The sequence below is a fragment of the Vibrio sp. M260121 genome (assembly GCF_036533715.1).
Classification (GTDB): Bacteria; Pseudomonadota; Gammaproteobacteria; order Enterobacterales; family Vibrionaceae; genus Vibrio.
The window spans coordinates 1-57671 of sequence record NZ_JATABF010000036.1; the positions used below are offsets into that span (position 1 = coordinate 1).

Sequence of the window (57671 nt, forward strand, 5' to 3'; positions counted from 1 at the left end):
ATTGTTCTTGTGCCCAAAGTTTAGCGTCTGAATATGTCATCTTAGTGTTTCAGTGAGGAATAGTAAGTGATCAGATCGCACACACGTTAAAGAGTTCAAAAAAAATCCCCAAGCTACAAGCTTGGGGATTTGTGTATAAGAGACAGGCACATTGGCTCCCTTTGTTATTTTTACTGCGCTGCCTAGTTACCTAGCTAGTGACCTAACTATTTGGGCTACTAGTACTATTTTACTTGGCCTCAGTGTGCCTCTTGTTTTGCTGCCAGCTTTTTACCAATCAACAAGATTGGCGCAAGCGCAAAAATAGACACAATAAACATCACCAACGAATTACTCAGCGCCAATGTCGTTGCTTGCTCCTTCACAACGGCACTAATCTGGCTCATGCCGAGCGCCGGATTAGGTAAGCGACCATGAGTTAGAATCGCGCCGCTCAACGCCTGCTCGTAAGCTGCGAATACGTGATTAGAACCATCCAGAGTACGACCGATTTCGCCCGATGCTTGTGCGCTGTGGCTTTGAATCACACGAGAGAAAAACGCTCCGCCAATCACGCCGCCCATGGTTCGGAACAGATAGAAGTTAGCAATGCCTTCTAATCGCTGTCCTACTTGGAAGTACATAAGCACCGCTATCGTCACCGATACATTCAACAAGCCAACACCAAAACCACGCAGCAGCATTGGAATGGGTAGTGACTCTGTACCAACAAAGCTTGGTAATTGGCTGAACTCGTGCACCGACAACAGAATCATCAGCACACCAAAAGGTACCACTGCATCTGCCAACGGGCGGCGGAAGTAATACACCAACACACTCACCAGCATGCCGACCAACATGGCGTAAAACGATGGCAACTGCGCATAGCCTGCATTGAGGCTGTTATAGCGCATCGCCATTTTTAGGAAGTTAGCAAACAGCACCGTACTTGCCATCACGGCAAAGCCTGCAAGAAAGGCGTTGTACATAAACACGTTAGTCTTTAACTTGCCGTGCAATTGCATCGACGCAGTATCCAAATGGCGCGTTTTCACCAACTGATACACCGCCAACAAAATCAGTGCCGCAGCGACAGAAGAAGCCTGTACAAACCAGTCTGAATCCAACCAGTTGTAGTAGCTGCCGCGCATTAGTAGGAACACCACCAAACTCATCGTTAACGCGAGTACGAGGCAAACTGAAGCTGAAGATTTTGGCTTGGCTTCAATCTCAATCGCCTGAGGCTTGTACAGGCCGATCATCACTAGAGCTGAAAAGTACAACCAAGCCGAGACAACGTTCAAAAACGACCAGTCAAACACTTCGACAATCTCAGCCACCAACCACGGATAAGCGCCCATTGGTAACAGTGTTGAGAAGATCAGTGTCAGCGCAATAATCGCAGGCAACCAACGCTGCTCAAAAGAATTGAGTAGATAAAGATTCACCACCACCAATAACATGCTCATGAAAAAGCCGCTTACTAGCCAAGTTAGCGTAAACAACAACGCATGCTGACCTACCCAATAGAGCGCAAGGTTTGTTACTAAACCCACCAGCAATGCAGAGTGTAATGGCAATGACGTACCAAACCTACGCACCAAGATTGGGGTAAACATAAATCCCAACACTTGAGTGATCATAAAGCCGATTTTCACTAACTCGACTTCATCTGCGGACAAACCAGATGTGGCTGCCATCTCGTGGGACAACTCGGTAAACATCACCGAATTGATCCCAAAAGCTGCAATGGCGAACAGCGCAAAAATCAGCAATGGTGAACGTGTTTTCATGGCGATTAACCTTGCGTTGCGGTCTCAATCGACACTTCAGCCGACAAGCCAGGGTAGATGCGCTGTTTAAGCTCTTGTGGGATATCCAACTCAATACGCACTGGCACACGCTGCACTACTTTCACAAAATTACCGGTCGCATTTTGCGGTGGCAACAAACTAAACTGCGCGCCTGTTGCAGGGGTAATTGAAGATACACGACCATGCAACGGATGATCAGGGAACATGTCTAACACCACTTCTACATCTTGCCCTTGTGCAACGTTTTCCAATTGAGTCTCTTTGAAGTTTGCCTCTATCCAAACGTAATCCGGCACCATCACGATCAACCCCATACCCGGTTGAACAAACTTACCTACTTGCACTTGTCTGTCTGCCACATAACCATCAAATGGTGCTCGAACGATGGTTCGCTCAAGGGCGATATTTACCAGTCTCAAGTTCGCTTCTGCTTGCTTGCGTTGCGCGGTTAGCTGCATCTTTTCTGTTACTAGCGCATCGAGCTGCTTCTGTTCAGCGGCTAGCGCTAGCTTGGCAGTTTCAAGGTTGCTGCTTGCTTCAATAGAACGCGTTCTTTGCGCTTCAAACTGGTTCTTACTCACCGACTGCTTTTGTAGCAAGCGTGAAAGACGTTTGAACTCCGCCGCTTGATGTTCCGCGTTGGCACTTGCACTGAGAATGCCCTGCTTCGCCTGCTCAATCTTTACCAGCTGCATTTCAGTTTTGGTTTGGTTTGCGGTCAGCGCAGCCTTTGCGACATCTAACGCTGACTTCGCGATTTCTTGGTTGGCAGCGAAATCTTCATCATCAATCGAAAACAAGGGGGCACCTTTGTTTACCCACTGGTTATCTTCGACAAAAAGTTGGCTTACCTGCCCACCGACTTCCGGAGAAATCGCCGTCACATCCGAGTGAACATAAGCGTTATCGGTGGTCACCGTATTCGGTTGGTATAACGCACAACCTGCAGCGACTAACGAACCAATAACAAGCGACAACGCAATGACTTTCTTCTTCATTTTTGAAACCCAACTTAATGATTTTCACAAACTGTACTGTACCGTACAGTTTTAGTAAAGATACATTTGATCATTGATAAGAAGAAAAGATCCATCTCACTGATTTTTAATGATCTTATTTGATGATTACTTTTGAAAGAAAGAGGAGGAATTGGAGGGCTATAGCGAGAAAAACAAAAAAGGCGACACCGAGGTCGCCTTTTGATTATGAAAATATGCTTCGAGATTGAAGCCAGTAAATCACGCTTATTGCTGCGCTACCTTCACTTGTGGTTTCGTTGAGCTTGTGTAATCAAAGTCAAACGCAATGCCATCTTTGGTTACATCCAAAGACATACCACCGATAAGCTCACCTTGCAGGCTCATCTTCACGTCTTCCGGTACTGGCTCGCCAGACACTTCTGACGCTGCTTCAATTACTTCCAGCACGCGGTCTGAGTCCATAGTGAAGCTCAATAGACCATTGGCCGTTAGCGGCTGAGCCATGACTTTCTCACTTGCTGCCGCTGCTGCCTCACCACTGTAAAGCGTTAAGTGGCTGCCGTTTAGACGAGCAAATACATCCATTGGTTTACCTGCGTATGGTTCAAGCAGACCACCGATGTTCACTGGTTGGTTATCCGGTTGGATTTGAATCTGTGCCAACTCTGGCATGAACATTTGTGCCGTTTGCAGCAGCATGTTTGGATCGTCCGCTGAGATAGAGAAGATCGCATCCAGCTGACCTAGCTCAGGTCCGTATTGGCCATTCATGTTCACATCAAGGCCGAACATTTCCATGCTCAAACCTTTCAGGCCATTTGCCATAGCCGCACCCATGCTGATCGCCGGAGCTGGGTTTTGGCCACGCATTTCATTTTGCGCTTGTGCCAGAAGCGAACATTGGTATTCAGGCGTGGCTAAATCTGTCCAGATCTTACCAATCGCAGGCGCCAGAGTAGCAATGTCTAGGCCTAACGCCACGCTAAACATGCTCTGCTCACCGTTAGATTCTGCCAATACGCCACGCATAGATTGCAGCGCCTCAAGGATCACTTTGTTTTTCGATTCAACAACAAAGCTACCATTTAGGCGAGCTTTGTCATCGCCAGAGCTGTACTCTCCAAACGCCACCATCTGCGGCCAGTTGTTTGCTATTTGAGTAAACTCGGTATGACACGCTGGAGAACGCAGCTGCTCTAAGGTTGGGTCAGAATCGACATTCTTAAGTTGGCGCGCCATTCGGTTGCCATCAAGTGTCGTTAGACCTTTAATTATCTCACGAATGTCGAAAATACCGAATGAGTTGTTGCTCGCACCGTATTTAGTTTGCACCGCTTCAAGACGGCCAGAATCGACAATGCTGCTCTTCGGAGATTCAAGACCAAAAGCCAGTTTAAGTGGGTTCTCAACACCAAGTTCAGGAATGTCGAAAGTCACGGTCAGCACGTTGTTAACTACTGCCACTGCCAGACCAATACCCAATTGTGGGTCTTGCGAATCCGTTAGCTCGTAGCGGCGGAACTCAACCGTATCTAGCTTCACAAGCTCATGCTGGATGCCAGCAAGTTGCTCTTGTTCATCCAAGGTTTTCCATAGTGCCGCAGGGTTCTCTAGCTGTACCTTGTAAACAGGAACAAGGCCTAGGGTGTACATAATTGGGCTCACCATATCGCCCGTTCCTAAGAAGGCTTTCAAGCTCTCAGGAGAAGACGCCGCAGCCATGTACGCATCCAAGAAGTTAACCGCAAACTCTAAACCAGGAGTCAGATCTTCTTCTGCGAACAGTTCTCCCATTGGTGGCTGCTGTGACGTGCCGAATGCGTTCATGTATTCGTAGTGATTAAAAGGTTCCGTTTGGTAGGTAATCAACAAGGTATCCGCTGGAACTTGGGAAAGTAGCGAGGTTGAAGATTCACCTTGGGCAAGGTTATTTTGGTACACATACGCGGCACCGCCTGCTGCTGCGACCACTGCAGTAGCTAATAATAGTTTTTTCACGACCAACTCCGTTGTCTTAGTTTTATTTCCTCAAACCAACAGATTGGTTTGAGTGAGCATTAAGCCCCGAATAAATGCTTGGGAAGGATGACAATTTTCGGCATTTATTCATCTGCAATGCCATGATAAACGGCCTAACAGAGTTATCAATTTGCTGAATGCCAGTTTCTTAAGATATCCAACATTTATAAGATGAACCGTGAAGTGGGTTAAATTGCGCGACCACACTATTAGCAAGTCACTCAATAAAATTTCATAAATGCTATACCCTATCGGCCAAAATCCACGCAATATTAAATCCAATTACCGATTTTTCTCTATTGTCTGAAAACAGCTCACGACCTGACATTCTCGTCGATTTCTCCTCTAGAAGACGGTCGTACTTTTACTTAAAGTCAGAGCTATCAATAACGAATGTTGAACATCTATCGCGCCATTAATCACCATGAAAGATCAGCTGACTATCTCTATTTCCAACATCAATGGCTCTAAGCATTGGTACTTCAGCAAAGCCATGCAACGCAACTTTAAAACGGGCTTGGTGGCATTTATTTTGGGATTAACCGCAACCGCTATCTTGATCAATCATCTTTATTCTCAGGTCGATGACGCCGTACTTGAGCAAGCAAAGTTAACCGAGCAATCGCGCAGTATGGGTCAGGAGTTAAGTGAGCTAAAGGCTTTGAAATCAGAGCTTGAGAATGATCTCTCGGAGCGAGAAGAACGCGTTCAATTGGTCTCGGAGCGTTTGGGCGAATTGGAGAAAGTACTCGGTGTCGCCAACGAATCCAACACTGAAAGTCTAGATGCGCGCTTTGATACCGCCGCGATCACGTCCAATGTCAGAATGGCGATGCTAAACCAGATCCCTAGCGGCTCTCCAGTAGGTAAAGCACGCCTTTCATCGGGGTTTGGCAAGCGTATTCATCCTGTCACCAAGCAGGCCAAGTTGCACCGAGGACTCGACTTTGCAGTTAACACTGGCACCAAAGTATATGCCTCTGCCGACGGCGTTGTAGAAGCGGCCCGTAGAAGTAACAAAGGTTACGGTAACTTGTTGCGTTTACAGCATTCATTTGGTTTTTCGAGCGCTTATGCCCACTTAAAAGAGTTCAAGGTTAAAGCGGGTGAGTTTGTTAAAAAAGGACAGCTCATCGCCATTTCAGGCAATACCGGGCTCTCTTCCGGTCCCCACCTTCATTACGAGGTGAGATTTATTGGACGAGCCGTAAACCCAAGACCATTCGTGGATTGGAACCTCAATAATTTTGAAGACATCTTTACCAAGGAGCGAAGAATACGATGGGAATCTTTAATCAAAACCGTGGAACAACGAGTGGCTCATCAGCTTCAACTCTCATCGCCAAAGGCTGTTCTGTTAGCGGAGAACTCAAAGTAGAAAGTGACATACAGGTTGATGGCATCATCGAAGGCCAGTTGCATGTCGAAGGCACATTGGTCGTCGCAGAAAGCGGCCGTGTTAAAGGCGACATCTACGCTAAACAACTGATCATCAATGGTTTACTGGATGGAAACTGCCATGCAGAACACATTCAAGTGCTAGCAAAAGGGCGAGTCAGTGGCAAAATTTGGAGCAACAATCTGAGTATTGAGCCGGGTGGTAAGTTCTTCGGAGAAGCCGCAGAACTGCCAGAAAAAGAAGTCGTGACGCTAAAAGATAAGTCTACTGAAGCGAGAGAGACAACAGCAAAAACGGACAAGTCATCAGATCGTAAAACTGCATAAATAAAAGTGCTAAATATAGACGAGAAAAAGGGCACGGAATGTGCCCTTTTGAGTGGTTGCTATGCTTGCGCTAGACCAAATTAGAATTCGTAGAACAGGCGAACACGAGCGCCGAAATCGTCTTCTTCTTTGAACGCTTCACTTGACGAAGTTGCATCAAGATTATTGGTAACGGTTGTGTAGTAAGAGCCCAGTAACACTGAGAAGTTCTCTACCTCTAGTACGTCCGTAAACTCGTAAGAAGCGTAAAGGGTAGATACCTTCACATCACCTTCTGCCCAGCCTTGAATCTCTTGGTTTTCGTATTCGTTCATCGCGTAAACGTAACCAATACCTAGTCCTTTCCAAAGTGCGTTAACCCCTGTCGAGAAGTTGTTTTCGTCAACCGCATCTAGGTAAGCCACGTTTGCATTCACAGACCAATCACCGCTGGTCCAGTTACCTGTTAAGCCGTAACCGGTACGATCAGAAATGTCGACGCCTTGGTCTGTCACTACAGCATCAGAAACAAGGTTGGTTTCCATTGATGCAGCTAGGCTGAAATCACCCATTTGATATGCAACAACAGGGCGTACTAAGAAGGAGTCTTTGCTGCTTGTAATGGCTTGACCGTGGTATGTTCCGCCATCGGTACCTTCATGGAAAAGATCCGAACGATCACCGATCATGGTGCTCAGTTCCAAGTATAGATTGCCAAAGTTTTGGCTGTACATCAGCTGACCATCAGAGCCACGGCCACGCGCTTCTTTCATTTGATAGGTGTAAGCCGAGCCATCGGTGTAAAGCTCGTTAGACGTATCACCTGAGTACTCTAGGAATACATCCAAACCAACAGGGAACATATCATAAGCTTCAAAACGACCCGCTTTGATTGCCCAGCTGTCTTTTTTACCAAACTCGAAGTATGCATCATCAACATTTACCTCGCCTGTGCTTGAAAACAGAGGCTGTGCTTTTACACCAACGTAGTGACCATTACTGGTGAACTTCTCGCCCGCAAATTCGATCAGTACGCGACCATCTTGGTTGAATTCTTGATCACCAGAATCGTTCGACTCGCGATCTTGATAGTTGAAGTTCAATTCAACGTCACCACCGATAGAAAAGTTACCTTCTTCGTTGTCGACAATGCTGATGCCCGCATTTGCCGATAGTGCTGAGAATACGCCGATAGCGCTCAGAGATAGTTTCAGTGCTTTGTTCATGTTAAACCCTATATGTATTAAATTTTATTGTGTAAAAGTGCTGATTTCAGAGACAGCAAACCCCACCCCTTCTTTTTGAAAAGAAAGGCTTAGAGAAATTGGTTTATTTTTAGAAGTTAGATTTCGAGGCTAGCCCCAAGATCTGGGGCTAGACCAAATTTAGAGTCGCAACTGTATATTGTGACAAGTGGTATCGTTACTCGGCGACCAGCACGACTGCTTCACGCGTCAGCTGAGCCAACTCTTCCCACTTGCCCGATTCGATAAGTTTTTTGTCGACCATCCAAGTACCACCACATGCCAGCACGCGCGGCACGGCTAGGTAGTCTTTAATATTCGAAGGGTTGATGCCCCCAGTCGGCATGATTTCCACATCACCATAAGGAGCCAACAGTGCTTTCACCATATTGACGCCACCAGAGGCTTCTGCCGGGAAGAACTTCAATGTTGTCAGTCCCATTTCTAACGCCGCCTCAACTGCACTTGGGTTATTCACACCAGGTACGATATCAATACCAATCTCTTGGCAAGCCTCAACGGTGTTTGGGTTAAAGCCCGGCGAAACAACAAAGGTCGCGCCCGCCTCTTTGGCTGCGATGGCTTGCTCACGATTAAGCACTGTGCCAGCACCAATCAGCATGTCTGGCTGCGCTTCACGCAATAGACGAATAGCTTCAACAGCGGCATCGGAGCGAAACGTAATTTCGGCTGCTGGCAGACCGTTTTCTGCCAACACTTTACCCAGTGGGATGATGTCTTCTGCGCGATCAATGGCGATCACTGGGATCACTTTTAACGCTTTCAATTGAGCTTTTAAATTCGACATGTGGTTTCCTGTATATCTATTTTTTGAACTGAGCAACGGCCGCATTGGTTGCCAATCGTGGAATGATGGCGCCTTTGTATTGAATCACGGTGCCTGCGAGGGTATTCCCATTCATACACGCTTGTTTGATGTTGCCATCAGACAAGTACGTCGCGAGAAAACCACCATTAAATGAATCGCCTGCCGATGTGGTATCGATGACATTTTCTACCGGTGTCGTCGCCACTGAATAAGGCGCGGGTTGATCGGTATCTGCAACTAAACAGCCTTCTGCACCGAGCTTGACCACCACATTCTTCACCCCTTGGGCTTGTAAACGCTTGATCGTGCCGTAAGCCGTCACATCTCCCCAAATAAGCTGCTCATCATCAAAAGTCACGAGCGCCATATCCGTGGTTTGATACATGGCTTGATAACATGCTTGCACGGTCTGCAATTTATCTTGCGGCCAAAGGGCTGGGCGGAAGTTACTATCAAAAGCAATCTCAACGCCGGATTCTCGTAAGCGACTCAAAAGCTCAACCAGTTGGATACGATCTTGCTCAGGCAAAATAGCTAGGCTAATGCCGCTAACAAACACCATATCAACCTGCTTGAGTGACTCCGCCACACGTTCAAACTGAGCGTGTTGGAGCAAGTAACGTGCAGCCGATTGATTGCGCCAATAGAGGAAAGTGCGTTCGCCTTGGTCATCTAACTGGATCAGATACAAACCCGGTGTGCGCGTTTCGTCTGTCAAAACGAAATCCGTACCAACACCTTCTTGCTGCCAGCGTGCGACCATGCCATTGCTCAGTGGGTCTGTACCCATGGCAGTCACGTATTGCACCTCCACTCGTTGTGATGCACCTAAGGCTTGGCAAGAACGACTGAGGTAAACCGCAGCGTTGAGAGTGTCACCACCAAACGTCTGTTGCATGTCACCAAACGGCTTGCCGTTCAGCTCGATCATGCATTCCCCAAGTATTGCGATTGTCTTCATAACGGTTTCTTAAGCATGCTGAGTAGACCTGTCGAAGTGAGACAAGACAGGCCTACATAGAGAGAAGAAAGGATTACTTGTTATCGATGCGTACGAACATCATGGTCATTGCGAACGACAGTGCAAACACACCAATCACGCCTAATACCGCTTGAATAAAGTTCTGAGTACCACTTGCCAAGTAAGCTGGCAGACTGAATACCGAAGAAAGGATGTAGCTTGTTAAGTGGGTATCGATAGTCACTGAAATCGCGCCAACGATACCTGTTGCTAAGCTCGCCATGAATAGTGCTTTGGTGTACTTAGTCAGTACGCCGAATAGCGCTGGCTCTGTGATACCAAGAATAGCGGTGACACCTGAGCTCACTGTCACTGAAGACTGCTCTTTACTTGCGTATTTGCGCTGCTTGTACCAAATCGCCATCGTCGCACCTGCAATACCTAGGTTACCCAGACACATAATCGGCATCAGCAAATCTTTTCCGTACAGCGCGAAGTTATTCAAGCTGATTGGTGTCATGCTGTGGTGAATACCAAATACGATGGTGATTGGACGAGTCAAACCAAACACGAAGCCCGTCAGTGTTGGAGAGACCTCTAATAGTGAGCTCACTACCCAACCTGCACCGTTACTTAGCCACATCCCCGCTGGGGCTACAACAGATAGCACAACCGTTGACGTCACTGTGAAAGCAAGTAGCGGCGTGAATACTGGTTTGGCAGAAGCAGGAACTAACTTATCTACCATAGGGGTGATTTTGGACAGTACCCAAACCGCTAGAATCGCAGGCACGATCGCGCCACCGTAGTTAAGCAGCTCAATTGGAATCACACCAAATACGTTCAGCTCTGGGGTGTTTCCTGCTTCAGAAAGAATGGTTGCTTTTTCCAATAACTTAGGCGACATCATCGCCGCAGCCACTGCTAACGCAATGTATTCGTTCACTTTAAACACTTTCGCCGCAGAGAAAGAGACCAGCATAGGTAAGAAGAAGAACACCGCGAGAGAAATCGAACGGAAGAAGAAAACGGTATCTGAGCTTTCTGAAATCACGTTGGTCGCAATTAAGCCCGATAGCAGCCCCATCAACATGCCCGAACCCGCAATCGCAGGTACAACAGGACCAAAGATGCCCGCCACCACACGCATTGCGTTTTGGAATAGCTTGCCTTTCTCTTGCTCGATTTCTGCATCTTCTGGTGCAGCACTAGCGCCAGACAGCGCTAAGTACCATTTTTCAACGTCGACACCGATGATCACCTGTGTCTGACCTTGTCCAAGCACCACGCCTTTTACGCCTTGAATTGCTTCAAGTTTTGCTTTGTCGGCTTTCGATTCGTCCACCAGCTTAAAGCGCAAGCGGGTCATGCAGTGGGTAATGTTAGCAATGTTCTCGTTGCCGCCAAGTGCCGCGACCAATTCTTGTAGTTTCATGCTAAAGCTGTCTGCCTTACCTGACGACGCATCGCCAGTTCCCATGTTTGTTTGTGTCAATTGCATCATACTTTCCTATGTGCTTTGTCTGCTCATTCACTGCGCTCATCTTAGCTACTGGAGGTATTTATCCAATCGACAAATTAGTGATTAAACTCACATTAAAACGGCTACAAATTAAATTTTCGACTTTTTTCGCCAATTGGTTCGTTTTTCTTGCCGAATTCAAAACAGGAACGAACCAGTTAAATTTAAGCATAATTTACCGCTTGTAATTTGTATTTTTTCACGCTTATATAAAATAAATCCTGTTAACTAGAGATAGTTTGAAGTGAACAAAAATACCATATCAAATATTGAGTGCGTGATTACCAAGCCAGACAGACATAATCTGATCACTGTTATTGTAGAAACAGAATCTGGTGTAACAGGCTACGGTTGTGCGACATTCCAACAACGACCATTGGCAGTAAAAACCATGGTTGATGAATATCTTAAGCCATTATTAATTGGTAAAGATGCAAATAATATTGAAGATCTATGGCAAATGATGATGGTCAATGCATATTGGCGCAATGGCCCAGTGATCAACAATGCTATTTCTGGTGTTGATATGGCACTTTGGGATATTAAGGCAAAAATAGCCAACATGCCGCTTCATCAATTATTTGGTGGTAAGTCTCGTGATGCTATTAAAGTATATACGCATGCCACTAGCGATACGATGGAAGGCTTGTATGAACAAGTCGATAAATACTTAGAACAAGGTTATCAACATATTCGCTGTCAGTTGGGTTTCTATGGCGGTGTGCCAGAAAATATTCAAACGGCACAAAACCCAACCCAAGGCTCTTACTACGACCAAGACCAATATATTGAAAACACGGTAGAAATGTTCAAAAACCTACGTGAGAAATATGGTAAGCAATTCCATATTCTTCATGATGTACACGAGCGTTTGTTCCCGAACCAAGCAATTCAATTCGCGAAGCAAGTCGAGCAGTATAACCCCTTCTTTATTGAAGATATTTTGCCGCCAAGTCAGACAGAATGGTTGGATAATATTCGCAACCAATCGAGCGTGTCTCTGGCTTTAGGTGAGCTGTTTAACAACCCTGAAGAGTGGAAAGCGTTGATCATCAATCGCCGTGTCGACTTCATCCGTTGCCACGTGTCGCAAATCGGTGGTATCACACCAGCACTGAAACTCGGTCACTTCTGTGAGTGCTTTGGCGTTCGTATTGCTTGGCACTGCCCACCAGATATGACGCCGATTGGCGCCGCAGTGAATACTCACTTAAATGTGCATCTGCACAACGCCGCGATTCAAGAACACGTGGAGTACAAAGCCAATACACAGCACGTCTTCCCGAACGCAGCAGAGCCAATCAACGGTTACCTATACGCATCTGAAATTGCAGGTATCGGTGTGGAGATGGATCGCGAAGCGGCACAAGACTTCCCTGTTGAATACCGCCCACACGAATGGACGCAAAGCCGCTTGCCAGACGGCAGTATTCACACACCTTAAAGCCTCGTTTGTCCTAGCGACGGCGTTAAATGCAGACCTAAAAAAACGACCGCTACTCGCGGTCGTTTTGATCTCGGTAGTTAAGACTCTCGGGATTAAACTTGGTGTGATAAGTACACTGGTAATTAATATCAATAATATCGCTCACCACGAAGACTTCACCTGTTTTTAAAAATCCTCGATTAGTAATATTCATTGCTGAACTATTACGTTTACAACCCAATAAATCCGCATCTTCTTTAGAAACATTAATTGCTTGATAAGTGGTTAAATAACTGTCGATTTCTAAACCTAAAGACAACACGTGTTTCTGTAGTGAACTCTCAATAATCTCGTCGGTAATTTTAGGAAACATACTTACAGGTAATTTTGTTTCCTCAATCTGTGTCACTTTCCCCTGAATTAATCGCAGACGTTTAATATTCCACAGATATTCATCTTCCTCGATAGAAAACATCTGCATTTCATGCGTAGTCGGCAGACGTTTATTCAGTTTTATTTTCTTGTATGAAATCTCACCAAATTTATTTTCAGTGACCGAATTATAGATGAGTGGCGAACCAATAATTGAGGTATTAACGAAATAACCTGAACCCACTTTGGACTTCACAATACCAATAGCTTCAAGTTTGGACAGCGCCTTTCGTACCGAAAAACGCGAAATATCATACTTTTCTGCCAATTCACGCTCAGATGGCAACTTCACATCGATGACGTTTTGGCAAATTTTACTGATGATATCTTGAACTAATTCTTCGTATTTCTTCATAAGCATTCAATTATTATCGACAATGGGTGATTTATACCATCTTTTACTTATCAATATAATCCAAATACCGAAACTTAGAAGCAAAATAGAGAATACGCGCACCTTATTTTATTTCCGAGTGATTGTTTACTTAGCATTCACTATAAGAGTGAAGATTACTTTGGCTCAAAAACGACAAAAGGGCACATTCCGTGCCCTTGTTTTTTGGGGTGATCAACCGTCGAAGTTACTTGGCTTTTAGCCAGACGACGTCGTATGCGCCCATGACCAGTTCCTCGCCAGTTTTCTCGTCTCCCGTTAGGATGTCTGCGACTTGGCGTGAGCCTAGAACGTCACAAATCGACATTGGGATTCGTTGCTCATGCTCGCTGAAGTTGCACACTGCCAGCAGTTTATCGCCATTGTCATGCTGTCGGCAGTAAGCAAACAGATGTGGACGATAAGTTTCTAGGATCTCGGTTTTCGCCACGCCAAATACTGGGCTTTGACGGCGCAAACTGACCATTTGCAGCAAGTCACTGTGAATACGATGCTGATAGCTGCCTCTGGTTTCTGCTAATGCGATCGCTTCTGCGCTGATTTGAGGACGGTTAACCCAGCGCGCATCTTCGCGTTTAAACTCATCATTCAAGTAGCTGTGATCGTTCAAGATACCTAGCTCATCACCTTGATAAATCAGCGGAATACCACCGATGCTTAAGTTGATGCTGTTAAGCAGACGAATACGCTTCAATGCGTGCTCAATCGCTTGTGAGTCATCTGCTTCTATCGCTTTTTCTAGCCCAGCAAGAGAGGCCAAAGAGCCACATACGCGGCAATCGCCCGTGGTTGGATTTTCTTGGAATGGCACACCCTGAGAGAATGAACCGTCGAATTTGCCAGTGTAGAACTGGTTTAGGAAGCGGCGATGCTCATAGCCATTAATGCCAAGCTGCTCAGCGACTGCATCATCAAACGTCCAACCAATATCGTCGTGACAACGAATGTAGTTCACCCATGAACACTGGTCTGAAATCTCGAAGCTTTTCTTTAATGATGCCGTCAGTAACTTGGTTTCACGTGTTGCCAAACTTTCCCACATCAGCGCCATCATCAGTGGGTTGTAGGACAACTGACACTCTTCTTCGTCGATGTATTGTGCCACTTCGTCTGGGTGCACAATCGCTTCTGATTTGAATAACACAGCAGGCGCTGCAATCTGCAAACAGGTGTTGAAACACTGAATCAGAGTATGTGCCTTCGGCAAGCTTTCACATTGGGTCCATTTCTCTTTCCAGATGAACGCCAGCGCATCAAGACGTAATCCTTCACAACCAATATTGGCAAGGAACAACATCTCATCGGTAATCGCATTGAACACCGCGGGGTTTGAGTAATTGAGATCCCATTGGAAGCTGTTGAAGGTTGTCCAAACGTACTTCTCTACATCTTCTAAGAAAGTGAAGCTGCCACGACGAACAGTTGGGAAGATCTCGCGGCAAGTTTGATTGTACTCATCCACTTCTTGCTTACCCGTGAAGAAGTAATAAAAGTCTTCAAACTCAGGGTTGCCTTTACGCGCTTGCTCCGCCCAGTGGTGTTCATCTGAGGTGTGGTTGAACACGAAGTCCAGCACTAGGCTGATGCCTTCATCACTTAATGCCTCTGCTAACTGCGCCAGATCTTTCTCTGTGCCTAGCTTTGGATCGACCTTGCGGTAATCCGACACGGCATAGCCGCCATCGCTGTCCCCTTCTGGTGCTTTGTAAAGCGGCATCAGATGCAGATAGTTAATCCCCAGAGACTTGAGGTATGGGATCTTCAATTGTAGCTTTTTCAAATCACCCGCAAACAAGTCCACATACACCGCCATACCGAGCATCTTTTCACTGCGGTACCAACTTGGATTACCGAGACGCTTCTCATCCAAGTTCTTCCATTTGCGTTTGCGACCTGCAAAGGCTTTGGCAAGCACAACCACCAGCTTTTGTAGGTGCAAGAAGAAGTCATAACGCTCACCATAAAGCGTGTGCAGTTGCCCAACTAAAGATGGAAAGTGCTGCGCCAGACGTTCAAGAAACACCTTCTCATCTTTCTTGGTTAGCTTTGGCAATTCAACCGAATCAAGAACTTGTTGCAGAGCTTGCTGGGTTTGTCGTTCGTTTAACATGTTTTCTCTCCTGCCAAGCTAGATACTTGAACGTTGCGCAGTGCCAGCGAGCCGCTATCCACATTTAGGGCGACACTTGCTTGCGTTTCTTTGGCGTAAACAAGGTTGGTAAAGCTGTATTGGCCAGCATTGATCAGCAACTCGACTGAGCCTTTGTCGATCAACACTTCGACTTGGAATTCATTCTCAATCGGTAAGGTCACGCGATAGTCGTGTGGGAAGTGTTCATCAATGCGTTCCGAGCCGAACTGACCACGACGTACAGAGCGCACTTCTATGCCTTGCTCGACACAAACAAACTCAAAGTAAGCCGGATTATCTTGGTACACATTCAGGTGCAACGTTTGTGTGTCTTGTAGCGCCACATCAGCGCTGAACTTCATGACTTCTTGCAAGCTGTAGAGGCTAATCGCTTGTTCGTCACTTGGCTCTGGCGTTTGCACATCAAGACTTAACGCCTGATTAAGCTCTCTTACAAAGCGTTGTCCAACGCGTAACCCTGCTTTCCCTTCAAACAGGAAGAGCTCACGAGGCATAGCCATCGAACTGCGAAACTCTTGGGTTGGTAACTCAAGCGAGTACTGATGATTACTCATCCATGTACTGACGATACGGCGACCGTCTTCAGCTGGGATATCAGAGAAAGACTGAGTCGCGTAGTAATCACGACCGAAATCGAGCCAGAATACGGTCTCTGGATGATTGTGATTGATGAAGGTTTCGCCATCAAAGTCACCGATAAAATACTGCGTACCTGCTCCGCCACAGTGAGCCCCTTCACCGATGCCAACCACCAATACCCATCGTGTTTCTTGCCAGCCTTCGATAGGAAGTTCAAACAAGTCTGGGCATTCCCACGGGCCTTTACTGTGCGCACCATGACGGTAGCCAAACTCGCTCACTAAACGCCAATCCAATAGGTTGGTCGAACGGTAAAACTCGATATGCTGACCGCAGGACACCACCATCACCCACGCTTGGCTTTGCTCATGCCAAATCACCTTAGGATCACGGAAATCCGGATTGCCCCGTGCAGTAATGATCGGTGCACCGTTGGCGAACTTCTTCCACGTCATGCCATCTTGGCTATAAGCGAGAGACTGCTGTTGAATTGGATCTTCAACTTTAGTGCCATCAGCCAGTATCACTTTAGGCTGAATGAACGACGTGTAGAACGCCAATAAGCCTGGTTTGTCGGCCTCAAATAAACCTGAGGTGTTATGCCAATCGACAATCGCACTGCCCGAGAAGCACATGCCAGATTCATCCGGATACAGCGCAGGCTCAAGCTCTTGCCAATCTATCAGGTTAGTACTGATTTTGTGTCCCCAGTGCATTGGTCCCCAAACCGTATCGCTTGGGTAATACTGGTAGAACTGGTGATAATGACCATTGAAGAACACCAATCCGTTTGGATCGTTCATCCAACCCGAATCTGGCGTCATGTGAAGGTATGGGCGATATTTTTCTGTCATAGCAAATCTGATCGTTGTAAGTAAAACTTGGTTTGAGCGAACCAGCAGGAAGAAAAAAGGAGTCCCATAGAACTCCCGGACAAAGTCGTTGCTGCCAAAGCGCGTCCAAAACAAGGCTTACTCTAAGTACCCTTCAAATAACTTAACCCTTCGGGACAAGTTAGCGTCCAAAAGGCAAGCAGAATGGGCACTTCATAAGCAAATAGCTTCCTCCTCTCCCCCAGAGGAGAAAGCTATTGGGGTTTAGAAGCTGTAGTTCACACCTAGGATGAACAGCGGGATGTAACCATCGAACGCATCACGCTCTGGGCCGCTTTCTAGGTCAAGTTTCTTGTAGCTTGCCTCACCGAACATGCGCCAGCTCTTAGACAGTGGGTAGTTCGCTGAGATACCGATTTTTGAGTAATCCTCAGTCCATAGGTGTGCGCTGTCTGAATTGCGCTCTTTCTCGAATGAACCAAATTCACCCCATAGAGACGCCGACAGTTTGCCCCAGCTGTACCAGATACCCGGTTTGATGATCCATTCGGTTTCCGTTTCTGCGTAACCGTCTTTTGCGTTCCACTCACCGACTTGGTAGCGGAAGTTTAGCCATGCGCCTGAGTTGTCAGAGATTTTGTAGCCAAAGCCCGGCTCCACTTCCCAGTATGGGAACTCACCTGTACCGCGTTTGTATTCCACGTGGTAAAGCGCGTAGCCGTGCATTTCTAAATTGTTAGTCAGTTGGTAAGAACCGAATACTTTTGCTTCTGGCGTGGTACGTTTATCAATACTTTCACCCGCCAGTTTTACACCCCAACCGATGTGACCTTTGTCGTGACCGTAGCTGCGGTTCACAAAGATCTCTTGAATTGCGTTCACGCCTTTGTCGTATTTCGCGTGTTTTAGGTTGCCGTTGAACAGTTCTTCACGGCCAGAGTAGAAACCGAAGTCCCAACCTGGTAAATCATCGTGGCGGAAGTTACCTTGCAGCAAAGTGTATTTCACTTTACCTTCGTTCACGCCGTCATCGCGGATCACGCGTTCCACTTCCACGTTGGTGCCCAGTGTGCCGTGGAACTTCGCTTCTTCCTGCTTTGGCACGTCCAATGCGGTGAGCAGTTCTGCGGTTGAGTAATCCGCTTTCAGTTGTTCCACTTTTACAGCAAGCTCAGCGTCCTGCGTTTCTTTCTTCTCTTCTTCGGCAAAAGCGTATCCTGAAAGGGTCAAGCTAAAGAGGATGGAAGAAGCCACTACTGTTTTTTTCATGATGTTTACCTTATTATTTCGTCGTTACTGTCTGTCCCGCGCCAACGGGATAGTTTTTTTGATGCCTGCGCCAACAGGCATTAAGGTCACATTCAAAATTCATCCAGAACCCGAATTTTGAATGCAGTAATCCTAAGCCCGCCGCTGTAGCGGGCTTTTTTATTATTTTTAGAATGGTGTCGGCGTACGCCGAATTAGATAGCTTGTTTGACTTGCGGCGGAGGCGTAATCAAATCGTCCAACGTCATACCACGTTGGAACGCGTGCCCCTTGCTATCGAATAAGTGACATTTCTCAGCCGGAATGCGGATGTTCAAACGCTGGCCGATTTCGACATGCACAGTACCTGGCACGCGAACCAATACTTCCTGACCACCGCGTACTAGCGTGGTGTAAAGCAGTGATTCTGTCCCTAGGCGTTCGAAGCCCTCAACAATCACACCCACACCTTCTTCATCAAGGTGGATGTCTTCAGGGCGGATACCAAGCGTCATCAATGCGCCTTGTGTTGCGCCTTTTGCGTTTACGTCCGCTTGGAAGGTGTAGTCACCCACTTCTACCGTTGCTTTTTCATCACAAGCAGAAACCAGTGTCGCAGGCAGAAGGTTCATTTTTGGAGAGCCGATAAAGCCCGCTACGAACAGTGTTTGAGGGAAGTAGTACAGCTCCAGAGGCGAGCCAACTTGCTCTACAACACCTGCGCGAAGTACCACGATTTTGTCGGCTAGCGTCATAGCTTCAACCTGATCGTGGGTTACGTAAATCACGGTAGATTTGAGTTTTTTGTGGTATTCCGCTAACTGCAAACGCATACGAACACGTAAGGATGCGTCTAGGTTAGATAGCGGCTCATCAAGTAGGAACAACTTCGGATTGCGAACGATCGCACGACCAATCGCCACACGCTGACGCTGACCACCCGATAGTTGACTTGGTTTTTGTTTCAGAAGGTTTGTCAGCTCTAGCATTTCCGCTACCTGACGCACTGCTGAATCAATATCGTCTTTGCTTTTCTTCGCCAGTTTTAGGCCAAAAGCGATGTTTTCGTAGACCGTCATGTGCGGGTAAAGCGCATAAGATTGGAACACCATGCCAATCCCACGATCGGTTGGTGAAAGGTTGTTAACCACCTCACCGTCTAAGCACATGTCCCCTGATGAAATCTCTTCCAAACCTGCGACCATACGCAGCATGGTTGACTTACCACAGCCTGATGGCCCAACGAATACCGTGAATTCACCGTCTTCAATGGTCAGGTTGGCATCCTTGATGATGTGCGCACCATCAGGATAAATTTTGTTGATGTTCTTCAGTTCTAAACGTGCCATTGTTCTACCTATAATTCTTTAAGAGTCTGGGCTTTAGGTGATTCGGGGGCAGCACGCCGATATCAACGACTGCCCCACCACACTTCTTATTTTGGATTAACCTAGGATCTCACCCAAGTTAATGCCTTTGGTGTCATCGAAGCGCCATGTTGCGTGACCAACACGGTCGTTAGGACCGATGCCTACGACGCGCATGCCTGCTTCTTTTGCTGCGTCTACACCCGCTTCTGCGTCTTCAACTACGATACACTCGTCAGCGTTTACGCCCACTTGGCCTGCTGCGTGGATGAACACGTCTGGCGCTGGCTTAGAGCGATTAACTGACCAACCATCACCGATAGCATCAAACAGTGGTGTTAAGCCAAGACGGTGCAGGATAGGACGAGCATTCTTACTTGCTGACGCCAGTGCCACTTTGATGCCACGTGCGTTTAGCTCAAGTAGGAATTGCTCAATACCCGGTAGAACGTCTTTCGCAGAAATCGTGTTCAGCAGATCCACGTAGTAATCGTTCTTACGCTTCATTAGCTCAGCAAACTTCTCTTCGCTGATCTCTTTGCCGTTCAAGATGATGTTCAGCGACGCTTGACGAGATACGCCACGTAGCTGCTCATTGATTTCACGGTCGAAGTAGTAACCTTCTTCGTTCGCCATACGTTGCCACGCTTGGTAGTGCAACTCAGCCGTATCCGTGATAACGCCATCTAGGTCGAAAATAAATGCCTTACACATTGAACGTCACCTCTGTTGAATCGATAACACGTGGCTCACCTGCAACTTCGATGTTTAACACTTGGCCGTTGAACTCAGGGCGCTCGATGCGAACTTGCTCTTGGTCAACGGTCACTTCTAGACGCTCACCTTTCCAGTAGATTGGGAAGTTCAGGCTTTCCCATTGCTTAGGAAGGTTAGGGTTGATACGCAGGTTGCCACCTAGCATACGAACACCGCCGAAGCCGTAAACCACACACTGCCACATGCCGCCGATAGACGCCGCGTGAATGCCGTGATCCGAGCTCTTCATGTTCTGACCGATATCGATAGACGCGGCTTGTTGGAACAGGTCGTAAGACAGCTCTGGGTTACCAACATCTGATGCCAATACCGAGTGCGTAGACAGACTTAGCGACGAATCGTGTAGCGTCTTCGGCTCGTAGTAGTTCCAGTTAGCCAGCTTGGTTTCTAGGTCGAACTTATCTTCTTGCTGTAGGAACAGCACCATGATGTCCGCCTGCTTAGAAACCTGCATGTCGTTAACCTGTTCTAGGTTGTAGTCTTGGAAAAGACCACCAACGAATGGCTGCTCTTTGTACTTAGTCAGGTCGATGATTTCTTTCTGTAGGTAAGTGTCATCCTGTGGGATTACCTTATCTTCAGCACGTGGCTTAGGTAGGTAGATGTTGTCTACGCGGTCTAGCCACATTTGACGAGCTTCCACTAGATTTAGCTTGTCAGACAGCTTAGCCAGTAGCTCTGGATTCGACGCTTCTAGATCCTCGTAGTAACGAATCGCTAGTTTGATGTTCTCTACCGCCATGTAGTTAGTGAACGCGTTGTTGTCGATGTGCTCTTTGTACTCATCAGGACCGATTACGTCACAGATACCCCACATGTTGCGGTCTTCTAGCCAATCTAGGCGGCTTGTCCAGAACGTTGCTGTGTCGAACATGATCTCGTAGCCCATGTCGTCCATGAACTTCTGATCGCCAGTGATTTGGTAGTACTGCCACAATGCGTAAGTGATGTCACACGTGATGTGCTGCTCGATAAAGCCAGACCAAATCTTCGTCGACTTACCCGTGATGATGTCTACTGCGCCCCATACTGGCGTTACTTCTTCACCCGTTAGTGCCGATTCCCATGGGAACTGTGCACCAATGTAGCCGTTGTCTTTTGCTTTCTTACGAGCGCCATCTAGCGTCTTAAAGCGGTACTCAAGTAGGCTGCGCGCCACTTCTGGCATGGTGTAGATGAAAAACGGAAGCATGAATACTTCTGTATCCCAGAACGAGTGACCTTTGTAGCCTTCGCCAGATAGACCTTTCGCACCGATACCGAAGCGAGAGTCATGCATTGGCGTGAAAATGTTCAACTGGTATTGAGCAAAACGGATCGCAAGTTGGTCGAAATCACAACCACCGATAGTGATGTTCATGCCTGCCCAACGCTTATCCCACTCTGCTGCGCTCTCTTCTAGAAGTTCATCAAAGCTGCGGTCAGCGTTGTTTTTTAGGTTCGTCAGTGCGTGGTCACGAAGTGCTTGAAGCTCGTAACCTTCCACATCGAACTGCTTATCGCGTGACGTATGAACCACACCGACTTTTTCTGTGCCGAACGTTTCGCCCGCTTTCAGATCGTAGTTGATGTTTACCCATACTTTACGACGGTCCATCGCAAGTGATGGGTCGATTTCTGTCTCTTGGCCATCAACTAGGTAGCGGTGAGACGTTAGGAATACAAAGTCTACTTTGCTCTCTGTTGTGTGCTGTAGAAGCTCGATAAAACGCTTGTCGTAGATACGCTTTTCGCCTTCGTGGAAGTGCTGGGCACCTGAGTTAGAAAGCTGCGCATCCACACCAGAGCGGATCTCGATTTTCGCATCGTTGTTCAGTGCTTTTACTTGAACGTCGAATGCCATTAGGTGAAGGTTTGCTTGCGAGAAGAAGCGACGGAAGCGCATCTCAAAGCTCTTACCTTCGTTGTTTGTCCATGTGAATTCACGGATTAGCTCACCGTTTTTCACGTTTAGGCGACGAGAGTAGTTGCTCACTTCACCTGTTTCTAGGTGGAAACGGCGACCATCGATGAAGATTTCAATCGAGCTCATGTCTGCAGAGTTTGGCAGCTCAGTTACTTCGTCTGCATCAAACTTGTTGTAAGTACCAGCAACGAAAAGGTTGCGAACTTGGCCCACGTATTTTTCTTCCGTTGCACTACGCGCACCCATGTAGCCATTACCTTGGCTCATTACCACTTCACATTTGCCTTGGAAAGCTGAGTCAAACGCCGTCTCTTCAACGATCCAGTTTTTTAGTTCGCCTTGACCAGCGTTGTAGTTCATAAACATCTTAAATATCCCCGAAATTTAACCTTTAACAGCGGAAGAAATGTCGTTACCCACGAAGTAACGTTGGAAAACCATAAATACAATCAGTACTGGGATTGTTGACAGGAAAGCCCCCGCCAAGATCAGGTTCCAGTCACCTGCTACGCCATAGGCGTTACGTAAACTCAATAGACCAACAGGAAGCGTGAACGCGTCAGCTGGGCTGTTAATCACCACAAGCGGCCAGAAGAAGTCGTTCCAAGCGCCTTGGAAACCAAGGATGGTGACCGACAAGATGGCTGGCTTCGCCAGTGGCATAAATACCTTCCAAAGAATCACAGCAGGGCTTGCGCCATCTACAATTGCTGCTTCTTCCAGTTCTTTCGGAATGTTCTCGAAGAACTGTTTCATGATCAGAACCTGACCCGAAGCGACGACCGCGGTGATGACCGCCCATGGTGTATTCAATAAGCCGATATCTTTATAAATTAAGTAGTTAGAGATGAACGTTACTTGGCCCGGAATCATCATGCTGAACAACATGAAAGCGAACACAGCACGCGCACCAGTGAACTTCAATCGAGCTAAGGCATAACCCGCAGTACATGCAAAGAACAGGGTCAGAATCACCTTACCAATCGCAATGAAGAACGAGTTGATGGTCCAGCTCATAAATAAGCTCTTACCTGTATCTAGGCTTACTGATTCGGTGTACACGCGAACGTAAGACTTAAATACATAACCAATCACACCCGGCGCTGCGTTATCCCATGCCGCGACACGGCCACGACGTTCCATCTTGCTTGGCGCTAGCGTGCTATCAATCAGCACTTGGCCGCGCGGCGCTTCTACCGTTAGGGGTAGCGTTGCAATCTCAGGACCTTGCCCTTGATACTTGATGGAAAATGCCCACGTTTGGCTGTGACCTTGCTTAGTCAGTTCACGACGACCACGCTTCTCTACAAACGTCACGTTGTCGTTGGTGTCTACCAGCACTGGCTCGCTGACTTGTGCGTAATCGGCAGCAAAGTCGGTCACGATAGCCGCAGCCATACCTGTACCTGGACGACGGCGTGGCACTTCAATCTCTGGCGTTGCCAGCGCTTTGCCGTCTTCCACCGCGTAAGTCACAGTGAAGTTCACTTCTGCGCCCGGAGCAAAACCACCGAACATTGGTGCATCGTTACCTTCTTTACCGAGTTGGTAAGCGGCACCCCAATTGCTTGGTTGAACCTGTGCAAAGTTGAACTTAAATGGCTGCTCTAGTGGGTCATCTTTCAAACTCGCTAAGAAAGCCACCACGAACGTACCTAGCATGACGGTCGCAACCAGTAGCAACGCACTGTAAACCCACGCCACTTTTGCCCAGCGACGACGCGCTTGGAACTTGGAAATTTCTTCCATTGATGCCATAGGTTTCGCATCATCGTGATTCATGGTTGAAACGGGATTAGTCATCTGCTTTCTCCTTCACACCAAAGATTTTCTGCAGATAAACCACTGCCAACGTGATGAATGCCAATACCAATGCTGCTGCGCTTGCCATGCCGATTTGTGGCGTGCCACCCGGTGGGAAGGCGTTGTGGTAAACGTAGTAAGCCAGCGTAATACGTGATTCCAACGGAGCTGCCGAGCCAAGTAGTGCTACTTGGTCAAACATTTGTAGCGTACCGATAATCGAGAAAGTCACGACCACGAATGTCACCGGTGCTAACTGAGGAATCGTAATGTTCCAGTGTTGCTGCCACTTGTTCGCACCATCAATGTGCGCCGCTTCGTAAAGCTCACCCGGAATGCCTTGCAAGCCTGCTAGGAACAGCAACATGAAGGTCGGGATAGTGGTGTAAATGTTCTGAATCACGATTGCCCAAAGCGTTAAAGGCATCGGCCCCACATTGTCACGCGTGTTCAACCAGTTCACTTCCACGATTTGGTCTGTCACTTCTACCCAGCCCATTGCGCTGGCTACGAAAGTCGCCACACCCGCAACAATGAAAGAGAGAATGCCCCATGCTGGGTCCAACCAACCTACCGGTAAACCTTTCAAACGGTCTTTGGTTACCAACACAAACTGAGTAGCGATAGCGACAAGCACAAAGCAGCTCAAGTGCGGGTAATGGTTCACCACATCGGTTACAAAGCCGTTCAGATACCCGTTCTTTTGGTAGAACCAAATGAAGATCAGTGTCACCGCGGCACTCGACAAAATACTTGGTAAGTAAAATGCGGTTCTAAAGAAGCTTTTGGCGCGAATTTTAGAGTTCACCAAAATCGCTAAGCCAAGTGCTAACACGGTTTGTACACAGGTCACGATTAACGAGAACCAAATGGTGTTTGCCAGTGAAAGCAGAAATAAATCGTCAGTAAGCAGAGCTTTAAAGTTCGCTAAACCAACCCAGATTGCATCGCTGAACAAGTCGTACTCGGTAAAGCTGAAGTAAACCGTTCTGATCAATGCGTATAGAAAGAACACCACCAAAGTCAGTACAAATGGCCCAGCTAGGAGCCATCCGTAAACTTGTTGGCGTAAACGTAAAGAGTTCATCCCTCGCCCCGTTATTTCGCCATCAGTGCATCGTATTTAGCTTGCGCCATCTTGATCGCTTCTTTCTGCGTCATCTGACCAAGCAACACTGAATTCAATGCTTCATTAATCGGAGTCATCCATGCTGTGCCGTAGTTACCAAATGCGAATGGCTCTACATTTCCTTCAAGAGCACCTTCAAACACTTGTTTTGCCAGTTCGTTTTCTGCTTTTTGCTGCGCAAAGAACTCTGACTTACCAAGCGCTTCACGGCTTGGCAGAGCAAGACCTGAATCCAACACCCATTCTTGTGCTTTTTGGCTAGTTAGGATCTCTACCGCTTTTTGCGTCGCTTCGATGTTCTTACCATCTGCATTTACGCCCCAAGCAACAGTAAACAGTAGGTTGCCACGTTCACCGCTTACTGGATCTTTTGGCATCAACGTTGTGCCATAAGGCAGGTTTGGCGCTTTATCGCGTAAGTAACCACTGATCCAGTTACCTTCTAGCGCGATTGCCGTTTCTTCCGTACCGAAACAGCCGCCGCCCCAGCCTTGACCAAGGTCAGTCGCCAAAATGCCCACTTTGTCTTCGGTAACTAAGCCAGTGTAGAAGTTAAATGCACGCTCGAAGTTCTCATCCAGAACGGTTTTGCCTTCAGCGTTGAATGGCGTCCAGCCTGTTGCGAGCGCAAAGGGTGCAAAACGCGCGTAATCAGGCATAACGCAGATACCAGACACTTCATCTGCTAGCGCATCTTTCACATCCAGTAGTTTTTTACGTAAATCTTCCCAAGAGTCTTGATTCGTTGGGTAAGCGACTTCAGCATCATCAAAAATGTCTTTGTTGTACTGCAGTGCAATTGTGTTGAAATCCTTAGCTACGCCGTACTGTTTACCTTCTAACGTAAACGCCGAGTTCAAGCTTGGGATCATGTTGGTCGCGACTTTTTCTAAGCTGCTGTTATTTGGAGAAACTTTGCCAGAGTTAACTAACGTGTTAGCGAATACAACGTCGATATAGAAGGCGTCTGGTGCAGTGCCAGCTGAAAGAGAGTTAGTAATAAACTGAGAAAAATCGCCTTCAACTGCTTGATATTTAACAGTAAGACCTGCTTTATCAAAATCGTCAGCAAGTACCTCGTTCACCAACTTGTTCAGAACCACAACATCATTACCGCCCCAGCCGGCAATCGTGACTTCTGTATTTGCAACTGCGTTTGCAGATAGGCCAGCAGCTAGTAGGGATACTGCCAATATTGTTTTTTTCATCTCGCCCTCAAATCCCATTTCTTTCAAAATCTGAGGGTATTATGCGAAATTAACGTAAGCGCTTACGTTAAGATGATCACAAAAAACTCAGTTACGTATCAGAACGCACAAGAATGGTGATCTCGCTTACAAAAATGGTGCATTTTTCGCTCGTAAATTCAGAAAAACGCCATAAAAGGCCGTTATGTAACGAAATGTGATTCGTAAGACCATCTCATTCTTACGAAAAATTTACGTAAAACAGATACAGAGATAACGATTAATAAAACTCGACTGGAGATAGGAAACGGAGAAACAAAGAAATGGGTAAGAAGAGGATGAAAGCCGTAAACAAAAAGAGCATGGATTCAGCCATGCTCTTTGCTTTTGATTACCAATATGAGGAATGAGAGTTAGCTGGTTTTACCTAACTTCAGAGACACAGGAACAACGGAGCCAACAGGCTGTTCACGCAGCATGGCTTGCTCTAGCATGCTCGCAACACGCGCCGCGATCTTGTCAGTGTCTTGCTCAATAGTCGTGAGTTCACGTGAAATACCAGGTAAACCATCGTAACCCACAACAGAGAAGTCATCTGGTAGCGTGTAACCTCGATCTTTTAGTGCCGCGATAACACCAAGTGCCGTTTCGTCACACTCACAAACAAAGCCTTGATAGCCCTCAAGCTGCTTTTTATCAATGTTCATGAAGTAACGATAAGCCGCGATTTCACCCAGTGGATCAGCCCCTGTTCTAAGCTCTCGAACAGGAAGTGCATTGCTTGCCATCACCGACATGTAACCTTGGTGACGGAACTGATAACCGTCGCCATAAGTCGTTGGCGTCACAAAGCAAATGTCTGTTAGCCCTTTATCGACAAGGTGTTGCGTAGCTTCACGGCCGCCATTGAAATCATCTGGAGCTACCCAAAAAGAGCCTTCACTCATGCCGATACAAACGTAAGGCAAGTCCATCTCTTTACAGGTTTCGATGCGTGGGTCGTTGTGGGTAATACCAAGTAAAATCGCGCCGCCAACCTGCTCTAAATCCACTTCTCCAAAGCTTACTGGCAACAAATTGCGTCCAGAATTACGGATGGAAGCAGACAAAGAAGGCCATAGCATACCGAGGTAACGAGAAGCGTAAAAATCGTGCGGACCAAGCGAAATTGCGATGGTATTTTTGTGACTACCAGTCAATTCACGTGCAGACGTGCTTGGTACATAACCCAACTCTTTGCATATATCGAGAATCTTTTTACGCGTTTTTTCGCTGATCCCCGGTTTATTATTTAGAGCTCGACTAACAGAAGCGATTGATACACCAGCAATTTTTGCAGCTTCGTGTATGGTCGCTTTCTTCAGTTCCGCATCAGTTTTTGGTGCACTCACGGCGCTCTCCTACGGCAAAACGTAAAATTTACGTTCATTATGTGAGTAAACAGAGAAAAAGCAAGCGAGAAATACGTAAAACGATAGCAAAGCGTAAACTTATGACTCATATGTCACATTTTGTATAAAACCAATAAGCACAAGCACAGACAAGGCCCATTCTTTTATAAAAACATCGAATAATCTGACAGTTAGAATAGAAACAAGATGAATATCAGCACAACAGGCTGATAACGAACGTCGAGAAAGCACTCAGAAACCGGACATTTTTCTCGCACTGTCAGCTCAGAAATTACGTAAATCAATTTACGTAATCCTTATTGGGCTATCTGTGAGCGATGAAAACCGCCAGATATCAGTCTCACCCCCTTCCCTAATACAACTGATGCTTTCTTCGCCTAAAGTCAGCGAATTGTGAAACTTCATCCACATCAGAAAATATTGCTAGCTGTTTTTCATTCCTCTCGACTATGATTCGCGCTCCTGTGTTTTGGTGATTTTTTAAATGAGAATTTATACCGCTATTATCACGGCAGCATTGGCTGCAACAACACTTATCGCTCCTGCACACGCAGACGATAAATTCACTTTAGGTCGTACTATCTTGCTTGAGCACGGTAACCTAGCTGCAAAAATCCCAATGGTGATTTGCCGCAACACCAATGCGATCAAAGTGAAAGCAGAGAAAGACCTAGAACTAAGAAAGGTCGTTGTGCGATTCCAAAACGGTGACGAAAAAACGATTCGCTTCCACCGTGATTTAAAGAAAGACAAGATGACAGACTGGCGTTACTTCGGTTACCGTCGCTGTGTGAAAAACATCGAAGTATACGGTAACTCTGAAGGCTCTAAAGCGGGCGTACGCGTTTACGGTAAAGAGAAGAACGATTAATCGTTATTGACGTCAGTTAAACCTGATTTACTCGCGATAATTTAAACGATGAAGGCCCTCAGTTAGAGGGCCTTTTACATTCTATAGGGGGAGTAAAAAGTGATTTCGATTACTGCGCTTGTTGCTGCTTCATCGCTTCTAACTTTTTAAGTTGCTCCTGTTGACGCTTCTCTAGCCTCGACTTTTGCTCTGCGGTTAAAACATTGTAGATGTCATGCTGTGCTTTAAGTTGAGCCAGCTGCGTGTCTAGCTGTTTTGCATGCGCTTGTTGGATAAGTTGCTTAGCTTTTGCTTCATCAAAAGAAGACGCTTTCACTAGCTTCTCGAACTGCTTCGCGCTTTCTTGTACTGCTTTAGGATCCTGCTGACCCGCTAGTTTGCTGCTTAAATTGATTTGAATTTCTTCGATCTTCGCTTGTTGATCAGCCGTAATGCTCTCTAAACCGAATGGTTTTGGCGCTGCAGGTTGAGTTGGTGCTGCTTCTGCAAATACATTTGCGCTGCTTAGTAGTAGAATCGTCGACAATAGGTAGCGTTTCATTGGGGGAACCTTCATTAACTTCAGTTTGGAGTTAGGTGAGACTCAATCGATACCACATGGTTTCCTGCACCTGACAAATATGAGACTTTCCGTCACAAAAACAAGCAAAAACTGATATGACAAAAACGACAAATAATTTCCAATTTCCTTCGTCTTTTTCTTTTGTCCGTCGTCTTAGTCATTATTTATACCCAAGTAACCTCGAGATGCTAGGTTCAGCGAGAATGACTTGGTTTGTAGACGCGGCGGCGATTTAAAGGTTTGGTGGGTCCAAATCAAGAATCGACAACAAAGTATACAAGCCAAGTCAACTCGCCCTTCGGGAGCGTGTCATTGACCCGATTTCTGCGTCAAACAACTTGGAAAGAGCTAGCTATTACGCTGCGTTGCTTTCCTTGACCTCGAATCAATGACAACGCTCTGAATCCTGCATCTTGAAGTCACTTGGGTATAACAGTAATTTAAGAGCCTATGTTTATCTTTAAACCTGCAATCATCGAGATTGATCACCACCAAATCACCCTTTCACCTGACGACCAAAATCTGGTTGAGGTGGCACGCAAGGTCAAAGTGAATATCGCCGCACCTTGTTTGAAGAACAAACGCAAACACGGTTGCTGTCATGTATGCAAAGTGGAAGTGGACGGTGAGCCTCGTTACGCTTGCAAGGTAAAACCTAAATCGGGGATGAAAGTCGTGGTGCGTCGCCCTGATCTTGATGCAGCAAGAAAAGAAGCCGTTAAAGCGTACAAGCAACAAATAAAGACAGGCGAAACCACGCCTTGCCAGTGCGGTTAAAACGGGTAATCGAGTTTACCTTACCGCGCAAAAACAAAGGGCGACACAAATGTCGCCCTTTTTGATGATTATTGTTGGGGATTTAAAATGATGGTGGTGCGTTTGGCTTTGCTACCAAAGGCCTGTTTCGCTTTCGCCCTCACCTCTTCTAACGTGACGCTTTGCGCTGCTTTATCAACATTCAGCAATACATCAAGCCCGTAATCATGCACTAAGTAGCGAGTATATGACCAACTGCGTTGTCCCGGATTGTCATCCATATCTTTCATAGAAACCGCAAGTTGTTTAGCGGCCGTATCGACTTCTTTTTGCGTGATGTTTTTCGCTAGACCATCAAAGATTTTATCCAGCTGAGCGTCCATCTTGTCGACGTCTTTTGGATCGATTTGTGATTCAAAGAACCAATCTGAAACTTGTTCCCTATCTTGTGTAATGGGGTAGATACCAGGGCTGTAATCCAAGCTTGCTTCTTCACGTAATTGTGCGGTAACACGCGCAGCAGCTATACGTTGCAGCATGTCTTCAACCACCGTATCACGTGCCATTCTCGGAGACTCTCGTTCATTGGTTAAACGCAGCAAATACAGCGAAGATGGCTCGTTACCTGCGGCCATGACCAAACGACTTTCTGCATTGGGATCAAACTCAATATGGTAATCCACAGGCGTGGCCGGTTTTAGATCAATCGATGCAACATACTTGCGCAGCAATGGTGTGATCTGCTCAGGTTCGACATCGGCTACAATGATCATTTTGTAACCGTAGTTATGCTTGAACAAGGCTTCATGCATCGCAAGCACTTGCTCCGGAGTGACGTTCTCTGCGCCATTAATGGACAAAAGGCGATGGCGACTGTTCGGCAAGTATGCGTTTTCATTTGCGGCCTTAATCCACTGACCCATTGGTGATTCAAAGAAAGCGCGTCGCTGCTGAACGTATTCACGTTTTACCGCTTCGAGTTGACGCTCATCGACTTTGATTTCCGTCGCCACGTTATACAGACCATTCATGGCACTGGCTAAATGTGCTTTGGGTGTGATGACCTCAATGCCGTGATTCGTTGGCCCAAGGATTGGGAAGAGTGAAATGTCGTTTTTGCGCAAGTAGCTGTCGAGTTCAGAACCTGAGAAGTCCCCCAACCCACTGCGTGCGGCTGCCATGGTCGCTACCTCAAACGCAGGATAGAGTGATTTATCAAGCGCAGCCTTACCACCTTGGCTAGCTAAGTAAATGTAGGCTCGGTTCGCCGCTTTCTCATCTTTCTGGAACCAAACTTCGATGCCATTTGAGAGTGAATAAACTTGGAAACCGCCTTTCTCTTCTCGAACGGCGGTGATGTCACCTTCTTTAGTTGGCTGAATAAAACCATCGGTTTTCGCGTACATCTCAAGCGGCTTTTCACCGGCTTGTGCGTAAGCTGCGCTTAACAACGCAAACTCACCTGCGAACTGTTCTTTGTTTTCCGTTCTACCTAACCCCATCACAAAATTCGCTGGTTCCGATAACAGGGCTTCCAGCTCATCGTTCGCGTGATTAAGGTCATTAGCAGCGACGAAGGTGGCTAAGCTTTGCTCATACCCTTGTTTGGATTGCGATACTGAATCTCGCTCCAATTGATACACTCGCGCTTCTGCATAACCAGCAGGCTTTCGCTTCGCCCAGTCAGCATCTAGGTTAGACAGTTCGCCATACCAGCCCGACATCACGCCATCCAGTTCCTCTTGAGTCACACCGTAATCACGCAGCGAGGTCAGTGTATTCAAGAAGATTTGTTGGATGTTGTCACGGCGCTCAGGAGCAAAAGAAACCCCCGCCGACATCATGCGATGATAGTTGGAAGAATAAGGTTGCGCATAAGCGTATTGGAACGATTCCGCCGCATCATTCAACACCGTCAGTAAGCGTTGTTGGATCAACTGGGCGCTCAACTCATCTTGCCAAGCTTTGTGTTGTTGCTGCATGGTTTGTCGAGTAACAGAATCTCGATCGATGACCAAATGCAGGCTCGGTGATTCCATCTTACTGCTTGGTAAAATGCGATTAGCGTTATTCACTCGAATATCACGACGCTTCTCTACTGCCGCATTAGAAACACTTTCCCAGTTAGAGAACTTGTTCTCAATGATCTTTGAGATGGATTCGACATCAACATTACCTGTGACAATTAACTCTGCGTATTGCGGCTGATACCACTTGTCATAGAACGCTTTTAACGCTGGTGAGGTCGTGTTCTCTATTGAGCTGCGCGTGCCAATCGGATCGTGCTCCGCATAAGGCGTGCCTTCAATCGAAGCTTGATACGCGTTAAAAGATAGCGATTTATCATCAGGTCTCGCGCGACGCCACTCCCCTAGAATCACCCCTTTTTCTTTTTCAACCTGCGTTGGATCAAACTCGATGCCATCACTGATATCACGCATCCACGTTAACGCATCATCCAGCTTACTCGGATTAGCAAGATCAAGCTTGTAGGTCGTCTGTTGATAGGTCGTCGTGGCATTAATATCTGCACCAAAGCTGCCGCCTGATGCTTCAAACAGCTTTACAACATCATTGCCAGAAAAGTGAGTGCTGCCGTTGAACGCCATGTGCTCAATAAAGTGCGCGTAGCCTTTTTGAGTCGCGTCTTCTTGGAAGGAGCCAACGTTCATCATCAAACGTACCGAGACTTCTTCATCTTGGGTTGGATAAATGTGGTATTTCATCCCATTAGGCAGTTGATCAACGTACCAATTCGGATCGGTTTGAAGCGGTGTCGATTGGGGAGTCAGAGCACACCCTGACAGCAACAATGCGGTGAGTAACAACGTGCTACGCATAACTATCGTCCCTAATAATAATCAATTGAGGCAATATATCGAGCACGCCATATGCTTGATATTTAATATGAAAACTACGCCTGAATAGTAAGATCTAGCTCACATTTTATAAAATGAGAAGGTTTTACAACGTCTTAGATAACACTTCGCTATTAATCAAGTTAGCGCAAAAAGGCAATACACATTGTTTAATATTTGCGCACCGAGGTTAATACGACTCAAATACGCGACATAGATCGGAATTTATTTTGACCACTAAAATATAATGTTCGCGCGAAACACCCATTTTTATAAATATAAGAGCCAACGATACCTTTATGCTTAAGAATTTATCTTTGAAGAACAAGCTGGCGATTTCTGCCAGTGCTGCCATCATCCTCGGGGGAGTGTTGGTGGAGGGGCTGTCTTTCCGTGATGCTTTGGAGCGACTTGATGTTGAAGTCGCGCAACGCCTAGAAAGTACCAGCGCATCTTACAACCAATATGTGAGCGATTGGCTGCTGTCGAAAGAGCGCGCACTCACATCACTATCACAAGATGCTGAGAAATCCGCCATTGTGACCCACCTAAAACAAGTTCGTGATTCTGCCGCGTTTGATAACGTCTTCCTTGCGTATCCAGACGGTTCTCAAGACAACGCGAACGGTGTTGTCCTGCCACCGGGTAACGACGATCCTCGTCAATGGGGTTGGTACACCAACGCAATCGCAAACCCTTCGAAAGTCTTTATGGACAACCCTACTGTCGCTGCAGCAACTGGCGCGAACGTGGTGTCTTTGGGTAAAGCATTGCAACTTCACGGTCAAACCAGCGTGCTAGGTGCAGACGTGGAAATCGGTGACATCCTAAATAGCCTGAACCAAGTGATTCTGCCTGGTGAAGGTTACATGTTTATCGCCAACGACCAAGGCAATATCTTCACCCACAATGACAGCAAACTGCTTAACCAGCCTGTCAGCAAATTGGGGCTGAACAACAGCGATATCACAGCGGCAGCAAATTCTGGTCAAGATCGTACTGTGTCCATCAATGGCAAAGACTTCGTGGTTTACGCGAAAGCCATCAATGGCACTAAACTAACAACGGTCACGGTTCTGGATAATGACTCTTTGGTTGCCCCACTTTACGACGCAGTTTGGGGCCAAATCATCGCGACGACTATCGTAGTGATCATCTGTGTGGCCTTGTTTAACCTGCTGTGTAATATCCTATTCCGTCCGCTTTACAACGTTTCTAATGCTCTATCGCAAATCGCTAATGGTAGCGGTGATTTAACTCAGCGCATCAAAGTCGAGAACCGCGATGAAGTGGGTGAATTGGCAGAGAACTTCAACCAGTTTGTTGCCAGCCTTCAGCAACTTATCGGCCACATTCGTCACCAAGCGGAAGACTTGAATCATCAGTCAGAGCTGAGCACCAAACGTGCAAACCAATCCGTTGACGAGCTAAACCACCAGCAACAAGAAATCACACTTGTGGCAACGGCAGTAACGGAAATGGCTTCTGCGACGCAAGAGATCGCTTCTCATGCTGAGCAAACGGCGAAAGTGGCACAGGACTCTTCCGTGAGCACACAAAATGGTCATGCGTTGGTAGTGAACACCAAAGACTCGATCAACAACCTGTCTTCGGAAGTGAACCAAGCCAGCGGCGTGATCAGTGAACTAAACCAGCACGCTCAAGACATCAATACCGTGCTGTCGACCATTCGTGACATTGCAGAGCAGACTAACCTACTTGCATTGAACGCCGCGATTGAAGCTGCGCGTGCAGGCGAACAAGGCCGTGGTTTTGCTGTGGTTGCGGATGAAGTTCGTGTTCTATCTCAACGCACTCATACATCAACAGAAGAGATCAAATCCACCATCGAAACGCTACAACGCACGACTCAGCGTGCCGTTACTTTGATGGAACGCAGCTCTGAACTGGCAGTAGGCTCGGTAGAAGATGCTGACCGTGCTTCTCAAGCGCTGGATGAAATCAACTCGGCAGTGGCGATGATCAGCGATATGGCAACCCAAATCGCCACCGCCGCAGAAGAGCAAACCCACGTGACCAATGAAATCACCCAAAACGTTACTTCAATCAAAGACGTGACGGACCACTTGGTTATCGGTGCAGAAGAGTCGATGAATCAGTCATCTGAGTTGAAGTCTCAAGCAGAAGATCTCAACTCGAAAGTGGCAACCTTCAAACTGGCGTAATACCCACTTCAACCATTAATTTCAAACCCCGTAATGTTGCGGGGTTTGTTGTTTTTCCCGCCTGTAAATTCGGCTTAATTTGCCCCGAAAGCCCCGAATAACCGTACATAAAAGCAACACAATCAACATTATCGCCTATCAACATCAGTAAATTCCTCAGAGAGCAAGATAGGCAAAACTTTTAGGGAAACGGCTTTTCAACCTTATTCAGAAACTTTTGAAGGGGTGCGCTTATGAATCTTATGGACCTACCCAAAAAACGGGGCAAATGGAACCTAGAACTGTGCAAGCAAAGTGCAGCAAAATTCAAGACTCGCACGGAGTGGTGTGAGGGATGCAAAGCGGCTTACAGCGCGGCTTATCGCAACGGCTGGCTCGACCAATGTTGCGCTCATATGCAGCGCGTTGGATTGAAATGGACGTACGAGAAATGCAAACAAAGCGCCTCTAAATACAAGACACGCTCTGCATGGAATCATGGCTGTAAGAGCGCCTACCATGCCGCCAGAAAAAACGGCTGGGTAGAAGATTGCTGCGCCCACATGCTCCCTTCTCGAACTGGGAAAAAGTGGACGTTTGAAACCTGCGCTGAAAACGCCAAACGGTACAAAACTCGATCAGACTGGCAGCGCGGATGCAGCGGCGCTTACAACGCGGCTAACCGTAACGGTTGGCTAGAAGACTGCTGCGTCCACATGAAACCAATCGAACTCAAGTGGAACTTATCAGCCTGTATCCGAAGTGCCCGACCGTTCAAAACTCGTACGGAATGGATTAGCCATTGTAAAAGCGCCTATCAAGCAGCAAGAAATCGAGGGTGGCTAGAGCAATGTTGCGCTCATATGGGCGAACCAAGAACACAAAAGAAATGGACGTTGGATGCCTGCATGAGAAGCGCGGCAGATTACAAAACACGAACAGCGTGGCAAGAAGGATGCAGCGGAGCCTACTTCGCCGCCCACCGAAATAATTGGATGAAAAGGTGCTGCGCCCACATGCGTTCTGCACGTTCAAAATGGACGCTTAAGATCTGTAAAGGCAGCGCGTCCTATTTCTCAAGTAAACGAGATTGGCTGCGCTGTTGTCGAGGTGCTTACAATGCCGCTCACCGTAACGGTTGGCTTGCTGAATGCTGCTCACACATGGAAAGACCGCGAGCAGCATGAGGAAACTACTTCGCAGCCGCGCCTGTGAGCTTACTCAGCACACCACTGACTTTGGTCAACACCTCGTCACACCCTTCAATCTTGTGGCGCTCTTTTAGATACATAGGGTTGTTGTAAGCGAGCCAAGTTTTGCCTTCTGCATCTTCATAAACCAGCACTTTTTGCGGCAAATCGATCGCGACTTCTTGGGCACATTGCATCAACGGTGTGCCCACTTTGGGATTACCAAACACAATCACTTCGGTTGGTCGTAGCGCCATATCGACCTTAGCCGCATTCTCTTGGTGATTCACACGCGCAAAGACGTTTAAGCCCTTACTTTGCGCGATTTCGACAAACTTATTCGCGGTATCTTGCACCGAATGTTGACTCGCGACTCGTACTACACTTTCTTCTGCCAAAGAGGAAAACGACGCCAACACTACGACCAATCCTACCGTTATTGCTTTTACCATCTGCTGATTCCTTATGCTTCGATCTCACTACCCAAAAACTATAGAAGCCAAGCCCCAGACTCGCGACCTGCTCGTGTTTGATTTTCGGCTTTCCTTATCAACAATAGACCGACTCAGAGTGAAAATTGATTCAGATTAATAAAGCGTTAATCAGTCCAACATTAAAACCGTGAAGCACATAAAATACGTGACCTATTTTACTGAGTAAGAGATAACTAGTGACACGCGATCAATTTGAGTTATTAGCCCCGGGCGGCGATCTGGATTCCATCAAAGCTGCCATTGCTGCGGGTGCCGATGCTATCTACTGCGGACTAGACCGTTTTAATGCCCGCAACCGAGCGACCAATCTCACTTTAGATAACTTGAATGGCGTGCTGACGCTAGCTCATCAGCACAACTGTAAGATCTTCCTGACTCTGAACGTGTTGATTCTGGAAAGCGAAATCCCAGCCATCGTGCGTTTGCTTAGCCAATTAAACACCACCGCAATTGATGGCGTGATCGTGCAAGATCTTGGTTTGGCTTACATTCTCAAGAATCATTTCCCAGATCTAGACGTACACGCTTCAACCCAGCTCAACACGCACAACGAGGGACAGATCTTGTTCCTTAACCAGTTAACGGCGAGCCGCGTGAACCTCTCTCGTGAACTGAACATCAATGAGATCAAGCATCTGGCTCAGTTTGGTCGTGAGCATGACGTGATGATGGAAGTGTTTGTGCACGGCTCTTACTGCATTGGTTTCTCTGGCATCTGTTACATCAGTTCTGCGCGCAACGGTGCTTCGGGCAACCGTGGTCGTTGTAGCCAGCCTTGCCGTGAACAGTACGAAACCACCAAAACAGGTAACAGCTACCCTCTCAACATGAAGGACAACTCAGCATTTGGCGATCTAGAAGCGCTTGCCGATGCGGGCGTGTATTCGTTGAAAGTGGAAGGCCGCATTAAGAAATCCCACTACGTTTACACCGTAGTCGATAACTGGCGTAAACAGATTGATCGCTTGTGCGAAGGCGTAGAATTGTCAAACGACACCACAGAGTTGTACACCGTATTTAACCGCGATTTCTCTAACGCGTTTTTGCAAGGTGATTTCGGTAAAGCGATGTACATCGATAACCCTCGCGATCACGCAGTGAAACACTTCACAAAGATCTACAAATGCGAATCCGCCGATGATGTGCAAGGCGTGAAGAAGAAGCTCTACGATGACAAAACCGCAATCATTGAGAAGGTTGCAGAGAAGACTCAAGATTTTGATGTGACTTCAACGCAAACTTCTGGCAGCAGCCTAAAGGGTGCGATTGATGTACCGACTTTGCCGACGCTGCCTCAACCAGATATTCGCGAAGGCGCTCCGAAGCTATCTGTCTTGATTTCATCCGTAGAAGACACCGCACTATGCGAAGACAGCAATGTCGATGTGTATTTCCAGCTACCAATGGGATTGGCGGGTGAACTGAATGCGATGATTGAGTTGTTCCAAGCAACCCCAAGATTGAAACCTTGGTTCCCTGCGATTTTGATTGGTGACGATTACCAAGCCGCACGTGCATTCTTAGAAGCAGTGAAACCAGAATTGTCGATCACCAATAACTCTGGCGTGGGCATTTTGGCTCAAGAGCTGGGATTAGGTTGGGTTGCAGGCCCGCAGATGAACACGGTGAACTCCTACTCGTTCAAATGTTTGCAAGAAGAGTTCGCCGCAAGCGGTGCGTTTATCTCTAACGAGCTGAACATGAAGCAGATGCGCCACATTAAGCGCCCGCACAACATGCGCAGCTACTACAGCATTTACCACCCGAACACTCTGCTGACCAGTCGCCAGTGTTTGTTCCAACAAACCGAAGGTTGCCGCAAAATTAAGGTTAACAAAGGCTGTTTGAAGCGTTGTGACAAGCGCACATCGATCATCAACCTAAAAGACAACCCGTATGTGGTGCAAAAACAAAAAGGCAGTCACAACTCGATCTACAGCGAGCACAACGTGTTGAACCTACAAATGCTGCAAGATTTGCCGCAACTGTTAACTGACGTGTTGATCGACCTACGCGACATCCAGACAGAAACCAAAGTCTCGATGACCAAACCTGAATTGATCGATGCCTTTACCGCTCTGCTGAATGAACACAATGAGCAGCATGCTGAAGCTCTTAATACCACTATTCACCCGACGGCAAACGCTCAATACTTGAAAGGCTTGTAACGGAATCTCATCAGATTCAACTGCACAATTTATGGAAAACTTATGCACCCAATGAAGCAAGAAACACTGAGCTACTTTGATGATTTGAACTACAGCGTGATGGCTCAAATGGAAGAAGTTTATGAGCTCAAGCAAAACCGTACGGGCTTAACCGTTGAGCTTAACTTTTCAGTGCTTGGTAAAGGCAAATTGCCCGCAGAAAGCGAACAGAGAACCGATAAGAAGCTGTATTTCATTGATATTGAAGACATCGAACGCATTGGGTTTGAAGCGCTCGAACCCTTCGTGGTTGGGCTTGGTGAGCATTGCTCTATGGTGGTGTTTGAAGAAGATTTCTTTGAACAAAGCATGAAAGAGATGTGGATGTTCCTATCGAACGATCCGCGTGATCGTGACGTTTTCAACGACAGTAAGTTTTATCGCCCTTAACCCTTTCAAGGCGATTTTGCTCTTGATTTTTACCTCTTGGATGGCCGTTTTGAACACCAAAATTGCCATCCAATTTATCCCGCTGATTCTGACTCTGTACCAGCCTATTTTTGGGCTCAAGATCCACTTTTCTCATCGTATTAGCAATTCATTTTATTCGCCCCAACAATGCTCTCCCACCCAACCAAAAGCATTAATCAAGTAAATACTCTAACCACCAATAATTGACATCAATATTCATCCCAATCAATAAATTAGCTCAGTTTATAAACCTAAGTGCATATGGTGATTTTTTTCTGAATCGGCCTTCAAATTTTGAGTTGTTTCTTTTCATTTGTAACTGGATGTAAGCAAAAAATATGAGTGATTTCGGCAGTGGTTAGATCAAGGGGCTTCCCTCTCTTTGTGACGTTTGCTTAGTGTTTGAAGTCCTCGCCGGAAATCCCCCACGACATAGAAAATCAACAAGGACAGTCACTTAGCTTTTTTAAGCAAGTGATGAGGATTCAACAATGAAGAAAACAACAATCAGTTTGATGGTAACCGCGGTGCTCATGAGCTCCCCAATCATGGCCACTTCGGCACTCGGCGCAACACAAGAAAACATCATAACGGCCGCTCAAAGCGAGTCAGTCTCTGCCACGATAACCGTGCCACAGGTTGACCAGTGGTACTCACAAGCGCAGGTCGATTTGAAGAATATCTCGGGTCAGCAATTAGACTTGGCGGACGCAGAGATTTGGGTAACGTCAGACAAAGATGCGACGGTGAATAGCTCATGGGGCGCACCTTTTAATGTCAGCAGCCCTGCTCCCAATACGTTTGTCTTTACTCATGACAGCACGTCACAAATTCTAAACGATGGTCAAACGGCTCAAATCTACTTTGGTCTCAATGCCAGCAATGGTGATTACATCGATGGAAACGACGTGCACATCGAGAAGGTGATCATCAAGAATGATCCTGCGCTTCAAGGCGAGATCACCCTACAAGCACCAAGCGCACCACACGCCAGCCTAGCCGCGGCATCGATTTTGGTCGAAGGTGAAAACTACAGTGAGACCGTGTCTGTACCGTGGGGAAGCAGCTTTGTTCTGGAGCACCTCCAAGATGGCGAATATCAAGTCACCGCTCAAGATGTAACGAGCGAAATGGGGATTGCCCACGCCTCCTCGCCAACCTCAATCGTGACGGTCGATAGCGATGCAACGCAGCCGAGTGTTTCCGTGCAGTACGATGCGTTTATTTACTACGCGACCATCTCGCTCACCATGCCTGCACTGGATGGCATTACGGCAAGCCTAACCACAGATGCCACCGTGAAAGCGGCAGGCACACAAGACGTTGAACGCAGCCTAGTGGTGCCATTTGGCGGCGAGATCGACATCAGCAAACTGCTTGATAACCACAAATACGATCTCTCCTACTCACCTATCACGGTGAACAACGTGCTTTACCAACCGAGCGACAACCTCGATGTAATGGTCAACAAAGACACGGCGACAGAAATCAGCACTAACATCGTTGAAACGCCGATTGCGAGTGACAACTTCACTACCGTTCAAGCAAGCATTGTCGACTTACCTCAAGAAGCGATGCCAATTGTGCTCAACCTTGTCGCGAAAGATGGCTCTAGCCGCTACAGCTACGAGATTACTAGCTCGCCATTCACTTTACCTGACGACGTTAAACCAGGTGAGTACGATATCCAAATCGATTCGGTATTTGCTGGAGATACACGTTACGCCTATGACGGTGATGACTCTGTCTCTGTCACGCAAAGTGATGCTCCGTTGTTGCTAACGCTGCCATTCCGCGAAGCGATGAGCCTTGCAGTCAAAGGCTTCCCAGACTACGTAGCCAACGGTACAGTGACGAACGACAGCGAACAAACCACCAATGAAATCGGTGCAACCAAGGTTAATGCCATCTTCAAATACGCGGGCTTGAGCGGCTCTGGTGATCCAGGTGTTATCTTGGCGAAAGACGAGCTTCCACTACATAGAACGTACGCGAACGCACAAAGTGCTTCAGACCTTTCAGGCCATCACGTACTGCCAGTCATGGTTGTTTACACTGCAAACGCTAGTGGCGGTGCAAGTTGGACAGACTTAGTCGATGATGAATTGCTCTACAAACATTACGCGACCTTCATTACTCAAGCCATTGCGGCGCAAGAGTACGCGGCTGGTGATGGCAGCTCGCCAATGTCGTTTGTGCTTAACCCTGACTTCTTAGGTGAACTACAGAAAAACCCGAGCCATGTGGATGACCTGAACCAAGCGGGCGCGGTCAATGTGAATGACCAACTGGCACGTGCGTTGGATTACATGAAGACGACCTACGGTTATCAACCACCAGTAGCCGTTCCTCAATTTGAGAACACGCTGAAAGGCTACATTGCGTCACTCAACTTCATCATGAATGGCTTAGCAGAAGACGTAACTTACGGCTGGCAAATCAACTTGTGGGCGGTAGGCTCTGCCAACTGGATTCACCAGACCGACGACCAATCAGCTGACAAAGGCCTAGAAGTGGCGAACTTCGTCAACTCGCTGGATGTTTACACTGGCACTTACCAACCAGATTACATTGTGTTCGATAAGTATGAGCGCGACGGTTTCGGCTCAGAAGCAATCGCGAACTACGCGTACAACGCCACCAGCTGGACACGTTACCTATCGTATGTGAAAACCATCAGTGATGGCGTTGAATCTCCGGCCATGATTTGGCAAATCCCAGGTGGTCACATGCCGACTCAAAATGAAGGCAATACACTGATCAACGTTGAGCATGAGGCGTCTGGCGGCTCTTACTTTATGGGTGATGCGCGCATCGGCACGGACATCAATAACGTACGTACTGGCCTACTCGACAAGCAGCTCAATCCAACCACTTACAACGGTGCGAGTAACGTTCGCGAATTGCTAGAAAAAGACGCGGGCTACGACTGGTCTCATGTGGCTATGCAAGATCTACCGAAGAGCAACGTGTTTGCCCTTTTGTGGGGTGGTGGCTCAACTACGGCGGTCGTTACCATTGGTTCGAACGGCACGGACAACGGCTGGCTAGACAACAAAGTCGACGCTTACGCGCAAAACCCAACGTGTTTGGTTGGCAACGATTGTGACGGCTCAATTTGGGGCGGTGACGGCGGCGATAAGCCACCAGTCGACAATAATCCACCAAGCGTTTCACTGTCTCCGAACTATCAGGTAAGCAGCGGCGAAAGCGTAACCATTACCGCTAACGCTTCTGATCCGGACGGCGATGTGATTAGCTATCAATGGAGTGTTCCTTCTGACCTGACAGTTGTCGGCAATACCAATAGCGACACGCTAGTGGTAACGGCTCCGGTCACAGACCCAGACCTCACCTTCACGATTTCAGTGCAGGTTTCTGATGGCGAGCTAAATGCCTCAGATTCGACATCACTGAAGGTGGTTGGCGATAACAGTGGTGGCGGTGATGGCATTTGTGCCGACATCCCAGAGTTCGAGCAAAGACAATATCAACCGGGCGAACAAGTGACCTACCAAGGCAACTTGTATCAAGCCGACCGTTGGACAGACTCGACGCTGACCCCGGCTGACCCATACTCAGGCTGGACGTTGATTGATAGCTGTTCGTAACAATCAGATTAATCAGGGTTAACCACCCAAGCTCATAACACTCGATACCGTCTTAATAGGCGGTATCTTTTTGTTTGGTTTCATTTATTCCAAGGCCACTCTAAATCTCACATTCTGTTCTAAACTAATAGAAAGCCGTGTAACGCCTTGTAAGGTAATGCTTTTACTAGGCACTAAGGCATGCTTAACATTCAGAAAGGCAAAGGATGAAGATTTCAAAAGGCATTGAAGAACAAGGCATCCCCGTTGGCAACTACTACGACAAGTACAACACTCAAAACCCTATTGCTCGGAGGTTGATGCAAGGCTTCGACCGTAACTTAACGGAACTGGTCAACAACGTAGCACCGCAATCAATACACGAAGTAGGTTGTGGGGAGGGGGTATGGGTACTCAAATGGCAACTGCAGGGTATTGATGCTAAGGGCAGTGATTTCTCTCATCAAGTCATTCAACTCGCGAAAGAAAATGCTCAGTCTAGTCACCTAAAAGAAAACCTATTTGAACAGAAGAGTGTCTATGACGTTGAGGCAGCGCATGACTCTGCTGAGATGATTGTTTGCTGCGAAGTACTTGAACATTTAGAGCACCCAGAACAAGCCCTCATCGCACTCCAACAACTTAACGCCTCCCACTATATTTTCAGTGTCCCGCGAGAGCCACTGTGGCGAGTACTGAATATGGCGAGAGGGAAATACCTGCAAGATGGTGGTAATACGCCAGGACATATTCAGCATTGGTCAAAACGGACATTCAAAGCACTGCTGTCCCAGCATTTCGAGATTCTTGAAGTGCGATCCCCGATTCCTTGGACAATGGTACTCTGCCAACGAGTCGAAGATGAGTAAGGGAAAAATAAAACTCATCTTAAGGTGGCTCGGCAGGTTGATTACTGTTTTTGCCATCGCGTTCGTCGTTGCGAAAATCACTGATTATTCTCAGCAAATAAACATAAAGTCCCTTTCCGCTCAAACTTTCTTTATTACGGCTCTCTGCGTTTTACTTTATGCGTTCGGTAACTTACTTTTAGCCCAAGCGTGGGGGCTCTTGTTGTCCGGCCTAGGTTCTCGGTTAAAGCGTGAGTCCGTGATTTGGGTGTTCGGTGTCTCCCAACTCGCCAAATACTTACCGGGCAATGTCTTTCAATTCGCCAATCGGCAAATCCTTGGCGTGGAACAAGGCATCAACAACCATACCTTGTTGAAATCCTCAGCTTGGGAAGTCGGGCTAATGATAGTGACGGCGAGTACCTTCAGCACCTTTCTTATCACTTATTACTTCCCCGGCCTAACATGGCTCAGTCTTGTGTCTTTTTTCACTTTAAATGCCGTTCTAGCCGGTATTTTGCTGCGCATATCGGACATCAACTGTGTGAAAGCATTTGGGTTGTACCTGCTCTTTTTTACGTTGTCCGGTAGCTTATTATCTGCGGTGTATTTGAGCCTACCTACTCACGATGGAGCTGGACAATGGAGCCAGCTTATTGCTTATTTTGTTATCGCTTGGCTCGTCGGTTTTCTTACTCCTGGCGCACCTGCAGGGTTAGGAGTGAGAGAAGCCGTATTGCTTGTTTTATTGGGCACAACCGCACATCAAGAAACACTATTACTCGCCGTGCTGCTTTCACGCATCATTACTGTTTTTGGTGATCTGCTTTTCTTTGCCATCACTTCTTTTTATCGACCACGACAGAAGATTTCGACCAATTAACGTTTATACCCTTACTCAGACTACTCTCCCGAACGCTTTCTCCGTTTCTCGAATTCACTTGTCTCTTTGGGCTGCCCTTGCTTTTCGAGTTTCTCTTCCAAAACTTCAATGCGATGCAATACCTTTTCCGTCAACTTCCGGTTGAAACCAATTAAATCAGCAACTAACCCCATTAATAGCGTGATGAAGCCTAGAATCAATAACGTAGAGCCAAGCACCAAAGACTGCACATGACCGTCGCCCGCCCCATGAAAGAAAAAGTACAAGAAGCGCATAATAGGAATCACACCACAGACCATGGCCACAAGACCAATAAACAGGAACACCTGCAATGGTCGATACATGGTGTAGACACGCACTAACGTCGATACCGACATTTTCAAGAACTGCGGAATACTCTTAAATAGGCGAGACTCTCGAGTCTTCTCATTGGTTCGGATCGGGACAGAAACCACATTTAATCGCTTGGCGCTGGCCTGAATCAGCATCTCGATGGTGTAGCTGAAGTCCGAGACAATATTGATTTGCTGCGCTGCACTTCGACTAATAGCACGAAAGCCACTCACCGCATCACTGACTGGTAATGCGGTTGCTTTAGCAATCACAAAACTGCCAAACACTTGCAAACAACGCTTAAAAAAAGAAAAGTGTTTATTGCTGTATCCACCACGATCGCCAACCACAATCTCAGCTTGCTGCTCTAAGATGGGCTTGACCAACAACGCAATATCTTCCCCGTTGTATTGGTTGTCGCCATCGGTATTCACAATGATGTCCGCGTGCTGGCGTAGACATTCTTCCAGCCCTTTACGAAAGGTGTGCGCTAGCCCTTTGTTACTGTGGTTAATCACAATGTGATCGACGCCCAACGCTTTGGCAACCTCTGCAGTACCATCTGTCGAACCGTCATCAATGATAAGAATTTCTACCTTATCAATACCTTCAATCTCTCGCGGTATGGTATGGATAACCGCGGCAATATTATCCGCTTCGTTATAACAAGGTATCTGGACTATCAACTTCATCAAATCACCTTCTTTCTACTAGAGCGAGGGTCAGAACCCAGTGAACAACGCTTTTGATTGGGAAACATTCTCTGGTCGGTATAGATGATCACCCCAGCGCATCACAACCTCGCCAGCGGATGGCGAACTCACTTGGTATGAACCTTTCGATAAATACCGAACTTGGTCACTTTTCCATGTTTGGCCATCGAGCAAAATATCGATTTCTCCCTCAAGGGTGTATTCACCTTCAATGTGAATTTGAATCACTTGCAGCTCATCTTCCTGAGTAAAATGCAGCACTTTTCCGGCAACAAAGAGATCTTGCCAGTGATGAATATAATTCGATTTCAGCGCCTCACTATCTTGCGCTAGTAACCATTCTTTTGGCTCCGAGTCATCGTGCCCACCTTCGTTAGACTGATTAACGTTATGCGCATTTACACCAAGCACATCTAAATAGTGCGTATTGGCCACGACAAACACGGGATTCGCATTTTCTATCGCGGATTGAATCACAGGGATGCCTCTTGCTTGATAATCCTCATAGCCCCAAGTACTCATAAAGAAGCCCTGCTTTGAATAGCTGGAAATCATGGAGCAGCGATCAATGTAGGCGACAGGCTGAGGAAAGATCTTATGAAGTTCTTCGATAAAGTTGCGTTGATAATCCAGTGTACTTTTCGTCGGAAAAATAAAACCATTTACCACAATGGAAACCGCAAATAGGCTCGGAATAATAATGGAGAAAAAGCGGCTGGCTTTATCACTCAGATAATGCTGAGCCCCATCCCATGCGACGGCGAACAACACACACACCGGCGCTAACATAAAAGCGTAGTAATAAGGAAAGGCATTTCGATACAACAACAAAGTGCCGAGCAAAAGCACCAAACTCAGTAACTTCAGAGACGTAGCACGGTTGATTTGAATTTGATTAAAGCAAGAGAAGACCGCAAAGGCGATACCGAACAGTAAAGCGATCCAATAACCAATGTCCGTCACCAATGAATGCTGGAAATAAAACCATCGTGGAAAGAACTCTCTTTGATTCATGGTTTTATCCACTGCACTCAACATAGAGCCCGCATCTGCTCCACTACTCAAACCACTAATGGTGAAATAATGCCAACTGTAGAGAATCGCAAATGACACCAATATCGAGCAGCCATAAATCAAAATTTGCTTGGCGTATCCCACGCGATCTTGTGTCCAATAAAAACAAACCAACACCGTCATTAAAAAGGTGGGAATATACAAAGACGTCTTAAGTGTGATGAGCAAAGCGACGGCGGTAAGCGCTCCACAGACAACCGAAGTGCGCCAAGTAAGCTGAGCCCGAAATACATAGAACAAAGAGATCATGATCAGGAAAGTAGCAATAGGATCCGTTCTAAAGCTTGCCCCCATTCGGACATTGAATGAGAAAGCAAAGTAAGCAAGTACCGCAAACAAAGCACCCGAGACACTGCACTGAAGTCGGCAAAGCTTATAAATGCACAGCCCTGTTCCCAACTGAAAGGCGATCATAACTAATCTAGCGGCAATGATTTGATCGACTTCATTGCTAGAAACATGCTGCAGCCAAGTGAAAAAGTGGATATGAAAGGTTTGAAAGCTATTGATTGCCTCACCGTCAATCAATTGGTGAACAAAAGAAAGGTAATAAAATTCATCCCAATTGACTTCGTAGCGGAATGCCACATAAAAACGAGCGACCACAGCGGTAAAAAGCAACGCCCCCAATATAAGTGAGGAACGAGGCAGAACCTTGGCTCTTAACTGGCTGTACTTATCTATCTGCTCGGTTGTTTCCATAGGCACACTTTCCTTGTTAACCTACTTATCATTCATCCTCTTGTTACAAGACTCTTTCCGTTTGAAGGCGCATAAGTACTTGAACAATTTTGACCAAACCCGTTGTCAGTATAGTTGCTCCTAAACATCCACGAAGGATTCTCTTGGTAACAACAAGATCAACCGATAACCTCATCAGAAATCACATGTTTACTCCCTCTAAGCTTGAACAAGATAAAAAGCCCATCCAAACGAGCATTTTGAATGGTTGTGATTGTTATGTGATTCAAACTCGTACTAACAATTCTTGAACACTCGCCTTGCACTGACTACAATGGCGCACTTTTTCTAATGACTTCAAGGTCACACAAAATGACAGATACAGCTAAACCAGCTCTACCAGATCGCCTAGCGGGTAACCCACGTAGCCCATTCTTCATCAAAGAATGCTTCGAGCACCAAATCGGTATTCGTATCAACGGCCAAGAACGTACTGACGTAGAAGAATACTGCATCAGCGAAGGTTGGGTAAAAATTGCTTCTCCTAAAGCAAAAGACCGTTTCGGTAACCCAATGCTTATCAAGCTAAAAGGCGAAGTTGAAGCGTACTACGTGTAAGCTGACCACGCTGAATGTATTTGAAAGCTCGAGTTTGACTCGGGCTTTTTTAATGCCTGTCATATCCCTTCCTCATTTAATCTCTTCCCTCTTCTTTTCAGTACAAGTTATTAAGAAATCAATGTAAATCGCTGTTTTTGTCTGATTGTTGTCTAAAGTTTCTAAAGAACGAACTGCAATAGCGATTGCCAGAAGAAACGACACCTTTTTAATACAGGGAGAGGAAATGGAAAGCCCACTTGTCACACTCAAACACGCCAGCAAAAGCTTTGTTGATGGCAAAGAGACACATCGCGTGTTGGAAGGCGTCGACTTTACGTTGAACACAGGAGCGAGTGTTGCGCTGACGGGAGCAAGTGGCAGCGGCAAAAGTACCTTACTCAATGTCATCGCTGGCTTTGAGCCACTTTCCGATGGTGAGTTGTGGTTAGATGGTGATAACACATCGGCTTGGAAAGACCCGCAATGGAGCCGATTTCGACACCAAAAACTCGGTGTTATCTTCCAGCAATTCAATCTATTAACGCCGCTCAACGTGCAGCAAAACATCGCCTTCCCTCTGCATTTGAATCAACAGAAATGGAACGACTGGTGCGATTATTTGGTCGAGACTCTAGGCATCAGCCAACTTCTCGACAGACATGTTTCTGCCCTTTCCGGCGGTCAACAGCAACGAGTCGCTATCGCACGCGCATTGGTACACAAACCTAAGCTTCTACTCGCCGATGAACCCACAGGTAACCTCGACCAAAAAGCAGGGTTAGAAGTGATGAAACTACTCAGTGAAATCACCACCCAAGGCAATACGGCGGTGCTGTTAGTCACCCACAGCCCTGAGTGCGCTGAGTTTATGAAAACACGGCTGCGCTTGGATAACAGTCAGCTACAGAACAATCATCAAGTAAACAAACATGAGCTTCGCCATGAAGCAAGCTAAGCTATCAAACACCAGATTCACTCATACCCGACTCGCCCTGAGTCTGTTTGTAGCACATTATCGACAAGCGCCGCTGCAAGCTGCTGCGATTCTGATCGGTATCGTGTTGGCTGTGACCTTATTTGTTGCGGTGCAAGCCATCAACCTCAATGCCAAACGCAGTTATGCTGAGTCTACCGAGCAGCTTAGCGCACAAGCTCAGAACTTAATTATTCCCCCAGCAGGGCAAAACTATCTGCCCGAGTCTCTTTACTTCACCCTTAGACAAAACGGACTCAGTGCAGCACTACCGGTAATCGAAGGGCGAGTGAGAGACGAACAAGGTCGACGCTGGTCAGTACAAGGTAGCGAATTGATTGCCGCTATCTCTTCACGTTCGCGCTATTCTTCAGAAAACCAACAGAACGTGTCTTTGTTCGACAGTGCTTTACCTTTACCTGATCTTTTGGCCGGAAAGCCGATCGTGATGATGAGCCAATCTCAACATCAAAACTTAGGAGAGGTAGAAACCCTAACTTTAGACGACATCCCAACCCAAGTGGTGGTATTACCCGATGATTGGCAATTGGGCAGCCGAATGTTGATGGACATTGGCTTTGCCCAGCAACTGCTCAATAAACAAGGACAGCTCAGTTACATTGCGGTTTTCCATTCGGGTGATAAAGGGAATAAAGACACGCAAGCAAATTGGCAGAAGCTGATTGGCGATCAAGGGCAATGGATTTCCAACAATCAAAGCACAGACCTTGGCGCGCTGACCGACAGCTTTCACCTCAATCTCACAGCAATGAGCTTACTTGCCTTTTTAGTCGGGCTGTTCATTGCCTACAACGGCGTAAAATACAGCTTGCTGAAACGCAATCGTCTGTTAGTACAAATCCAACAGGCAGGTGTTGCGCCGAGCATTGTGTTCTCTGCGCTGTTGGTTGAACTCACTATTCTCGTTACCATCGGTGCTTCGCTGGGTTTTGTATTGGGGATGCAACTTAGCCATTGGTTGCATCCGACCGTGGCACTGACTTTAGAGCAACTTTATGGTGCGACACTGCTGCCCGGCACTTGGCAGTGGCAATGGTGGGCGCAAGCATTGCTGCTCACGTTAGCCGCCACCCTGTTGGCGTGTTGGCAGCACTTTAAACAGCGAGTGCGCCAGCCGCTCTCCTCTCATGGCGGTTTTTATCAAGCGCCGGAAGCCTCTAACGAAAACCAATTGTTCGTCATAGGTATTGCGTTAACGGCTTTCGCACTTGCAGGGTTATGGCTGAGTGAGCACCACCGATTTACCATGGCGTGGCTTGGCATGCTTGTGGTGTCGATTCCTTTATATCTACCCAAAACACTCAGCGTCTTAGCAAATTGGTGTGAAAAACGCACTACTTCCGGTTTGGTGCAGTACCTGTTTGCTGAGCTGCGTGAGCTGATTTCTCCGCTTTCTCTCGCCATGATGGCGTTGCTACTCGCCGTTACTGCCAATATGGGGATGAACACCTTAGTAGGCAGCTTTGAATCCACCTTAAAACAGTGGTTAGAACAAAGGTTGCACTCCGATATTTACGTCAGCCCTGCCCAAGGAGAAATCGCAGATGTGGAGCGTGCATTGGGGCAGTTCGACAATGTTGAGACCGTCTACAAGCAATACTACGTCGACGATAATCTGCAAGGCTTACCGATTTTGCTTGGTACCAAAGACAAAGACACCTTAGAGCAAACCATGGTGTTCAAATCGCATTTGGAGAACTTCTGGTCCCGCTTTTACCAAGGTGAGCTGGTTGCCATCAGTGAACCAACCGCGGTCAAACTGGGTTTATCACTGGGTAGCGAGCTCACGCTTGATGCCGCTCCAAATAAGAACCTGCTTGTGGGTGCGGTATTCCATGATTACGGCTCACCCAACGGTGAAGTGTTATTGGCACCTAAATTATGGCAAGAGAGCGGATTTACCGACTTGCCGACAAGCCTTGGCATTAAAGTATCTGGTGACCCACAAATCGTCTACGACCAACTACGCGAGCAATTGAATCTGCATCCAAGTCAGCTCTACGATCAGGCGCAAATCAAATCCATCGCGTTGGATATATTCTCACAGACCTTCGCCATTACGCGCGCGCTCAACGGCGTAACTTTGATGGTCGCCGTGATTGGCTTGTTCAGTGCTTGTTTTATGTTACTCGACGCGCGCAAAGCCGCCATTGCAAGGCTGTACGCACTTGGTGTTAGTCGTCGTAAATTAATGACCATAGTGGTCGGACAGATCGTCGCTCTGGTGAGTTTTACTCTGGTTATCGCCCTTCCCCTCGGTGCCATGGTGGGATATGTGTTGACAGATATCGTCACCTTGCGTGCTTTTGGTTGGAGCTTAAATTATCTGTGGAATTGGAATGATGCCCTTAGCATTGCGGCGATCACCGTCTTGGTGGCAGTGATTGCAACCTTGATTCCGCTATGGCGATTGGTCAGTAAGCCTGTCGTGTCCAGTTTGCAAAGCGAGGTGTTGTGATGATTCGATTGGCAAGCAAACTGACTCTGCTCATAAGCAGCTTGATCCTATTTGGATGTGAAGATGCCCAACAAAAAAATATGAGCACACAAAATATGGGCACTTTGCTGGGCAGTGGAGATATGCAAAGCGAGAGCAACCCATTCACACCCGTGGAAAAAGGGGTTGAACTCACCTTCCCTGCAGACCATCAAGCGCACCCGAATTTTCGTCATGAATGGTGGTATTTAACCGCCAACTTAATCGATGAAGACGGCAACCCACTTGGCGTTCAATGGACACAATTTCGCTTTGCCGCTGCGCCGCCAACGGGCGAAGATGACGTGAAGAAAACCGAGTGGCAAACCAAGCAAATCTACATGGCGCACAGCGCGGTAACCACAACAGACAAACACCATGCAGATGAAAAATGGTCACGCGACCAAGCCTCTCTAGCCGGCGTCGATGACTCTCCATTTCGGGTTTATCTCGATGATTGGCAGTGGACTTCTTCAACCAACGACCTCTTCCCTGCCACGCTAAATGCCAATTCAGAACAGTTTGGCTACTCACTCACTCTTACCAGCCACGCGCCTTATCAAAAGCAAGGCGAACAAGGTTACAGCACCAAAAGTGCCGATGGTCAGGTGGCTTCGTATTACTACAGCCAACCGTTTATTGATGTCTCCGGTGAAGTTACGATCGACGGCAAAACCCATCAAGTATCCGGCAGAGGTTGGATAGACCGAGAGTGGAGCTCGCAGTTCTTGCTCGATTCACAACAGGGCTGGGACTGGTTTGCTCTAAGGTTGAGTGACGAAACCAGCTTGGTCGTGTTCCAATTGCGGGATTCCAAAACCGGACAAGCCAGTTACTCCAATGCAAGGCTGATGCAGCAAGATGGTTCTGGCATTGCTATCCCACAAAAAGACATTCAGTTAAAGGCAACCAAGCAAACAGAAATCCAAGGGCGAAAGTTTCCAACCCAGTGGCAAGTGTCGATTCCAAATCAGCAAATTGAGCTTACCGTTTCTGCACTCAACCCGAACGCAAAAATGCTGCTTTCTGTGCCTTATTGGGAAGGCCCAGTACGTATTGAGGGCTCTCATTCTGGGACAGGTTATATGGAGCTAACGGGGTATTGAAATGTTGAGCGGGAGCCCCAATTATCCTTGTAGAACAAATACTGGCAACCACGTCATACACTGCGCAGCAGTATCATCCAATGATTGAAAGGAAATATGATGAACCCAATTATCGCCTTGCTGAAAGAGAACAACATCAGCGATGAACAGATCAACGAAATCTTCCAGACTCTGACGCAAAACCCGCTCGCAGCAATGGCAACTATCAGCCAACTGGGTTTGCCACAAGAGAAGCTACAAATGCTGATGGCACAAGTGATGCAAAACCCTGCGCTAATCAAAGAAGCAGTGGAAGAGCTAGGATTGGATTTCTCAAAGGTTGAAGAAGCAAAAGAGAAGCTTCAGAGCCAGAACCAAAACAACTAAGTTTCCCTTCCTTAAGTAAAGGCCGCTATCACCGTCGTTTAAGATGATCGCGGCCTTTGTCATTCTACCGCCGAAACATCTTGAACCTGGGTGTTAGAACATGACAAACCGTTCAAAAGGCTCTCCATACATCGAAATTACCTATCAAGTGAAATAGGAAATAGCTATCAATAGGATAGTTACAAGCGATTTTCCTTAATCACACTCCGATGAGAATATACTTTCCGAAAGCAACAACAGCTCAGCTTAAAACATTCAAAGGAAAGTAAATTATGATTAATACTCAAATCAAACCATTTGCAGCTACAGCGTACAAAAACGGCGAATTCGTTGAAGTAACAGAACAAGACGTTCTAGGTAAATGGGCAGTATTCTTCTTCTACCCAGCAGACTTTACGTTTGTATGTCCAACAGAACTGGGCGACCTAGCAGACCACTACGAAGAGCTACAAAAACGTGGCGTAGAAGTTTACTCAGTATCTACTGACACACACTTCACTCACAAAGCATGGCACGACAGCTCAGACACAATCGGTAAAATTCAGTACTACATGCTTGGCGATCAAACAGGCAACATCACAAACAACTTCGGTGTGATGCGTGAAGGTCAAGGTCTTGCAGACCGTGCAACGTTCCTAATCGACCCAGAAGGTACTATCCAAGCAATGGAAATCACTGCTGAAGGTATCGGTCGCGACGCAGAAGACCTACTACGCAAAGTGAAAGCAGCTCAATACGTAGCAGCACACCCAGGCGAAGTTTGCCCAGCTAAATGGAAAGAAGGTGAAGAGACTCTAGCTCCATCACTAGACCTAGTTGGCAAAATCTAAGCCACTGAAATTTAAGTTCTAATCAGTTCTCGATTTCCTTTTTCTGATTAGAACTGAATTAGAGAGCACTTCAGGTTAGATACCTTGACGACCTTCTGCCTGATTTGCTCTCTCCCCCTCAGGTTTTATCTACAGTAACCACTTTTTATTACCTATCTGAATAAGTAGGTGTGCAGTAATTGCGTAGAAAAAATCGTTTAGAACCAGGCATAGATTTTCGATAGCTAGTTCCCCTAACTACAAAATCTATAACGCAGTTATCAACGATTTTAGCTAGCAAGAATGAACAAATACTTGTTTTGATTGGTAACTATTTAATTAAGGTAGTAACAACTATGTTAGACCAAGCGATCCAACAACAACTCAAACAATATCTGGCTAATGTAAAAGAAGAAGTTCGTTTAGTGGTTAGTCTAGATGAAAGCAAAGCATCGAATGACATTTTGTCTCTAGCGAACCAAATCGCAGAGATGAGCGACCTAATCACCGTTGAACGTGACGACAACGCAAGCGCACGTAAACCAGTGATGGCGGTAACTAACCCAGCAAAAGGCACTGCACTACGCTTTGCAGGCTTGCCAATGGGTCACGAATTTACCTCTCTAGTATTGGCACTGCTTCATTCTGGCGGTCACCCAATCAAACTAGAACCAGAAGTGATTGAGCAAATCGCAGCACTAGACAAAGATCTAGACGTAGAAGTCTTCATTTCTCTGTCGTGTCAAAACTGTCCCGACGTGGTTCAAGTGTTCAACATGATGGCGGCGATCAACCCGAAAGTAAAAGCAACCATGATCGATGGTGGTTTGTTCCAAGATGAAGTGAAGAAGCGCGACATCATGGCAGTACCAAGTGTATTCGTGAACGGTGAGCTATTCGGTCAAGGCCGTATGTCTCTGACTGAAATCCTAAACAAAGTGGATGACGGCGCGAGCGAGAAAGCGGCGAAAGCACTGAGCGAAAAAGACCCATACGACGTACTTGTTGTCGGCGGTGGTCCTGGCGGTAGCGCAGCTGCTCTATACGCCGCTCGTAAAGGTATTCGCACTGGCGTTGTTGCTAAGCGTTTTGGTGGTCAGGTTATGGACACCATGGCAATCGAGAACTTCATTTCGGTAAAACGTACTGAAGGTCCAAAACTAGCAACTGACCTAGCAGAGCACCTAAAAGAATACGACGTAGACGTTGTGACTGAGCAACAAGCTGAGAAGCTAATGGGCGCAGCATACACAGAAGATGGTTTGATTCACATCCAACTTGAAAGCGGCGCAACGCTGAAGAGTAAGAGTGTCATCCTTAGCCCAGGTGCACGCTGGCGTGAAATGAACGTTCCGGGTGAACAAGAGTACCGCAACAAAGGTGTCGCATACTGCCCACACTGTGACGGTCCACTATTCAAAGGCAAGAAAACTGCGGTTATCGGTGGTGGTAACTCAGGCATCGAAGCAGCTATCGACCTTGCTGGTATCGTCGAACACGTAACGGTTCTTGAATTCGCAGACGTACTTCGCGCAGACCAAGTGCTTATCGACAAAGCGAACTCACTACCAAACGTAGACATCATCACGATGGCGCAAACAACAGAAGTCGTAGGTGACGGTACTCGCGTAACAAGCTTGAAGTACAAAGACCGCAACACAGATGAAATCAAAGAGATTGAACTGTCAGGTATCTTTGTTCAAATCGGTCTAGTGCCAAACACAGAATGGCTAAAAGATTCAGAAGTAGCGCTATCTGAGCGCGGCGAAATTGAAGTCGGTAGCCATGGCGAAACTAGCCTAGAAGGTGTGTTCGCAGCGGGTGACGCAACAACCGTTCCTTACAAACAGATCATCATTGCGATGGGTGAAGGTGCAAAAGCAAGCTTAGGCGCATTTGACTACCTAATCCGTAAACAAGGTTAATCTCCAATTTCTTGAGCACAAAGCGCACGGTGCTGTGTTTTCTTCCCCGGAAAACCAATCGGGGCACCGTGACAGCGATGAGTAACAAGAAATAAAATCAAAAAACCTAGAAGCCCAAAGACTTTGCCAGCAGGTATTAACTGCTGGCTTTTTTGTTTTTTTGGCGAAAGCACTGAGCACACAGCAAGAAAGAACAGACCTCCCCCTTAATAACCATATTCAAATGCTTGGCAAACGATGTCGAGAAAGGGGGAGTTGGAGGGGGTTGCAAGCACGTAGCCCAACGTTAAGCCTCAAACCAACAACCCCACCTAACCTCCCCTTGTATCAAACTCCGAAGCTCTCAACACACCGAGTTCTAAGGGGAGGGGCTGGTTCTGCACTCGCGGATAATTCAATTCACACTGCGACACAGCAACGCGTTGAGAATAGATTCTGAATACTCGCTTTGGCTCCTTCAGAATGACGCTGTTCGTTTGGCGCTCTCTCCGTGTCATTCCCGCGAACCTAGGTGAGACAGGGAATCTACTCACCACAAACTCGATCGAAAATGATTAACAAGAACAAGCAAAGGGTGAAAGAAGGTTGCAAACACCTAACCTAACGTTAAGCCTCAACGCTGCTTAGCAAACACTTGAGTCCAATAATAGCGATAGCTTGCTGACTGGTTTTCAACCATGGATGCGCCCACTTGGTCGAAGTTGGCATTCATGATATTGAGGCAGTGGCCTTCACTTGATAACCAAGAGTTCATCACGGCATTAATTGAGTTTTGCCCTGCTGCCACGTTCTCACCTAGTCGACTCCAAGCATAGCCCGTCGCGTTGACTCGGCTTGAAAGCGTACTTCCATCCGACCCTGTGTGACTCATAAAATCACTGTTTGCCATATCACTAGAGTGCCCATAAGCGGCGCTTTCGAGATCGTAACTCCAAGTCAGTGCGCCAACCGGTGGCATGGTTTTAGAGCCACATTGCTGAGTTTTAGAACGAGCATCGTTTACGACGGCCAGCATCTGCTCGGCAAAAGTGGTTTCTGTCGGTGGTGTATCTGGGAATTGTGAGCCGCTGTCTGCAGGTGATGACGAATTTCCATCGCCGCCACATGCGCTGAGAAGTAGCGCCAATGCTGGCACTAAGATCTTTGTTGGCATTGTCTGTCCTTATATTCATAACGAAAGGTAAAATACGCTTTCGATAACCAAGGAAAATAACCTAACAAAAATTCATTTGAGCACCATATGGTGCAGAGTGTTTTGACCGAATACTCACGCTACGCTTTCATAGCTCGAATTGGCTTACGGCTCAAACCTATTTCATTTGCACTGAACAGGAAAAACTTAACCGCCTCAAAGAGGCGCTTCCTTTCTGCGACTAGGCATAAAAGGGTCAAAACTCTACCAATAGTTAAATGCGAGTTCGTTTAGCCATACTTTAAAAGTATTTATATTTTTCAACAATTTGATAAAAACAAAGTCTACACAAACCATCACATTTATAATGGTGCACGTTCCCTATCAATCCTTTAACACGATACACTTAAATGAATTAGATTTACGTTCATTTCATAAGTCGTTACACAACTCGGGGCTTTAGGGCTTTACATCTGGCGCAATGAGATGAACACTTCCCACCAAAGTAAAATCGCAGCCGACATAGTAGAGTCAGTAAAATTATGAGTAACACGACGGCGAAAAAGTCGAATCCATTATTCGAGGTCCTGTTTAACGTCATCATTCCTTCATTCATTTTGATGAAGTTCAGTGGTGAAGAGCACCTAGGTACAGCATTGGCACTGGTTGTCGCTTTGATGTTCCCTTTGGTGTACGGCGGCATGGATCTTATCCGCAACAAGAAGTTTAACTTCATCTCTGCACTGGGCTTTATCAGCGTGCTCTTAACCGGTGGTATTGGCTTGTTAGAGCTAGACACGCGCTGGTTGGCATTGAAAGAAGCCTTAATCCCAGGCTTGATCGGTCTTGCAGTGTTGGGCTCAACCTTCACTCGCTACCCGCTTATGCAAAAGATGCTGTTGAATGACACCATTTTAAACCTACCGCTGA

At 46.9% G+C, this 57671-nt stretch carries 44 protein-coding genes (1 of these 44 running past the window's edge); 20 read left to right on the forward strand and 24 right to left on the reverse strand.

The features are described from left to right. Window positions 1–239: 239 nt before the first annotated feature. From QTO06_RS17920 to QTO06_RS17930, 3 genes are all read right to left on the reverse strand, one after another. Complete coding sequence (locus QTO06_RS17920; RefSeq protein ID WP_331409199.1) at window positions 240–1772, reverse strand: MFS transporter; 1533 nt, start codon at window positions 1770–1772, stop codon at window positions 240–242. Between the two features lie 5 nt (window positions 1773–1777). Next, window positions 1778–2791, reverse strand: coding sequence for an HlyD family secretion protein (locus tag QTO06_RS17925; RefSeq protein ID WP_331409201.1), 1014 nt, complete (start codon window positions 2789–2791; stop codon window positions 1778–1780). Window positions 2792–3037: 246 nt separating this feature from the next. Beyond that, window positions 3038–4771: a hypothetical protein gene (locus tag QTO06_RS17930; RefSeq protein WP_331409203.1), complete on the reverse strand. Its 1734-nt coding sequence runs from the start codon at window positions 4769–4771 to the stop codon at window positions 3038–3040. 445 nt (window positions 4772–5216) lie between these two features. Here QTO06_RS17930 and QTO06_RS17935 point away from each other — a divergent pair, with 445 nt between their 5' ends. Beyond that, entirely contained in the window at window positions 5217–6170 is a 954-nt protein-coding gene (locus QTO06_RS17935) for a M23 family metallopeptidase (protein ID WP_331409205.1), read from the forward strand. Continuing rightward, a complete protein-coding gene (locus tag QTO06_RS17940) occupies window positions 6074–6517 on the forward strand; it encodes a bactofilin family protein (protein ID WP_331409206.1) in 444 nt (147 codons plus the stop codon). Before QTO06_RS17935 ends, QTO06_RS17940 begins: the two co-directional genes overlap by 97 nt. Window positions 6518–6597: 80 nt before the next feature. Here the strand turns inward: QTO06_RS17940 and QTO06_RS17945 are convergent, their stop codons facing one another. The 4 genes from QTO06_RS17945 to QTO06_RS17960 form a co-directional block, all read right to left on the reverse strand. Continuing rightward, window positions 6598–7722, reverse strand: a complete 1125-nt coding sequence (locus tag QTO06_RS17945) for a carbohydrate porin (RefSeq protein ID WP_331409208.1) — start codon at window positions 7720–7722, stop codon at window positions 6598–6600. 196 nt (window positions 7723–7918) lie between these two features. Further along, a complete protein-coding gene (locus QTO06_RS17950; RefSeq protein WP_331409209.1) occupies window positions 7919–8548 on the reverse strand; it encodes a bifunctional 4-hydroxy-2-oxoglutarate aldolase/2-dehydro-3-deoxy-phosphogluconate aldolase in 630 nt (209 codons plus the stop codon). 16 nt (window positions 8549–8564) lie between these two features. Beyond that, window positions 8565–9530: a sugar kinase gene (locus QTO06_RS17955; protein WP_331409211.1), complete on the reverse strand. Its 966-nt coding sequence runs from the start codon at window positions 9528–9530 to the stop codon at window positions 8565–8567. Between the two features lie 73 nt (window positions 9531–9603). Then, window positions 9604–11010, reverse strand: a complete 1407-nt coding sequence (locus QTO06_RS17960) for a PTS transporter subunit EIIC (RefSeq protein WP_331409245.1) — start codon at window positions 11008–11010, stop codon at window positions 9604–9606. A 286-nt stretch (window positions 11011–11296) separates the two neighbouring features. Here QTO06_RS17960 and QTO06_RS17965 point away from each other — a divergent pair, with 286 nt between their 5' ends. Next, entirely contained in the window at window positions 11297–12496 is a 1200-nt protein-coding gene (locus QTO06_RS17965; RefSeq protein ID WP_331409212.1) for an enolase C-terminal domain-like protein, read from the forward strand. Window positions 12497–12548: 52 nt separating this feature from the next. Here QTO06_RS17965 and QTO06_RS17970 read toward each other — a convergent pair whose 3' ends face one another. The 11 genes from QTO06_RS17970 to QTO06_RS18020 form a co-directional block, all read right to left on the reverse strand. Then, window positions 12549–13265 (reverse strand): GntR family transcriptional regulator, encoded by a 717-nt coding sequence (locus QTO06_RS17970; RefSeq protein WP_039987390.1) that lies wholly within the window; start codon window positions 13263–13265, stop codon window positions 12549–12551. A gap of 226 nt (window positions 13266–13491) precedes the next feature. Further along, complete coding sequence (locus QTO06_RS17975) at window positions 13492–15414, reverse strand: alpha-amylase family protein (protein ID WP_331409214.1); 1923 nt, start codon at window positions 15412–15414, stop codon at window positions 13492–13494. Further along, window positions 15408–16889: a glycoside hydrolase family 32 protein gene (locus tag QTO06_RS17980; RefSeq protein ID WP_331409215.1), complete on the reverse strand. Its 1482-nt coding sequence runs from the start codon at window positions 16887–16889 to the stop codon at window positions 15408–15410. Before QTO06_RS17980 ends, QTO06_RS17975 begins: the two co-directional genes overlap by 7 nt. 243 nt (window positions 16890–17132) lie before the next feature. Continuing rightward, complete coding sequence (locus QTO06_RS17985; protein ID WP_005434293.1) at window positions 17133–18137, reverse strand: OmpG porin family protein; 1005 nt, start codon at window positions 18135–18137, stop codon at window positions 17133–17135. Between the two features lie 194 nt (window positions 18138–18331). Then, entirely contained in the window at window positions 18332–19465 is a 1134-nt protein-coding gene (locus tag QTO06_RS17990) for an ABC transporter ATP-binding protein (RefSeq protein ID WP_039987398.1), read from the reverse strand. Between the two features lie 96 nt (window positions 19466–19561). Next, entirely contained in the window at window positions 19562–20197 is a 636-nt protein-coding gene (gene pgmB / locus QTO06_RS17995; protein ID WP_005434287.1) for a beta-phosphoglucomutase, read from the reverse strand. Then, a complete protein-coding gene (locus tag QTO06_RS18000) occupies window positions 20190–22532 on the reverse strand; it encodes a glycoside hydrolase family 65 protein (RefSeq protein ID WP_331409216.1) in 2343 nt (780 codons plus the stop codon). Before QTO06_RS18000 ends, pgmB begins: the two co-directional genes overlap by 8 nt. Before the next feature lie 18 nt (window positions 22533–22550). After that, window positions 22551–23969 carry a carbohydrate ABC transporter permease gene (locus tag QTO06_RS18005; RefSeq protein WP_208445371.1) on the reverse strand — a complete coding sequence of 473 codons (1419 nt, stop codon included), beginning with the start codon at window positions 23967–23969 and terminating at the stop codon, window positions 22551–22553. After that, window positions 23962–25056 carry a carbohydrate ABC transporter permease gene (locus tag QTO06_RS18010; protein WP_005434283.1) on the reverse strand — a complete coding sequence of 365 codons (1095 nt, stop codon included), beginning with the start codon at window positions 25054–25056 and terminating at the stop codon, window positions 23962–23964. Before QTO06_RS18010 ends, QTO06_RS18005 begins: the two co-directional genes overlap by 8 nt. Before the next feature lie 11 nt (window positions 25057–25067). Beyond that, entirely contained in the window at window positions 25068–26306 is a 1239-nt protein-coding gene (locus tag QTO06_RS18015; RefSeq protein ID WP_045410777.1) for an extracellular solute-binding protein, read from the reverse strand. Between the two features lie 392 nt (window positions 26307–26698). Beyond that, window positions 26699–27676, reverse strand: coding sequence for a LacI family DNA-binding transcriptional regulator (locus QTO06_RS18020; RefSeq protein ID WP_005434280.1), 978 nt, complete (start codon window positions 27674–27676; stop codon window positions 26699–26701). Window positions 27677–28181: 505 nt separating this feature from the next. Here QTO06_RS18020 and QTO06_RS18025 point away from each other — a divergent pair. Then, a complete protein-coding gene (locus tag QTO06_RS18025) occupies window positions 28182–28568 on the forward strand; it encodes a DUF2541 family protein (protein WP_005434277.1) in 387 nt (128 codons plus the stop codon). Window positions 28569–28677: 109 nt separating this feature from the next. On the opposite strand, the gene QTO06_RS18030 is transcribed toward QTO06_RS18025, so the two are convergent. After that, the gene (locus QTO06_RS18030; RefSeq protein WP_331409219.1) at window positions 28678–29109 is read right to left on the reverse strand and encodes a Spy/CpxP family protein refolding chaperone; all 432 of its coding nucleotides are present in this window, start codon (window positions 29107–29109) and stop codon (window positions 28678–28680) included. Between the two features lie 471 nt (window positions 29110–29580). Between QTO06_RS18030 and QTO06_RS18035 the strand changes: the two genes are divergently transcribed. Beyond that, a complete protein-coding gene (locus QTO06_RS18035) occupies window positions 29581–29907 on the forward strand; it encodes a 2Fe-2S iron-sulfur cluster-binding protein (RefSeq protein WP_331409220.1) in 327 nt (108 codons plus the stop codon). A 68-nt stretch (window positions 29908–29975) separates the two neighbouring features. Here the strand turns inward: QTO06_RS18035 and QTO06_RS18040 are convergent, their stop codons facing one another. Continuing rightward, a complete protein-coding gene (locus QTO06_RS18040; RefSeq protein WP_331409221.1) occupies window positions 29976–32726 on the reverse strand; it encodes a M16 family metallopeptidase in 2751 nt (916 codons plus the stop codon). A 317-nt stretch (window positions 32727–33043) separates the two neighbouring features. Between QTO06_RS18040 and QTO06_RS18045 the strand changes: the two genes are divergently transcribed. Together QTO06_RS18045 and QTO06_RS18050 are read left to right on the forward strand one after the other, a co-directional pair. Then, complete coding sequence (locus QTO06_RS18045; RefSeq protein WP_331409222.1) at window positions 33044–34930, forward strand: methyl-accepting chemotaxis protein; 1887 nt, start codon at window positions 33044–33046, stop codon at window positions 34928–34930. A gap of 233 nt (window positions 34931–35163) precedes the next feature. Further along, window positions 35164–36096, forward strand: a complete 933-nt coding sequence (locus QTO06_RS18050; RefSeq protein ID WP_331409224.1) for a hypothetical protein — start codon at window positions 35164–35166, stop codon at window positions 36094–36096. 5 nt (window positions 36097–36101) lie between these two features. Here QTO06_RS18050 and QTO06_RS18055 read toward each other — a convergent pair whose 3' ends face one another. Next, a complete protein-coding gene (locus tag QTO06_RS18055; protein WP_331409225.1) occupies window positions 36102–36551 on the reverse strand; it encodes a DUF302 domain-containing protein in 450 nt (149 codons plus the stop codon). A 218-nt stretch (window positions 36552–36769) separates the two neighbouring features. Between QTO06_RS18055 and QTO06_RS18060 the strand changes: the two genes are divergently transcribed. The 5 genes from QTO06_RS18060 (at window position 36770) to QTO06_RS18080 (ending at window position 44532) form a co-directional block, all read left to right on the forward strand. Next, entirely contained in the window at window positions 36770–38761 is a 1992-nt protein-coding gene (locus QTO06_RS18060) for a peptidase U32 family protein (RefSeq protein WP_331409227.1), read from the forward strand. Between the two features lie 42 nt (window positions 38762–38803). Further along, on the forward strand, window positions 38804–39190 hold the full coding sequence (locus QTO06_RS18065; protein WP_331409228.1) for a hypothetical protein: 387 nt from the start codon (window positions 38804–38806) through the stop codon (window positions 39188–39190). A gap of 512 nt (window positions 39191–39702) precedes the next feature. Further along, window positions 39703–42822 (forward strand): PKD domain-containing protein, encoded by a 3120-nt coding sequence (locus tag QTO06_RS18070; RefSeq protein WP_331409229.1) that lies wholly within the window; start codon window positions 39703–39705, stop codon window positions 42820–42822. 206 nt (window positions 42823–43028) lie between these two features. After that, window positions 43029–43670, forward strand: coding sequence for a class I SAM-dependent methyltransferase (locus QTO06_RS18075; RefSeq protein ID WP_331409230.1), 642 nt, complete (start codon window positions 43029–43031; stop codon window positions 43668–43670). Continuing rightward, window positions 43663–44532 (forward strand): hypothetical protein, encoded by an 870-nt coding sequence (locus QTO06_RS18080; RefSeq protein WP_331409231.1) that lies wholly within the window; start codon window positions 43663–43665, stop codon window positions 44530–44532. Before QTO06_RS18075 ends, QTO06_RS18080 begins: the two co-directional genes overlap by 8 nt. A 20-nt stretch (window positions 44533–44552) precedes the next feature. Here the strand turns inward: QTO06_RS18080 and QTO06_RS18085 are convergent, their stop codons facing one another. Then, window positions 44553–45557 (reverse strand): glycosyltransferase family 2 protein, encoded by a 1005-nt coding sequence (locus QTO06_RS18085; RefSeq protein WP_331409232.1) that lies wholly within the window; start codon window positions 45555–45557, stop codon window positions 44553–44555. A gap of 30 nt (window positions 45558–45587) precedes the next feature. Then, window positions 45588–47354 (reverse strand): ArnT family glycosyltransferase, encoded by a 1767-nt coding sequence (locus QTO06_RS18090; RefSeq protein WP_331409234.1) that lies wholly within the window; start codon window positions 47352–47354, stop codon window positions 45588–45590. A 351-nt stretch (window positions 47355–47705) separates the two neighbouring features. Here QTO06_RS18090 and QTO06_RS18095 point away from each other — a divergent pair, with 351 nt between their 5' ends. The 7 genes from QTO06_RS18095 (at window position 47706) to ahpF (ending at window position 55609) form a co-directional block, all read left to right on the forward strand. Continuing rightward, window positions 47706–47951 (forward strand): DUF3297 family protein, encoded by a 246-nt coding sequence (locus QTO06_RS18095; RefSeq protein ID WP_005374689.1) that lies wholly within the window; start codon window positions 47706–47708, stop codon window positions 47949–47951. A gap of 226 nt (window positions 47952–48177) precedes the next feature. Then, a complete protein-coding gene (locus QTO06_RS18100; protein WP_331409235.1) occupies window positions 48178–48888 on the forward strand; it encodes an ABC transporter ATP-binding protein in 711 nt (236 codons plus the stop codon). After that, window positions 48875–51385 carry an ABC transporter permease gene (locus QTO06_RS18105; protein ID WP_331409248.1) on the forward strand — a complete coding sequence of 837 codons (2511 nt, stop codon included), beginning with the start codon at window positions 48875–48877 and terminating at the stop codon, window positions 51383–51385. Before QTO06_RS18100 ends, QTO06_RS18105 begins: the two co-directional genes overlap by 14 nt. Beyond that, window positions 51385–52509: a lipocalin-like domain-containing protein gene (locus QTO06_RS18110; protein ID WP_331409236.1), complete on the forward strand. Its 1125-nt coding sequence runs from the start codon at window positions 51385–51387 to the stop codon at window positions 52507–52509. Before QTO06_RS18105 ends, QTO06_RS18110 begins: the two co-directional genes overlap by 1 nt. Before the next feature lie 99 nt (window positions 52510–52608). Continuing rightward, window positions 52609–52875, forward strand: coding sequence for a DUF2999 family protein (locus QTO06_RS18115; RefSeq protein ID WP_331409249.1), 267 nt, complete (start codon window positions 52609–52611; stop codon window positions 52873–52875). A 272-nt stretch (window positions 52876–53147) separates the two neighbouring features. Continuing rightward, the gene (gene ahpC, locus QTO06_RS18120; protein ID WP_005374632.1) at window positions 53148–53705 is read left to right on the forward strand and encodes an alkyl hydroperoxide reductase subunit C; all 558 of its coding nucleotides are present in this window, start codon (window positions 53148–53150) and stop codon (window positions 53703–53705) included. A gap of 335 nt (window positions 53706–54040) precedes the next feature. Further along, the gene (ahpF, locus tag QTO06_RS18125) at window positions 54041–55609 is read left to right on the forward strand and encodes an alkyl hydroperoxide reductase subunit F (RefSeq protein ID WP_331409238.1); all 1569 of its coding nucleotides are present in this window, start codon (window positions 54041–54043) and stop codon (window positions 55607–55609) included. 613 nt (window positions 55610–56222) lie between these two features. On the opposite strand, the gene QTO06_RS18130 is transcribed toward ahpF, so the two are convergent. Continuing rightward, window positions 56223–56762: a CAP domain-containing protein gene (locus QTO06_RS18130; RefSeq protein WP_331409239.1), complete on the reverse strand. Its 540-nt coding sequence runs from the start codon at window positions 56760–56762 to the stop codon at window positions 56223–56225. 521 nt (window positions 56763–57283) lie between these two features. Between QTO06_RS18130 and QTO06_RS18135 the strand changes: the two genes are divergently transcribed. Further along, a protein-coding gene (locus tag QTO06_RS18135) for a VC0807 family protein (protein WP_331409240.1) crosses the window boundary here: on the forward strand, window positions 57284–57671 show its 5' portion. 308 nt of this gene lie beyond the right edge of the window; 388 of the gene's 696 nt are visible here — the first part of the coding sequence; its start codon is at window positions 57284–57286; its stop codon lies beyond the right edge, outside the window.

What these genes read in the sequence shown, in the direction of transcription:
- QTO06_RS17940 (WP_331409206.1), top strand. Translation starts at nt 6,074, where the DNA reads ATGGGAATCTTTAATCAAAACCGTGGAACAACGAGTGGCTCATCAGCT.
- QTO06_RS18085 (WP_331409232.1), bottom strand. Translation starts at nt 45,557, where the DNA reads ATGAAGTTGATAGTCCAGATACCTTGTTATAACGAAGCGGATAATATT.
- QTO06_RS18030 (WP_331409219.1), bottom strand. Translation starts at nt 29,109, where the DNA reads ATGAAACGCTACCTATTGTCGACGATTCTACTACTAAGCAGCGCAAAT.
- QTO06_RS18005 (WP_208445371.1), bottom strand. Translation starts at nt 23,969, where the DNA reads ATGACTAATCCCGTTTCAACCATGAATCACGATGATGCGAAACCTATG.
- QTO06_RS18015 (WP_045410777.1), bottom strand. Translation starts at nt 26,306, where the DNA reads ATGAAAAAAACAATATTGGCAGTATCCCTACTAGCTGCTGGCCTATCT.
- QTO06_RS17970 (WP_039987390.1), bottom strand. Translation starts at nt 13,265, where the DNA reads ATGAAGAAATACGAAGAATTAGTTCAAGATATCATCAGTAAAATTTGC.
- QTO06_RS18035 (WP_331409220.1), top strand. Translation starts at nt 29,581, where the DNA reads ATGTTTATCTTTAAACCTGCAATCATCGAGATTGATCACCACCAAATC.
- QTO06_RS17985 (WP_005434293.1), bottom strand. Translation starts at nt 18,137, where the DNA reads ATGAAAAAAACAGTAGTGGCTTCTTCCATCCTCTTTAGCTTGACCCTT.
- pgmB (WP_005434287.1), bottom strand. Translation starts at nt 20,197, where the DNA reads ATGTGTAAGGCATTTATTTTCGACCTAGATGGCGTTATCACGGATACG.
- QTO06_RS17955 (WP_331409211.1), bottom strand. Translation starts at nt 9,530, where the DNA reads ATGAAGACAATCGCAATACTTGGGGAATGCATGATCGAGCTGAACGGC.
- QTO06_RS18080 (WP_331409231.1), top strand. Translation starts at nt 43,663, where the DNA reads ATGAGTAAGGGAAAAATAAAACTCATCTTAAGGTGGCTCGGCAGGTTG.
- QTO06_RS18095 (WP_005374689.1), top strand. Translation starts at nt 47,706, where the DNA reads ATGACAGATACAGCTAAACCAGCTCTACCAGATCGCCTAGCGGGTAAC.
- QTO06_RS17990 (WP_039987398.1), bottom strand. Translation starts at nt 19,465, where the DNA reads ATGGCACGTTTAGAACTGAAGAACATCAACAAAATTTATCCTGATGGT.
- QTO06_RS18110 (WP_331409236.1), top strand. Translation starts at nt 51,385, where the DNA reads ATGATTCGATTGGCAAGCAAACTGACTCTGCTCATAAGCAGCTTGATC.
- QTO06_RS18050 (WP_331409224.1), top strand. Translation starts at nt 35,164, where the DNA reads ATGAATCTTATGGACCTACCCAAAAAACGGGGCAAATGGAACCTAGAA.
- ahpF (WP_331409238.1), top strand. Translation starts at nt 54,041, where the DNA reads ATGTTAGACCAAGCGATCCAACAACAACTCAAACAATATCTGGCTAAT.
- QTO06_RS17980 (WP_331409215.1), bottom strand. Translation starts at nt 16,889, where the DNA reads ATGACAGAAAAATATCGCCCATACCTTCACATGACGCCAGATTCGGGT.
- QTO06_RS18010 (WP_005434283.1), bottom strand. Translation starts at nt 25,056, where the DNA reads ATGAACTCTTTACGTTTACGCCAACAAGTTTACGGATGGCTCCTAGCT.
- QTO06_RS18025 (WP_005434277.1), top strand. Translation starts at nt 28,182, where the DNA reads ATGAGAATTTATACCGCTATTATCACGGCAGCATTGGCTGCAACAACA.
- QTO06_RS17950 (WP_331409209.1), bottom strand. Translation starts at nt 8,548, where the DNA reads ATGTCGAATTTAAAAGCTCAATTGAAAGCGTTAAAAGTGATCCCAGTG.
- QTO06_RS18100 (WP_331409235.1), top strand. Translation starts at nt 48,178, where the DNA reads ATGGAAAGCCCACTTGTCACACTCAAACACGCCAGCAAAAGCTTTGTT.
- QTO06_RS18000 (WP_331409216.1), bottom strand. Translation starts at nt 22,532, where the DNA reads ATGTTTATGAACTACAACGCTGGTCAAGGCGAACTAAAAAACTGGATC.
- QTO06_RS18065 (WP_331409228.1), top strand. Translation starts at nt 38,804, where the DNA reads ATGCACCCAATGAAGCAAGAAACACTGAGCTACTTTGATGATTTGAAC.
- QTO06_RS18040 (WP_331409221.1), bottom strand. Translation starts at nt 32,726, where the DNA reads ATGCGTAGCACGTTGTTACTCACCGCATTGTTGCTGTCAGGGTGTGCT.
- QTO06_RS18055 (WP_331409225.1), bottom strand. Translation starts at nt 36,551, where the DNA reads ATGGTAAAAGCAATAACGGTAGGATTGGTCGTAGTGTTGGCGTCGTTT.
- QTO06_RS18070 (WP_331409229.1), top strand. Translation starts at nt 39,703, where the DNA reads ATGAAGAAAACAACAATCAGTTTGATGGTAACCGCGGTGCTCATGAGC.
- QTO06_RS18105 (WP_331409248.1), top strand. Translation starts at nt 48,875, where the DNA reads ATGAAGCAAGCTAAGCTATCAAACACCAGATTCACTCATACCCGACTC.
- QTO06_RS18090 (WP_331409234.1), bottom strand. Translation starts at nt 47,354, where the DNA reads ATGGAAACAACCGAGCAGATAGATAAGTACAGCCAGTTAAGAGCCAAG.
- QTO06_RS17925 (WP_331409201.1), bottom strand. Translation starts at nt 2,791, where the DNA reads ATGAAGAAGAAAGTCATTGCGTTGTCGCTTGTTATTGGTTCGTTAGTC.
- QTO06_RS18130 (WP_331409239.1), bottom strand. Translation starts at nt 56,762, where the DNA reads ATGCCAACAAAGATCTTAGTGCCAGCATTGGCGCTACTTCTCAGCGCA.
- QTO06_RS18045 (WP_331409222.1), top strand. Translation starts at nt 33,044, where the DNA reads ATGCTTAAGAATTTATCTTTGAAGAACAAGCTGGCGATTTCTGCCAGT.
- QTO06_RS18075 (WP_331409230.1), top strand. Translation starts at nt 43,029, where the DNA reads ATGAAGATTTCAAAAGGCATTGAAGAACAAGGCATCCCCGTTGGCAAC.
- QTO06_RS17975 (WP_331409214.1), bottom strand. Translation starts at nt 15,414, where the DNA reads ATGTTAAACGAACGACAAACCCAGCAAGCTCTGCAACAAGTTCTTGAT.
- QTO06_RS17935 (WP_331409205.1), top strand. Translation starts at nt 5,217, where the DNA reads ATGAAAGATCAGCTGACTATCTCTATTTCCAACATCAATGGCTCTAAG.
- QTO06_RS18115 (WP_331409249.1), top strand. Translation starts at nt 52,609, where the DNA reads ATGAACCCAATTATCGCCTTGCTGAAAGAGAACAACATCAGCGATGAA.
- ahpC (WP_005374632.1), top strand. Translation starts at nt 53,148, where the DNA reads ATGATTAATACTCAAATCAAACCATTTGCAGCTACAGCGTACAAAAAC.
- QTO06_RS17945 (WP_331409208.1), bottom strand. Translation starts at nt 7,722, where the DNA reads ATGAACAAAGCACTGAAACTATCTCTGAGCGCTATCGGCGTATTCTCA.
- QTO06_RS17920 (WP_331409199.1), bottom strand. Translation starts at nt 1,772, where the DNA reads ATGAAAACACGTTCACCATTGCTGATTTTTGCGCTGTTCGCCATTGCA.
- QTO06_RS17960 (WP_331409245.1), bottom strand. Translation starts at nt 11,010, where the DNA reads ATGGGAACTGGCGATGCGTCGTCAGGTAAGGCAGACAGCTTTAGCATG.